The sequence below is a fragment of the Flavobacterium longum genome, assembly GCF_965137575.1.
GTDB classification, from domain to species: Bacteria; Bacteroidota; Bacteroidia; order Flavobacteriales; family Flavobacteriaceae; genus Flavobacterium; species Flavobacterium longum.
This window is the reverse complement of the sequence record NZ_CBCRZJ010000006.1, coordinates 1-57671: the sequence shown is the minus strand read 5'-3', so window position 1 is coordinate 57671 and position 57671 is coordinate 1. Positions and strand designations below refer to the sequence as shown.

Here is a 57671-nt window from a genome sequence, read left to right as displayed (position 1 = left end):
CCTGGTCCGATGAACGCGCCGATGAGGTCGCTTGGGATTTCAGACATGATGATTTTCGGAGCGAAGACTTTCACGTCAGGACGGACCGCAGGTTGTACTTCAACCAGCTTGCCCAAAATGTGCAAACGGCCGTCGCGTGCTTGCTTAAGCGCCTGAACCATGATGTCATAATTCAAACCATCGATCTTGATGTCCATCTGGCAAGCGGTAATACCATCGGCCGTACCGGTTACTTTGAAGTCCATGTCGCCGAGGTGATCTTCGTCGCCCAAAATGTCCGACAATACCGCCCAACGGCCGGTCTTCTCGTCAGAAATCAATCCCATCGCAATACCGGAAACCGGCTTGAGCATTTTCACGCCCGCATCCATGAGTGCGAGTGTTCCGGCGCAAACGGTCGCCATCGAAGACGAACCATTTGATTCCAAGACTTCAGACACGATACGGACTGTATATGGGTTTTCTGGGGAAATCATGTTTTTGAGTGCGCGTTGCGCCAAGTTTCCGTGGCCAACCTCACGACGTGACGTGCCGCGTAACGGACGCGCTTCACCAGTTGAGAATGGCGGGAAATTGTAGTGCAGGTAGAAACGCTCTTCGCCTTGTTCAGACGGTGCGTCGATGATGTTCGCCTCGCGGGAAGTTCCGAGTGTTACGGTAGCCAACGCCTGGGTTTCGCCACGCGTAAACAATGCAGAACCGTGAACCGATGGCAAATAATCCACTTCGCACCAGATTGGGCGGATGTCAGTCGTTTTACGGCCGTCGAGACGAATGCCCAAATCGAGGATGACATTGCGTACGGCTTCTTTTTGCGACTTGTACAAATACCTGGAGATCAAATCGCCGTTTTCAAGCAATTCTTCTTCGGTAAACGACGCCATGACTTCTTCCTTGATGGCAGCGAATTTTTCAGACCTTTCGTGTTTCGCCGATGCTTCTTTCGCTACGTCATAATAACGACTATAAGTCAGTTCGAAAACTTTTGCTTTGATGTCATCGTCGTTGCGGTCTTGGTCATATTCGCGGATTTCCTTCTTACCGAAAGCCGCTTGCAATCTCTTCTGTGCAGCGATCTGAACCTTGATGGCTTCGTGCGCAAATTTGATGGCTTCAACCATTTCCTCTTCCGAAATCTCTTTCATTTCACCTTCCACCATCGCGATGGAATCTTCAGAAGCGCCAATCATCATGTCGATGTCTGACTCTTCCAATTGCGCCATGCTTGGGTTGATGATGAATTCACCGTTGATGCGGCCCACGCGGACTTCCGAAATCAATGTTTCAAACGGAATGTCAGACAGCGCCAATGCAGTCGATGCAGCCAAGCCGGCCAAAGCATCGGGCATGATGTTGTCATCGTGCGACATCAGCTGGATCATGACCTGCGTTTCGGCGTGGTAATCATCCGGGAACAATGGGCGCAATACGCGGTCCACCAAACGCATCGTCAGGACTTCTTTGTCTGACGGGCGCGCTTCCCTTTTGAAGAATCCGCCCGGGAAACGTCCTGCGGCGGCAAATTTCTCGCGGTAATCTACCGTGAGCGGCAAAAAGTCAACACCCGGGCTGGCTTTGCGTGCCGATACTACTGTTCCGAGCAACATACAGTCGCCCATGCGAACCACTACCGAACCGTCGGCTTGTTTCGCTAATTTTCCGGTTTCGATTGAGATGCTTCGTCCATCTCCCAAATCGATAACCTCTTTGTAAACTTGTGGAATCATAAATCCTTTTCTTGATTAAACAATGGGTAGTTGTGTTGTTTTGTTGTAGTTGTTGTGACCCAATGAAAAACCAAACTTTTTCTCGACTAAACTTCCCCTAGGGAAATTATTTTTTTCAATATTTATAAAACAAAAAGAGGCGCGCGGGCACCTCTTTTCTCTGAATTATTTTCTGATATTCAGTTCCTTGATGATTTCACGATACCTGTTGATGTCTTTCTTTTTCAGGTAGTCGAGCAATGACCTTCTTTTACCTACCAACAGTACAAGCGAACGCTCGGTGTTGAAGTCATGACGGTTCTTTTTCAAGTGCTCTGTCAGGTGTGAGATCCTGTGTGTGAACAGCGCAATCTGGCCTTCTGCCGATCCTGTGTTCGTAGCCGATCCACCGTGCTTGGCAAAAATCTGCTCTTTTACTTCTTTAGTCAAATACATGCTAATATTATTAAAATGATTATTATGTAGATCCGATTTTCGGATACGGGTGCAAAAGTACATTTTTATTTTGAAAGCGCAAGGGATTTAAATTTAAAGTTCAAAGTTCAAAATTAGCGCAAATACTAACCTTGAACTTTGAACCTTAAACGTTGAACCAATTATTTTTCTGTAAAAAGCTTTGCAACCTGCTGGTTTACGTATTCCAGAAAACGCTCGTCGGCTTCGTTGAAAGCATCTAGCACTTCGGAGTCGATGTCGATCTGGCCGATGTTTTTCCCATCTACGAAAAGCGGAACGACGATTTCAGATTTGACCGTCATGCTGCAGGCGATGTAGTTGTCCTGCGCCGACACGTCCGGAACGACAAAGTTTTTATTGGAAACGGCCACTTGTCCGCAGATGCCTTTCCCGAACGGGATGACGGTATGCTCGGTATATTCGCCCACATACGGCCCGATGACCAATTCTTCTTTGTCGCCGTTGCGGAAATAAAACCCGACCCAGTCGTAATAGTCAACGTTGTCGTGTAGCAGGTGACAGATTTTCTGCAGCTTTTCCTCGCGGAGCGTACGCACATCGGTAATGATATCGGTTACTTTTGGCTTGAGTTCTTCAAAAGTCATGGCGAATTTTTTTACAAAGGTAGCCGATTGTGTCGCAGAAAGTGATATAGCTTTGTTAAATGTCGGTAATTCGATCGTTCTATGGTGTGATTGTTCGAAAGACTAAAAAGCGTGAAAATCCTCTCATAAGAATAATCTTGATTATATTCGAGCCGTGGAATTATTTCAATTGCCGCGCTTCATTCTTGGAAAACTACGTCAAAAAATACCGTCCGTTCCTATTGTTCTTAGGGAAGTTTTTCCTGACCTATCTGTTGGCGACGGTTGTTTACCAATGGTATTTGTCTGGCTTCGATGCCAATCAGCACGACGTGGACGACATTACACAATCGGTCGGGAAACAATCGCGATGGGTGCTGCAGCTTTTTGGCGACGCCGGGCTCAATCGGCATCCGTCGCAACCCAGTATGCGGCTTTATTTTGAAGGCAAGTACGTGGCGCGGATCATCGAAGGTTGCAACGCCGTGAGTGTGATGATTCTGTTCGCAGCCTTCGTCATCGCCTTTGCGGGCCGGCTCAAACATACCATATGGTTCATACTGGCCGGAAGCGCCGTCATCCACATCCTGAATGTTTTCCGGATTGCGTTGCTCTGCGTCCTGATTTATCATTTTCCCGAAAACGAACACTTCCTGCACGGCGTGTTGTTTCCGCTGATCATTTACAGTGTCGTATTCTTGCTTTGGGTTGTTTGGGTCAATAAATTTTCAAATCATGCTCAGAAATCTCCTTGACCATAAATGGCGTTTGCTGGGCGTTTTGGCGATGGTAGGATTGCTCGTGATGGTGCGCGCGCTGGAAGAAACATTGTTTTACGACCCGTTGCTGGACTACTACAAAGCGGATTTTACCGCATTGCCGTGGCCCGAGATGGACTTGGCCAAACTCGGCCTAGGGTTAACGTTCCGTTATACGGCCAATGCGCTGTTGTCGGTAGGCATCATCTTTTTGATCTTCAAAAGCCAAAGCCTCGTGCGTTTTACCGCGCTGTTATACGTGTTGTTCTTTGTGATTTTGTTGACCGCTTTTTTTGCGTCGATGGCGTTTTTACCGGACGACAAAATGCAATTGTTTTACATCCGCAGGTTCTTGATCCAACCTATTTTCCTGTTGCTTTTCGTGCCGGCTTTTTACTTTCAGCAACGCACATCGGCGAAAAAATAACATTCCTTAAAGACCATTCAAATAAAAATTCGATATTTTTGTGCCGATGAAAATGAGCAAAATAACCGCTGTCGTTGTTGCCCTGCTTGTGTTGGTTTCCAACGCGGGAGTTGCCATGACCGTACATTATTGCGGCGGGAAGATAGCATCGGTTTCATCGGGGTTCAGCGATAAAGAAACTTGTTCGGCACCTGAAGCCGTTGCCGAAAAAGGTTGCTGTGCGAAAAAGGCCGAAACCAACCACAAGAAGTGTTGCTCAGACAAAAAACTCAATCTTAAGGGAAAAGCGCTCGACGTCATCGTCAAAGCTTCCGAAAATGGGTTTACGCCATTTGTTTTGCCGGTTTTTGAGCTGGTTAAATTTACCTGCGTCTCGGCGGTCAAAACCCAACAACTTCCCAGCTATTACTGCGATGCCAACGCACCGCCACTGTTCAAGCTTTACCACCAGTACATTTTCTACGCCTGATTCGATGTTCCAATATTCGACCTGAATTATTGTTGAACATTAGAATCAATTATGCAAAAATACCTTTCAATAGTTTTTTTATTGTTGTGGTCGGTTGCCGGGTTTTCTCAGGATACCCTCAAAGGTGTGACCATCGAGAAGGCCAAACGCGGGCTGAAGAAATCGCTTCGAGTGACCACAAACACTACCACCATGACCAGCGCGGAATTGCTCAAGGCGGCGTGTTGTAATTTGGCCGAAGCCTTCGAGACCAATCCGTCGATCGACGTGAATTTCCCGGATGCGCTCACCGGAACCAAGCAAATCAAGATGCTCGGTTTGACCAGCCCGTACCTGATGATTACTGAGGAAAACATTCCGGCCGTCCGTGGCGCGTCGCAGGCGTATGGCATGTCGTTTACGCCCGGAACCTGGGTGGAAAGCATCCAAGTGACCAAAGGCGCCGGCCCGGTCGTGAATGGCTTCGAGAGTATTTCCGGGCAAATCAATACCGAACTCATCAAACCGCTCTCCGACATTCCGTTTTTCGTCAATCTTTACGGTTCTACCGACGCGCGTTTCGAGGCGAATGTACACGCGAACCGAAAGTTTTCGGAAAAATGGTCGAGTTCGCTTTTCGTCCATTCCAACGCGCGTGTGGCAAAGAACGACATGAACCATGACCACTTCCTGGACAACCCGATTGGGCAACAATTCAACGTGATGAATCGCTGGCAGTATAACAATCCCGGGAAAGGCTGGGTGAGTTTCATCACGGCGCGTTACATGAACGACGCGAAGCAGACCGGCGAGGAACATTTCAACCCGGACACAGACCGCTTGACCGCGAATCATTGGGGTTCTGAAATCAAGACACAGCGGTTTGACTTGGCCACCAAACTCGGGTATGTTTTCCCGGACATGCCTTACCAGAGTATCGGTTTCCAGAATGCCTTCAGCGTGCACGACCAGCAGTCTTATTTCGGGCTGAACCAATATGACATCCGGCAGGCGAGTTATTATTCAAACCTGATCTTCAATTCCATCATCAGCAACACGATGCACAAGTTCGCCGCAGGAATCAATTTCACCTATGACAAATACGACGAATTCGTGCGCGTGCCCAATATCGACCGTACGTTTGACCGGATTGACAATGCCATCGGCGCCTTTTTCGAATACACCTATGACAACACCGATGATTTCAGCCTCGTAGCTGGCGCACGCATGGACAACCACAACAGATTGGGCGCGTTCTTTACACCGCGTTTGCATGTGCGATACAACCCTTGGGATAAAGGTGTAATCCGGTTTTCTGCCGGACGCGGGAAACGATTGGCGAATATCTTCGCGGAAAACCAGCAGTTGTTTGCAACATCACGTGTGTTCAATATTTTGGATACCGAAGGCAAACTTTACGGACTCGATCCTGAAATCGCGTGGAATTACGGCGTGAGCTTGTCGCAGGGCTTTTTGCTTTTCGGGAAATCGGCCGATGTGACGCTGGATTTTTACCGCACCGATTTCCAGAACCAAGCCGTCGTGGATTGGTTCGCCGGGTCGCAACAGGTGGCGTTCTACAATCTCAACGGAAAGTCGTACGCCAACAGCCTGCAGCTCGATTTCAACATCGAAGTCGTTAAGCATTTCAACGTCCGGACGGCGTACAAATATTACGACATCCAAACCGATTACAGCAGCGGCACGTTCGAGCGCCCGCTGCAGGCCAAGCATCGGTTTTTCACGAATCTCGAGTATGCGACGCACATCGGTGAACACGGCAAACAGTGGCGTTTTGACCTGACATACAATTGGATGGGAAAACAGCGTTTACCTAGTACGGCCGGAAACCGCGCCGAAGACAGACTACCGGATTATTCGTCGCCGTTTTCGTTGATCAATGCCCAGGTCACGCGCACGTTTACGTCTTATCTGGAAGTATACATCGGCGGAGAGAATATCGGGAATTACAGGCAGGACAAGGCTATTCTGGGCGCAGAAAACCCATTCGGGACGACGTTCGACAGTTCGATCGTGTATGCGCCGGTGTTCGGTCAGATGTTTTATGCGGGATTGAGATTTAAGATTAGATAGAAAAGACCGCTTCGCTGAAAGAAGCAAGAACAAAGAAAATAAGAATATGAGAAATTTAATTATTGTCGTCATGTTGCTCGTATCGGTGACAACACTGGCGCAGGAGAAAAAAAACAAGAATGCGAAGTACGACATTGAAGTGAACGGCAACTGCGAGCAATGCAAGAAACGCATTGAAAAGGCGGCTTTTTCGGTATCGGGCGTGAAATCGGCGGTGTGGCATATGGACGATCACGTACTGCATTTGATCATCAACGAAGAAAAAACCTCGTTGCTGGATGTGAAGAAAGCCATTGCAAAGGTTGGGCATGATACCGATGAAGTGAAAGCCACCGACGACGATTACAACAACCTTCACCACTGTTGTAAATACGAGCGCAACTAAAAATATCGGTTTCGGTTAACAAACTTTTAAAGTCGTCCAAATAAATTGCGGTTGCGGTAAATTATGCTTACTTTCACGGGCTGTTACTCAAAAAATCCCTTATGGAGCAATTTCATTGGACCGATTTGCTAAACCCCGAATTCTACATTACGTTAGACGTTGGCGGTGTTCAAATAGGTCTTTTCGTGGTCCTTTTTATCGTGTTTGCCGAGACCGGTCTTTTTGCAGGTTTCTTTCTTCCCGGCGACAGCCTATTGTTCCTGGCTGGAATTTACAGCCGCACACTGGTTGAGAATGTGGTGTCCATCCCGAGCGATTTCGTGAACGTGACATTGCTTTCGTCGTTGGTGGCCGTTTCAGGGATTTTGGGCAATACGGCAGGTTACTGGTTCGGTGCGAAAAGCGGCTACTATCTCTACAACCGCGAAGACAGTTTCTGGTTCAAGAAAAAATACTTGGTGCAATCACACGACTTCTTTGAAAGACACGGTGGCCGCGCAATCATTTTCTCGCGTTTCCTGCCCATTTTCAGGACGTTTGCCCCGATTGTGGCCGGCATCGCCCAAATGGACAAAAAGAAATTCATGTTCTACAATGTCGTCAGTTCCATCGCATGGTCGTTCAGCCTGATTTTCGCGGGGCATTACATGTATGGCTTTTTGCTCTCGAAATACAACATAGACATGAAGCATTATATAGAATATATCATCATTGGTCTAATCGCCATTACGATGATTCCGGTCGTGTTGAAGTTCGCCAAGCGACAGAAACCCAAGACTGAAGAATAAGTTTAGGAAAATCCGGACATTGTTCCGGATTTTTTTATGGCAATACAATGGTCCGCAGTTCTGAAATCAATTTGCTTAGGTGTCTAACGATTAATCCTATTTTCTTCCGCCTTGGCTGCTGACCACATTTCCCATTACTTCATCCGCCTTGTAAGAAACGGAGATTACTGACAATGTAAAAAAAAACGGAACACCGAAGCGTTCCGTTTTATATAAATTACGGACGGGAATTTACATCATTCCCGGCATTCCGCCGCCCATTGGCATTCCGCCGCCGGCGTTTTCTTCCTTGATGTCCACAAGCGCGCACTCCGTGGTCAGGATCATGCCTGCAACCGATGCCGCATTTTCCAACGCCACGCGGGTTACTTTTTTAGGATCGATGATGCCTGCCTTAAGCATGTCAACATATTCATCGGTTTTGGCGTTGTAACCGAATGCATTTTTACCTTCGGCTACTTTTGCTACGACCACAGATCCTTCCAATCCGGCATTTTCCACAATGGTACGCAACGGCGCTTCTACCGCGCGCGATACGATTTGGATTCCGGTTGCTTCGTCGGCATTGTCGGCCTTGATGTCTTTCAAGACGCCTTTCGCCCGGAGCAACGCTACGCCGCCACCGGCTACGATGCCTTCTTCAACAGCAGCACGTGTGGCATGCAAGGCGTCGTCCACGCGGTCTTTCTTCTCTTTCATTTCCACTTCGGAAGCAGCGCCAACATACAACACCGCTACGCCACCGGCCAATTTCGCCAAACGTTCCTGCAATTTTTCGCGGTCATAGTCAGAGGTTGTGGTTTCCATCTGCGCCTTGATCTGGCCCACGCGGTTCTTGATCATTTCGGTATCGCCCGCACCGCTAACCACGGTCGTGTTGTCTTTGTCGATGGTAACACGTTTGGCCGTGCCCAGCATGTCAAGCGTAGCATTTTCGAGTGTGTAACCGCGTTCTTCTGAAATCACGGTGCCGCCGGTCAAAATGGCGATATCTTCCAATAGTGCTTTTCTACGGTCACCGAACCCTGGCGCTTTCACGGCCGCGATTTTCAACGCGCCGCGGAGTTTGTTCACCACGAGGGTTGACAACGCTTCGCCGTCAACATCTTCTGCGATGATCAACAGTGGTTTGCCCGACTGTGCCACGGGTTCCAATACCGGAAGCAATTCCTTGAGCGACGACACTTTTTTGTCATACAACAAAATGTACGGGTTGTCCAATTCGGCTTCCATTTTTTCCGGATTTGTCACGAAATACGGCGACAAATAACCGCGGTCGAACTGCATGCCTTCCACAACGTCCACGAAAGTATCGGTACCTTTGGCTTCTTCCACTGTAATGACGCCTTCCTTGCCGACTTTACCGAAAGCCGTCGCAATCAAATCGCCAATCACTTCGTCGTTGTTGGCCGAAATCGACGCGACTTGCTTTATTTTTTCGGAAGAACTACCGACTTCCTTGGACTGGTTTTTCAAATCGATAACGATGGCTTCCACAGCTTTGTCGATGCCGCGTTTCAAGTCCATCGGGTTGGCGCCGGCCGCTACGTTTTTCAAGCCTTCTTTAACGATGGCTTGCGCGAGGACCGTAGCCGTGGTGGTTCCGTCGCCGGCCAAATCGTTGGTTTTGGAAGCTACTTCCTTGACCATTTGCGCGCCCATGTTTTCGAGCGCGTCTTTCAATTCGATTTCCTTCGCCACGGTAACGCCATCTTTGGTCACGTTCGGGCCGCCGAAAGATTTCCCGATGATGACATTCCTGCCTTTCGGGCCAAGGGTTACTTTTACCGCATTTGCCAATGCATCAACGCCGCGTTTGAGACCGTCGCGCGCTTCAATGTCGAATATGATTTCTTTTGCCATGTTTTGAATTATTTAGATGATTGCAAAAATATCGTCCTCTCTCATGATCAGGTAGTCCTTGCCGTCGAACTTCAGCTCGGTGCCCGCGTACTTACCGTACAAGACCGTGTCGCCGACTTTAACGGTCATGTTGTGGTCTTTCTTGCCGTTGCCTACGGCGATAACGGTTCCTTTCTGCGGTTTTTCCTTTGCCGTGTCGGGGATGAAAATGCCTGATGCCGTTTGTGTCTCGGCGGCTGCGGGCTCAATCAGAACCCGGTCTGAAAGTGGTTTGATGTTTACTGCCATAATGAATGATATTTTTAAGGTTATTTTTTGCGGTGCGCGCCAGACGAAAATTGTGCCGCCCGGCGAATGCTGAAAAATTGTCAGCTAAAAAAAATGCCAGCACTTTCGGGCTGGCATTCTGACGGATTTATACCGTATTATTGTTGTGCTGGCGCCGGTGTGTTTGCCGGGGCAGTTTCAGTTGCCGGTGCAGGTGTTGCAGTGGCCGGAGCCGGAGTCGTTGCTGTTGGAGCCGGAGTGGCCGGAGCAGCTTCGATTTCCTGCATTACTTTGTTTTGGTCAGACAATGAACCGGTAAAGCTAAGGCTTGACAACATGATCAGCGCAATCAGGATGGTAGCCAAAGTCCAAGTGCTTTTGTCGAGGAAGTCGGTGGTCTTTTGTACGCCGCCCATCATTTGTGTTCCGCCCAGGCTTGACGACAAACCGCCGCCTTTTGGATTTTGTACCATGATCACAACGATCAACAAGAAACATACGATGGTAATCAAGACCAGGAAAACTGAAAATGTATTCATTACAATATATTATTTTGTTGTAAAAGCTTTATCTCCGAAATTCGGTCTGCAAAGAAACTACTTTTTTCCGGATATTTCAAAATTAAAATTTCATACGCCTGAATGGCTTTCTGATACTTGCGTTGTTCCAAATATACCCGGGCTAAAGTCTCAGTCATCAAGGCCGTATGGTCGTCTTTTTGTTCAATCGCGACCGGTGCGGCTTCAGGGTTGATCTTCGGCATTTTCGGGTTGGCCTCGATGAAACGGTCAATCAATGCGTCCTTGGAGATTTTCTCTTCCGTCTTTTCCTCGGTCTTTTCTTCAATGGCGACGGTGTTTTCTGCCGGAGATTCGTCGCGCACGATAGGCTGGAACTTGGAGAGTTGCAGCCATTCGGCGAAGGAATGTGTTTCGTCTTTGGAAAATTCCAACGGTTTCCCGATCTCAAGTTTTGTTTCGCTTGACGTTATTTCGGCTGCGACTTCTTCGGCTTCGTGCGCAATCGTGTCGGGCTGAATTTCTGCTTCGATATCCTGACTTTCAACCATCGGTTCGTCGGTTTCGGCCATAGCGATTTCCGGAACGGCAACTGGCGCGAATTCCACCGGTGCGATGGCTTCCGGCAGGAATTGCGGTTCTTCCCCGATTGGGCCGAATTCTTCCGGATTGATTTCCTCGGTAGCGTCGGTTTTTTCAACGACTTCGTCAACTGCCGGTTTTTCAACTTGCTCGGCCTCGCGGATGGAGGTCAGAATAGACTGTTTGGCCAAATCGACTTCTGCCAGGTTTTCGGTTTCAACGGTTTCAGTTGGCGCAGCAACGAATTCTGAGGAAGGCAAGGCTTCTACGCCGGACTGTTTCGCTTCGTAGTCGGTTTTTGCAATCGCCGTAAAAGTGTCCGAAGTGATGAAATCGAAAAGTACGCTGCGGTCTGTGGTATAGGCCGCCGTGACCTTGAGCGCGTAATTGTACTGGAAGCTGTTCTGGTTGTACAGGCCTTTTAGCCGAAGCGCGCGTGCACTCTGGAAATAAGGGAATTCAGTAATGATTTTTTCCAATGCATCGGTGGCGCGTTCATCGACGGCATCCGGATGGCTGAGCAGGAAAGTATATTCGGCTGAATTCAAGTCTTGAAAATTAAGAGCGGCAAATTAATCAAAATTCACCAAAAGAAACGCCGCGCGCAGATTAAATTACCATTTGGCCAACGACTCGTTGAAGACGTCTTGTGTAATCCTTTCGAAAATTACGTCGAGCGCATCGGTAAGCCGTCCGCCGATGAGTTGTTCTGCGGCCGGATAATCGTAAAAAAAGGAGAACGACTTCTCGAAATTGTCGGCTTCTTTGTTCTTGTTCGTAAACCGTACGTTTACGCGAACGGTGAGGCGGTTTTGCGCCGCGCGCTGGTCTGCTGTTGCGGTCATTGGGCTGATGCGGAAGTCGGTGATTTCGCCTTCGTACACCAAATCGCCGCCGGTATCGGTCAGGCTCAGCGTGGTTTGGTCCTGGATGAGGTTTTGCAACCTTTGGGTGAACGTGCGCTCAATGCCCGGTTCAATCAATTCGGCGTTGTTCTGGAAGTAATTGACCTGAAACGTTTTGGCGTCGATAGGTTTCGCGCCGGTGAAGTTATACACACCACAACCCGAAGCCAACACGAGTGCAAATAAGGCCAAGAGCAACTTGATTTTTTTCATGTCCAAATATAGCCTTTTGTTACAAATCGAATTGCTTGATTTTCCGGTATAAAGTACGCTCGGAAATGCCCAACTCGTCGGCCGCGGCTTTGCGTTTGCCTTTGTTCTTGTCGAGCGCTTTCTTGATCATTTCCAGTTCTTTTTGTTCGAGTTTCAGGATTTCTTCTTCCTCGACGGTTTCCGCAAAAGTATAGTCGTCATGGCGCGGCTCGAAATGTTGCGGTGCGCCGGCCATGATCGTGGTTTGTGGCTGGTGTTCCTCGAAATCGACGATGTCCTGATCGCGGCCGTAAATTTTCTGGATGAGCGGCTGGTTGTCTTGTTGCACCTTGACGCTGCCGTTCTGCATCAGCTCCAGGGTGAGTTTCTTGAGGTCGTTCAAATCACTTTTCATGTCGAACAATACCTTATATAAGATGTCGCGTTCGGTCGAGAAATCACTGTCGCTCTTTTTGTTGGTGACGACCGACGGTAAATTTGTGCCTTCCACCGGCAGGTATGATTGCAAAACCGGAAGCGTAATGTCTCGGTTGGTTTCCAGGACGGAAATCTGTTCGGCGACGTTGCGCAACTGTCGGATGTTGCCGCTCCAACGGTAACGCTGTAGGAAATCGACGGCTGGATCGTTGAGTTTGATGGGCGGCATTTTGTATTTGTGGGCGAAGTCTGATGCAAACTTGCGGAACAGCAAATGGATGTCGTCCTTGCGTTCGCGAAGCGCCGGCAAATGGATGTCGACCGTACTCAAACGATAGTACAAATCTTCGCGGAATTTTCCTTTTTCGATGGCGTCGAACATGTTTACGTTGGTGGCCGCCACGATGCGCACATTGGTTTTTTGCACCTGCGACGACCCAACTTTGATGAACTCGCCGTTTTCGAGCACGCGCAGCAAGCGAACCTGCGTAGTGAGCGGCAATTCACCGACTTCATCGAGGAAAATCGTGCCGCCATCGGCCACTTCAAAATAGCCTTCGCGCGTATTGGTCGCGCCGGTGAACGCGCCTTTTTCGTGCCCGAACAACTCACTGTCTATCGTGCCTTCAGGGATTGCGCCGCAGTTTACGGCAATGTATTTCCCGTGTTTGCGGTGCGAGAGCGAATGGATGATTTTAGGGATGGCTTCTTTACCGACGCCACTTTCGCCTTGCACCAAAACCGAAATGTCCGTCGGGGCAACCTGGATGGCTTTTTCTATGGCGCGGTTGAGTTTCGGGTCGTTGCCGATGATCTCGAAGCGCTGTTTGATGGCTTGTACACTTTCCATGAGTCAAAAATCGAAAGTCAAAGGTCAAAAGATTTAGACCATTGACGGTTTTTAGTTGGTTGTTTGCGTTAGGGATTGCAGCGGAAATCCTTTTTGGCGCGCTCGAGTGCGAAGCGTATCGAGAGCCGCGAAAAGATTGCAGCGGAAAGCCCGGCGGCGATATGTTGTCGGGTTTTTACGACGGGTATCAATTCGCCGCAACGCCCAATTATTAATTATTAGCTATTCATTTCAGACAGCCCGATCGCTTTCCCGATGAGCGTGCCGCTGGTGCAGTCTGTAATCAGGACGTTGACGAACTGGCCCATCTGGTAATTTTCGCGCGGGAAAACCACAGTCACGTTTTGCGTGTTGCGGCCCGACCAATCGTTTTCAGACTTCTTGGACGTTTTGTCGATGAGCACTTCCACGACTTGACCGACGTATTCTTTACTTCGGAACAGGCTGTGTTCGCGCTGCCTTTCGACAATCTCCATCAACCGGCGGATTTTGGTTTCTTCCGGAACATCGTCGGCCATCTTGCGCGCGGCGAGTGTGCCCGGTCTTTCGGAATAGGCGTACATGTAACCGAAGTCATATTTTACGTAATCCATCAGGCTCAGTGAATCCTGGTGGTCTTCTTCGGTTTCGGTCGGGAAGCCGGCGATCATGTCTTGCGTAATGGCACAACCCGGCACGATTTCGTATATCCTGTCAATCAATTTCATGTATTCCTCGCGGGTGTGCTGGCGGTTCATTTCAACGAGCATGCGGTTTGAGCCCGACTGCACAGGTAAATGGATGTGTTTGCAGACGTTCGGGTATTTGGCGATGACGTGCAAAACTTCTTCGTGCATATCTTGTGGGTTCGAAGTCGAAAAACGAATGCGCATCTTTGGGAACGCCATGGCGACCATTTCGAGCAATTGCGCAAAATCGACGGCTGTGGCTTTTTGCATGTCAGACGCTTTGATGAAGTCTTTCTTCAATCCGCCGCCGTACCATAAATAGCTGTCCACGTTTTGGCCAAGCAGCGTAACTTCTTTGTAACCGTTGTTGTGCAACTCGGCAATTTCGGCCATGATGCTTTGCGGTTCCCGGCTGCGTTCGCGCCCGCGGGTAAATGGCACCACGCAGAACGTACACATGTTGTCGCAACCACGCGTGATGGAAACGAAAGCCGACACACCGTTGCTTTGCAGGCGAACCGGGGCAATATCGCCGTAGGTTTCTTCCTTGGACAAGATTACGTTGATGGCGTCGTGCCCGGCTTCGACTTCTTTTAAGAGATTGGGCAAGTCTTTATAGGCATCCGGGCCCACCACCAAATCCACGATTTTTTCTTCTTCCAAGAATTTGTCTTTGAGACGTTCAGCCATGCAACCCAATACGCCAACCTTCATGGTCGGGTTGTGTTTGCGCTTGACCGATTGGTATTTTTCGAGGCGTTTTCGGACGGTTTGTTCGGCTTTGTCGCGGATGGAACAGGTGTTTACCAAAACCAAATCGGCTTCCTCCAAGACTTGCGTCGTATTGTAGCCGTTGCCCGATAGGATAGACGCGACCACTTCACTATCGGAAAAGTTCATTGAACAGCCATAGCTTTCGATGAATAGCTTCTTTTTGTTTTCGGGATTTTGTTCCAAGACGAGCGCTTCGCCTTGTTTGCCTTCTTCAATCGTTTTTTCCATGCCTTATTTTTCGGACCTCAAAGATACAAACTTAAGACAAAGTGACAAGATGTCAGGTTTGGTTTAACATTCCTTTTGATTTTATGTGGGTAAACCGTAAAATGGGGTGCGTGGAAACGGGTAGGTTTGGGTTGTGGAAACCCCAAAGGTTTTCAAAACCTTTGGGGTTTACGCCAGCAGTTGCCCAGACGTTTTACCTTAATATATAGTGCAGAAAAATCTGGCCGCACAATAAAAAAAGTTGCATTTTAAATTTTTCGTCTACTTTTGCGCCACGTGACCAAGGGTAAACTAACCCGTTTTCGCGATAACAAGACCTCAATAACTCGACTGACTATGGCAAAGAATTTAGTGATTGTGGAGTCGCCGGCCAAGGCCAAGACCATCGAAAAATTTCTCGGCAACGACTTCCAGGTAGAATCCAGCTACGGGCATATTGCCGATTTGCCTTCCAAGGAAATCGGGGTGGATGTAGACAACGGTTTCAAGCCGACCTACGAAGTGTCGCCGGATAAGAAAGCGCTGGTCAAAAAGCTCAAGGATTTGTCGAAAAAAGCTGAAATGGTTTGGCTGGCTTCCGATGAAGACCGCGAAGGAGAAGCCATTTCTTGGCATTTGGCGGAAGAGTTGAAACTCGATAAGGACAAAACCAAGCGCATCGTTTTCCACGAGATTACGAAGACTGCCATTCAGAAAGCCATTGAAAACCCACGCGGGATCAATTACGACTTGGTAAACGCCCAACAAGCACGACGCGTATTGGATCGTTTGGTGGGTTACGAATTGTCGCCGGTGCTGTGGCGAAAAGTAAAAGGCGGATTATCGGCCGGTCGTGTCCAGTCAGTAGCCGTGCGTTTGATTGTGGAGCGCGAACGCGACATCCAACAGTTCAAGCCGGTGGCCAGTTATTCGGTGAACGCCGAATTTACCAACGAAGCCGGAAAGACCGTCAAGGCAAAATTGCCCAAAAACTTCGTGACACGTCAGGAAGCCGAGCAGTTCCTGCAACAAAATATCGGTGCTTCCTATAAAGTAGCTGACCTCGAAACCAAGCCCGCGAAGAAATCGCCTGCGCCGCCGTTTACGACCTCGACCTTGCAGCAGGAAGCCGCGCGTAAATTGTATTTGCCGGTAGGCATTACGATGCAGGTCGCGCAAAAACTATATGAAGCCGGTTTGATTACCTATATGCGTACCGACAGCGTCAACCTTTCCCAGGAAGCGATGACCGCCGCGGCCGCCGAAATCATTGCGTCGTACGGAAAGGAATTTTCCAGGCCGCGCAACTTCACAACCAAAAGTAAAGGCGCACAGGAAGCGCACGAAGCCATCCGACCGACTGATATGTCGCGCCACACTATTACGGGCGAGCGCGATCAGGCGAGATTGTATGATCTGATCTGGAAGCGTACGTTGGCCTCGCAAATGAGCGATGCAGAATTGGAGCGTACCAATGTAAACATAGAAGCCAGCAACCATAAAGAACATTTTGTGGCCAGCGGTGAAGTGTTGCTTTTCGAAGGTTTCCTGAAAGTCTATCTCGAAGGCAGCGACGATGAGGACGAAGAACAAGAGGGCATGTTGCCGGCTTTGAAAGTAGGCGAATCTTTGCAGAACATGAGCATTGTCGCAACCGAAAGGTATTCGCGTCCGGCATCGCGGTATACGGAAGCCTCGCTGGTAAAGAAACTGGAGGAGTTGGGTATCGGACGGCCATCGACGTACGCGCCAACGATTTCAACCATCATCGGGCGCAATTATGTCGAGAAAGGAAACCTCGACGGACAGGAAAGAAAATACACGCAGTTGACGTTGCAATCGGGCAAAATCGCCGAGAAAACCTTGACTGAAAATACGGGTTCGGATAAGGGCAAGCTCGTTCCGACCGACATCGGCACCATTGTGACCGATTTTTTAGTGAAGAATTTCAAAAGCATTCTCGATTATAATTTCACGGCGAAAGTGGAGCAGGATTTCGACGAAATCGCGGAAGGCAACCGCAACTGGGCGAAAATGATGCAGGAATTCTACGATAAATTCCACCCGAATGTGAAAGAAGTGGAGCAGACCGCTGAACGCGAAAGCGGCGAACGTATTTTGGGTCAGGATCCGAAATCAGGAAAACCAGTGAGCGTTCGTTTGGGCAAATTCGGCCCTATGGCGCAGATTGGCGATGCGGACGATGACAACAAACAATTTGCGAGCCTTCGTCCGGACCAAAACATCGGAAACATCAGCCTAGAAGAAGCCTTGAATCTGTTCCTGCTTCCGAAAAACCTCGGCACCTATAAAGGTGAAGAAGTTGAAGTGAACAATGGTCGGTTTGGCCCTTATGTCCGCTTCGGCAAAACGTTCATTTCGCTTCCGAAAGGCGAAGAGCCGTTGGATGTAACGATGGTTCGCGCTCAGGAGTTGATTGATGAGAAAGTACAAGCCGATGCGCCGATTGCGACGTATCAAGGCATGCCGGTACAGAAAGGAACCGGACGTTTCGGGCCGTTCATCAAATGGAACAACATTTTCATCAACGTCAGCAAGAAGTATAATTTCAATAGTTTGTCTGAAGCCGATGTGGCGGAATTGATCGAAGACAAACTCCAAAAGAACATCGACAAAGTCATCCACGATTGGAAAGAAGAAGGCATTGTCGTGGAAAAAGGCCGCTGGGGGAAATCTCAGATCATCAAAGGCAAAATCAAGATTGAATTGTCTAAAGATGTAGACGCCACGCAACTCACGCTCGAACAAGTGAAAGAACTCATCGAGAAAAAAGCGCCGGCCAAACCGGCCAAGAAAGGCACAAAAACAACCGCAAAAAAGAAGTAAGCCATGGTATTTGATTTCCTACAACCCGTGGATGCCGACCTGATGCGTTACATTCACGGCTTGACCTCGCAACACCTGGGCAGTAAAGTCGTTTTTCACACCGATCAGGATTTTCCGGATTTGGACAAGGTGAAGATCGCCATCGTTGGCGTATTGGAAAACCGGGGGATGGGCAACTACCTTGAAGCGGTTGATTTGACCCCTATCCGTCGCGAATTGTACGGTTTGTATCCCGGAAACTGGAATGCGTCTATTGCCGATTTGGGCGATATCGATGCCGGAAATTCCGTTGACGATACGGCATTTGCACTGCGTGAAGTCGTGGCCGCGTTGTTGCGCAAGAGCATCATCCCGATTGTCATCGGCGGTTCGCAGGACTTAACCTATGCCTTGTATCGCGCCTATGACAAGATGGATCAAATGGTCAATTTGGTGTCCATTGACAGCCGTTTTGATTTCGGTAAAGAACAGGACGCATTGACCGCCAGTTCCTACATGACCAAAATCATCGTTGATGAGCCGAATAATCTTTTCAATTTCACGAACATCGGCTACCAAACCTACTTCAATTCACAAGAGGAAATAGACTTGATCGAAAAGTTGTTTTTCGACGCGTATCGTTTGGGAGAGATTTCCAACAACATCGCTTTGGCGGAACCAGTTTTACGCGACGCCGATGTGGTAAGCGTAGATTTAACATCGGTAAAATCTGCAGACTCAGGAAATTTTGCTACATTTATGCCTAACGGGTTTGATGGCAAAGAGATTTGCGCGCTTGCCAGGTATGCGGGTATTAGCGATAAAGTAACACTTTTGGGCGTTTTCAACCACAATAGCAACGCGCAGGAAGCGGTGTTGGCGGCGCAGGTCGTTTGGTATTTTATCGAAGGCTATCATTACCGTTCAGAAGAGTATCCGTTTGGCAGCCGCGAACATTATTTAAAGTATATCGTTCCTTCCGAAGATGAGGAATTGGTGTTCTATAAAAGCAACAAATCGGATCGTTGGTGGATTGAAATTCCACATATTGCAACGGGCCATAATAAACTGAAAAAAAATACGTTGTTACCATGTTCTTATGAGGAGTATTTGGCCGCCTGCAATCAGGAAATCCCTGAAAGATGGTGGAAAGCACAACGCAAGAATTGTTTATAAATATTTTATCGACAAAAGGTAAGGTAAAAAACTTACAAAAATTGCAAAAAAGTGTATTTCGTCGATGATTTTTGCTTTTTGTCGGTAAAAAATTTTCAAGTGATGAAATTAAATTCTACTTTTGGGCAGTAGATTAAATTTTATTACAAATAATTGGTTTTTTGAAAAATATTAGATAGGTTTACGCCCTTAAAATTTAGAGTACACAAATAACCCAAATTTATATGAAGAAATTCATTGCATTCTCAGCTGTTATCGCTTTATTAGTGGGCTGCGGCCGTTCAAGCGATAAAGGTGAATTGGTCGGAGTGAAAGGACGAAAGTGGCATCCTGAAAAGCCTTATGGGATGACTTTGGTTCCTGGAGGTGCCTTCATTATGGGTAAATCTGATGAAGATTTGGCCAACGTGCAAGACGCGCCTACTAAGACTGTTACCGTGAGGTCTTTCTACATGGATGAGACTGAAATCACCAATAGTGAGTATCGCCAATTCGTAGAGTGGGTAAAGGATTCGACCATACGTGTGAGGTTGGCTATCCTCGCGGACGAAGTCGGCCAGTCATCAGGTGGTGGCAAAGGCGGTAAAAAAGCGGGAAGCGTTGGCGACTTTGCTTTTAACGACGCCGATCCAGCCAAAATGACGCCTTACGACAAATATATGTATGAGAATTACTATAGTGTTGGTACCGCTGACGATCCGTATGCGGGAAGGAAACTGAACAAGAAGGTAAAACTCATCAAAGAGACATCTAAATATCCAGACGAATACTACACTGAAGTAATGGACTCGATGTATCTGCCGGCCGCTGAATCTTACAATGGGTTGCGTACGATTGATGTGGCTAAGTTGAAATTCCGTTATTCTTGGATGGATATCCAAGCGGCAGCGAAAGCGAAAAAAGGCAAACGCAGTCAATTCATCAGAACAGAGCAAGAGCCAGTTTATCCAGATACTACAGTTTGGATTAAGGACTTCGCATATTCTTACAACGAACCAATGCACAATGACTATTTCTGGCACCAAGCTTACGGAGAATATCCTGTTGTGGGCGTGAACTGGAAACAAGCAAAGGCATTTTGCGCCTGGAGGACATTGTACAAAAATGCTTACATCAAATCGAAGAAGAAAGGCCGTGACCTGATCAACTCATTCAGGTTGCCAACTGAAGCAGAATGGGAGTATTCTGCGCGCGGCGGCCTCGAATCAGGAACTTACCCGTGGGGCGGTCCGTATGCTAAGAATGACCGTGGTTGCTTCTTGGCCAACTTCAAGCCGAACCGTGGTGACTACGCTGCTGACCAGGCATTATATACTGTTGAAGCCAAGTCTTACGAGCCAAACGGATACAACCTGTACAACATGGCCGGTAACGTAGCAGAGTGGACAGATTCATCTTACGATGCCAGCGCTTACGAATATGTCTCAACAATGAACCCTAATGTGGGCGACTTGAAAAATGCACGTAAGGTAACCCGTGGCGGATCTTGGAAAGACGTGTCGTACTTCTTGCAGGTGAGCACGCGTGATTTTGAATATGCAGATTCTGCAAGGAGCTATATCGGATTCCGTACGGTGCAAGATTACATGGGCACGCAAGTGACCGGCAAGGCACCAAGAAAATAAGAAATTAACTAACTTAATATTTAACTTAACTACCTAAAAATTATTTATTATGGCACTTTTGAGCAAAAAAACTATGAATTTCGCTTACGGTATGGGAGCGGCGGTTGTAATCGTTGGAGCGCTTTTTAAGCTGATGCACTGGCCGGGCGCGAGCGTGATGCTTATCGTCGGACTCGGTACTGAGGCCTTGATCTTCGGACTTTCTGCTTTTGATCCAGTTGACGCAGAGTTGGATTGGACATTGGTTTATCCAGAATTGGCAGGCGGCGAAGCAAAGAAAAAAGAAGCCAAAGAATCTCCAAAAGATGCCGAAGGTTTGCTTTCTCAAAAATTAGACAACCTCTTGAAAGAAGCTAAAATCGATGCAGATCTGATGGCCAGTTTGGGCACCAGCATCCGCAACTTTGAAGGTGCTGCCAAAGGCATTTCACCTACAGTTGACGCTATTGCTTCTACTAAAAAATACAGCGAAGAAATGAATATGGCTGCTGCGCAGTTGGAGTCATTGAATAGCTTGTACAAAATCCAGTTGGAGAGTGCTTCTAGGAATGCACAAATCAACAATGAGGTTGCTGAAAACAACTTGAAACTTAAAGATCAAATGCAATCGCTGACGTCTAACTTGTCTTCATTGAACAATGTTTACGGCGGTATGTTGTCAGCTATGGGCAATAGAGGTTAATTTTCACGACATTTTTACTAACGAAACAAACTAAGAAAAAATGGCAGGAGGAAAATTAACCCCTAGGCAGAAGATGATTAACCTGATGTACCTGGTTTTCATCGCCATGTTGGCCTTGAACATGTCAAAAGAGGTATTGTCCGCTTTTGGTATCTTGAACAATAAAATTATCGAGTCGAACAAAATCACCGATCAACGTAACCAGTCTTCTTTTGAGCAATTGGCCCAGAAAGCACAGGATCAGCCTTTGCAGTATGGTGACAAGAAAGCCAAAGTTGACAAAATCAGGAAGATCGCGAAAGATTTTAACGACTACATCGAAAACCTGAAAACTGAATTCACGAAAGACCTCGAAAGAGACGAGAATGGCAACCTGCCATTTGAAGCGATGGACAAAGGCGATAAAGTCGATGAAAAGTGGTTTGAAGGAGACAAGCCATCTAAAGGCGCTGGCGGTGGTCAGGAATTCTTAGATAGGATTGCAAAATTCGTTACCGACATCAAACAAGCAGGTGGTAGTGCTATCGCTGCTCCTGAAATGAAGAAAATCGAAGACAGGTTTGCAACTGCGCCTATCAAATCAAAAAGCGCTGGAACCACATTGCCTTGGTTGGATTACAACTACAAAGGTTTCCCGTTGATCGCTACCGTAACCAAGCTTTCTCAATTGCAAGCTGACGTTAAAACCACCGAGAGCGACATCATCAGCGGAATGTTCCAAGCTGACCTTGTGGCTGCGGCTTCCTTGACAGCTTACCAGCCAATCGTTGTTCCCGAGAAAACTGCCTTTTTCCAAGGCGAAGCCGTAAAAGGTAAAATTATCTTGGGTAAGTTTGACCCTAACTTGGTTGCAAAATCAGTTATCGTTAACGGTCAGAGCGTTAAAGCTTCAGCCGGACAGGCAGACTTCTCGTTCGGTGCTGGCGCTGTTGGTGAGCACGAAATTACAGGTTCATTTAATTTTGACGAAGGTGGCAAGGTTGTAAGCTTGCCAATCAAAGGGAACTATGTTGTGGTTCCTAAGCCAAACTCGGCGAATATCTCTGCCGATAAGATGAACGTGGTGTACCGCGGTCTTCCAAACCCAATGACCATTTCATTTGCCGGTATTTCCGACAATAAAGTCAACGCTTCGGCGCCTGGTCTTTCTAAAGGCGGTAAGCCGGGTCAATACATGATGCGTCCAGGTTCAGGTACAGAAGTTACAGTTAGTGTGACAGGTGAATTGCCAGATAAGAGTAAGGTTTCTGACAAAAAAGTATTCCGTATTAAAAACGTGCCTGGTCCGCAAGGTGCTATTGGCGGCGTAATCGGTGATACAAAAGGTGCAAAGTCTCGTTTGGAAGTATCTCAAATTTCAGCAAAATTGCCAGACTTCTTGTATGACCTGAATTTCCGTGTAACTCAGTTCACATTTAAGGTGCCGGGGCAGCCTGCCATCGTTGTAAATGGGGATCGCGTAAACGCTCAGTGTAAAGCGGCATTGGCTAGGGCTGGCCGTGGAGATCAGATTATTATTTCTGATATCAAAACCAAGATTGACGGCGCTGCTGAGATTATTACAGGAAAATGTTCTCCTGTGGTGTACGAAATACAATAACCGGTTTTAGTTAGCCGTTAACCTACTACAACTAAGAATAAAAAAGATGAATTTTAGAAATTATTTATCGATATTCCTTTTCGCTGCCGGAACATTGGTGACACAAGCACAGTCAAACTTGCTTAATGCCAAAACTCCGGATGAAATCGGCAAGAAAACTCCGGCTCAACTCATTTCTGACAACGATAAGCCGCTGGTATATGGCTATGTCCATGACCGCGATGTCTTGATGGGTAAAACCATTTGGGAGTTGATCGATTTGGATGAAAGGATTAATTTTCCGTTGTATTATCCAATAGATACGGCTAACATTGGTAAAGACCGTCGTTCATTGTTTAACGTTTTGCTGAACGGCATCAAAACCGGAAAGATTACGGAGGTTTATGGCGATGACTACTTCAATACGAAGAAGACCTTAAAGGACATGTCTACTTCTTTCACCTACATTGACACCACCGATGCAGGAAGGGACGAAATCAACAACTATTATCAAGACTATATGTCTGGTAGGAAAGTTCTTGATCCTCAGTTTATCAATAAGACTGATTTGACAGCTCAGGATATTTCTGGTTACAAGATTAAAGGTTACTGGTATTTTGACAAGCGTCAAGGCGAAATGAAATATCGCTTGCTAGGCATTTGTCCAGTATCTCCTGAGGCGCGTGACATCGGAAAAGACAACCCAGACGTTATCGAATTGTTCTGGATTTATTTCCCATCTATACGTGATGTGTTACACGAGGCGCACGCCTTTAATGACAAGAACTCGGCTGCTCCGATTACGTTCGACCACTTGCTGAATTCGCGACGATTTAACGGCGTGATCTACAAGGAAGAGAACGTGTACGGTGACAGGCAAATCGCCGACTACGAAAAAGACAATGCGCAAATGCAGTTGCTCGAGTCGGAACGCGTCAAGGAGAAAATCCGAAATTTCGAACAAGACATGTGGAATTACTAAGCGTATTTCACGATCATATAAAACTCCCGCTTTACGGCGGGAGTTTTTTTATTTTTGCAGCATGTTAGACTATGTAATTGTTGGTTCAGGCTTGGCGGGCATCGCATTCGCCGAAGTCGTATTGCAACGCCACAAGTCAATTTTGGTGTTTGACGATCATTCCCTGAAGTCGTCCAAAGTGGCGGGCGGCGTTTACAATCCGGTAATCCTGAAAAGATTCAGCGGACTGTCCGGTGCGCAGCAACAACTCGACGAGATGGTATTGTTCTATGACGCCGTCGAAGGCCGTTTGGGGAAACAGTTTCTCCATGCCATGCCGTTGTTGCGAAAGTTCGCGTCGGTGGAAGAACAGAACAACTGGTTCACGGCGTCCGACAAACCCGCACTCGCGCCCTTTCTTTCCACCGAACTTATTGAAAGAACATTCCCGCATCTGGCGTCGCCCTTTGGTTTTGGCGAAGTGCTGCAAACCGGTTATGTGGATACCAACGGCTTTGTCTCATCTTACCAGCAGTATCTGAAGTCGAATGGCATGTTGGCAGATGTCACATTCAAGTATGAGTCGCTGAAAACCGAGAATCACATTTCCTACCAAGGAATTGAGGCCAAACACATTGTTTTCGCTGATGGCTTCGGCATCCGTCAAAATCCATTTTTCAACGATTTGCCCTTGGCCGGAACAAAAGGCGAGTTGCTTCTAATCAAAGCGCCGGACCTGGCGGAAGATGCCTTGATCAAATCCGATGTGTTCCTGTTGCCACTCGGTGATGGCGTGTTTAAGGTTGGCGCCACTTACGAATGGACAGACAAGACCGAAACCCCAACGGTTGCGGCGCGCGAAGAACTCGTCGGTAAATTAGAGAAGTTGATTTCATGCCCGTATGAGATCGTATCACAGGAAGCTGGGATTCGGCCTACGGTGCAAGATCGCAAAGCGCTCATCGGGACGCATCAGGATTACGGCAACGTCCATTTATTGAACGGCCTCGGCACGCGTGGCGTCATGCTGGCACCGCTCATGGCCAAATTACTTTTCGACCACATCGAGTCCGGCGCACCGATTCCGGATGACGTCAACCTCAATCGTTTCCGCCGCCATCCGCATTCGGGTCATACCCGATAAACATATTGATGTAGATATTTCGCGACAAACGGGTTACCCAAGGCATGAGCACCATCAGGATTACGACAATCGCAATGAACGTTGTCTTGACCGGCAATTGAAGTGCGAAATGACCGACAAGGAAAATCAGGATCCCGATCAACACCGCCAAGCCGTAGCTTACGTACATCGCCCCGAAAAAGAAGTTCGGTTCCATCTTATACTTCGTACCGCAATGGCCGCAATGGTCGTGCATTTTCATGCTCTCCGAGATATGGTACGGATTCGGGTTCACGTACATACTTTCACGTTGACACTTGGGGCAAGTTCCTGTTAAAATGCTATACAGTTTGGTTCCTTTTTTTAACATTTGCAAAAGTTTTTTCGGGCCGTCTCGTTGTCGTGCAAAAGTACGAACACCGGATGGAATAAAATCCATACTATGCTTAATATCCACAACCTTTCGGTGTCTTTTGGCGGCACGTATTTGTTTGAAGAAGTGACTTTCCGTTTGGGCGCCGGCGACCGCGTGGGCCTGATCGGGAAAAACGGTGCCGGGAAATCCACGATGCTCAAGTTGCTCGCCCGCGACATCCAGCCTGATTCCGGTACCATCGCCACCGAGAAAGAAGTCAAGATCGGCTTTCTGCGGCAAGACATCGATTTTGAGCATGGCCGCACCGTACTCGATGAAGCGTATCAGGCATTCACCGACATCAAGGAAGCGGAACGGAAACTCGAACAAATTAACCAGCAATTGGCGTCGCGCACAGATTACGAAAGTGAAGGTTACGCGAAACTGATTGAAGATTTGTCTGATTACACACACCGATACGAACTGCTCGGCGGCTACAACTACGTAGGCGACACCGAAAAAGTCCTGCTCGGCCTCGGGTTCAAACGCGAAGAGTTCGAGAACAAAACCGAGACATTTTCGGGCGGCTGGCGCATGCGTATCGAACTGGCGAAATTGCTCCTACAGAACAATGACATTTTGCTCCTTGACGAACCCACGAACCACTTGGATATCGAATCCATCATCTGGCTGGAGAATTTCCTGAAGACGTATCCGGGCGTGGTCATCATCGTGTCGCACGACAAAATGTTCCTGGACAATGTCACCAACCGCACCATCGAACTGTCGTTGGGCAAGGCGTATGACTTCGCCAAGCCGTATTCGCAATACTTGGAGCAAAGACAGGAAATCCGTGAGAAACAACTCGCCACGCAGAAAAATCAGCAAAAGAAAATCGAGGAAACCGAGAAACTCATCGAACGCTTCCGTTACAAAGCCAGCAAGGCCGCCATGGCGCAGTCACTCATCAAAAAGCTGGACAAAGTAGAACGGATCGAAGTCGATGAAGAAGATACGGCCGTGATGAACATTTCGTTTCCGGTATCGCAAACGCCCGGGAAAGTGGTTGTCGAAGCCGAGCATGTCACCAAGCGCTTCGGGGATAAAATCGTCTTGCACGACATTTCGCTTATGGTGGAACGCGGCAGCAAGATCGCATTTGTCGGTCAGAACGGACAGGGCAAATCCACGATGGTCAAGGCCATTGTCAATGAATTTCCGTACGAAGGCCACATCAAGCTCGGCCACAACGTACAAGTAGGCTACTTCGCACAAAACCAGGCCGATCATCTCGATGGCGAAATGACGCTCCTGGAAACCATGGAATATGCCGCTACCGATTCAAACAGAACCAAAGTCCGCGACATGCTGGGCGCGTTCCTGTTCCGTGGCGATGATGTCGATAAAAAAGTAAAAGTCCTTTCGGGCGGCGAACGCAACCGCCTGGCGCTTTGTAAACTCCTGTTGCAGCCCATCAACGTCTTGGTCATGGACGAACCCACGAACCACCTTGACATCAAATCGAAAAACGTCCTCAAGGCGGCGCTCGAAAAATACGAAGGCACGCTTTTGCTCGTGTCGCACGACCGCGACTTTTTGCAGGGCATGGCCAACATCGTCTACGAATTCCGCGACCGCAAAATCAAGGAATATCTCGGCGACATCAATTTCTTCCTCGAACAGCGCAACGTCCAGAACATGCGCGAGGTCGAAAAGAAAGACATCGTCAAGAAAGAGCAGCCCAAGGAACAGCCCAAATTGTCTTACGAAGACCAGAAAAAACAAAAGGCGTTGCAGAACCGGTTGAGCAAAGTCGAAAGCCAGATCAAGCAACTCGAGGAAGACATCCGCCGCGACGACCGTGAACTCGAAAGCAATTACGACAAACACATCGAGAACGCCAATTTCTTCACGGCCTACAACCGCAAGAAAGCCGATCTGGAAAAGTTGATGGAAGAATGGGAAGAAATTTCCATGTCCATGGAAGGCTGATTTTCCGGGCAGACATTTCCGGCTATCCGTTCCAATCTTTTTGCGGACAGCCTGCTATCTACAGCTTGCACCCCGGCGCAAAAAGGATTTCCACTGCTATCCGGGCTGCGGCTGGGTCATACAATCAGGCCAATCCGCTTAGAATGCGCAATGGCCTCGCTGCTGTCCCGGAAATAACACGTCTGCACCTGGAGCGCTTCCATATTCTGCAGCGCGTTTACCGCTTTCGGTTTTTTGGCATGCCCGGTCTGCCGGATATAAACCGCTTTCACCGTCACCGGGAAAATTTTGCAGATGTCTTCGTACAGATACGGGTCGTCCTGTGAATCATCGCCCAACAGCGTGTATTGCAAATGCGGGTAAAACTCCAAAATATGCTTGATCTTGTCAAACTTGTGGTTGTGGTCGCCGCGCCCGGTCACAAAGAAATCCCATAGGCTGGTCTTGATGTCTTTCAGCAACAGTACGGCGCGGGGCAATTGATGCAGTTCCGTGAAATCCACAATAAAACGGTACAGATTCCACTCCGAACTCGACACGTAGAAAAAGGCGTTCTGTTCGTTTTTGTTGTTGCGTCCGGCCGTACTCAAGGCTTGGTAATGCGGCACGACGCCTTCAAATACGCGCCGGCTGTTGACGTTCCGGAACAACAAGATGTACAATTTCCGGAAGATGTTTTTGGTGTGCGATACCAGAAACGTGTCGTCGATATCCGAGATAAATCCCAAGTTGCCTTCGTGCGGCCTGATAAAGCTTCCCTTGGCTACGATTTCCTCTTTGCCGTACATGATGATGCTCACATGGTAATCCATCCAGCCGTAAAAAGGCTTTTTCTTGAGCGGAATACAAAATTTGAAGTAACCGTCGCGAAGCGTTTTGGTATGGATGCGCGCGCCGTCAAAAGAAAGAAAGACGTCGGCGTTCGGCTGGGTTTTGATCCGGAACATCCTGATGATGGACTTCGCGTTGTGAAAGCGTTTCTTTTGGAAGTCGTATTCGGCCTTGGTTGTCGGGGCGAAAACATGGCCCATCACGATCAATTCCTCTTCATTGGCGTAACCACGGTATAGTCTCAGGACAGGCTTCATTTTAGGTTTTTGCTAAGAATTTTCTCTATTGTAATTTACTACATTTAATTCAGAAACAAAAGCCAAATGAACCAGAAAACCCTGTTTGTAGTCAACCCGATCGCAGGCGGAAACGACAAGACCGACATCATCGACGCCGTCAACGCGCACGCTACGGCCAGCGGCATCGAACTCATCACCTACGAAACCACCGGCGAGGACGACGAAAAAGCCATCCTGGCGTTGTATCATGAACACAAGCCCGGTCGCGTTATCGTTTCCGGCGGCGACGGCACCATCAAGTCTATCGGTGAAACCCTCGAGACCGAAGAGGTCATCATCGGCATCATTCCGTCGGGTTCGGCCAACGGGCTGGCGGTAGATCTGGATTTTCCGACAACTATTGAAGAACAAATCGCCATCGCTTTTGATGACCATACCATGGAAGTCGATATGATTTCCATCAACGGCATCAAGAGCCTGCACTTGTCAGACATCGGGCTCAATGCGGAAATGATCAAGCGCTATGAAAATGGCACCATCCGCGGGAAACTGGGTTATGCCATACAGGCCGTGTCTACATTAACATCGTCCGAAGGCCCGTTCATGGCGACTATTTCGGCCAACGGGCAGACCCTGGAAACCGAGGCCAAAATGATCGTGATGGCCAATTCGCAGAAGTACGGCACCGGCGTCACCATCAATCCGTCAGGGAAAATGGACGACGGTTTGTTCGAGATCGTCGTGCTGAAAAACCTCGACTTTTCGGTATTCAGCAAAATCGTCATGGGCAATATCCCGGTAGATACGGGCGAAGTGGAAATTATCACAACCGACGCCGCGACGATTGTAACTCAAGTGCCGGTACATTTTCAGGTGGACGGCGAATACTGTGGCGAAGAAACCAAACTCGACATCAAGATTTTACACCGTCAGATGAGACTTGCGGTGCCGCGTCCTTGAACGGATGACGTTCGTGCCATTGCAGTTGTGGCTCGAAAAAGGCAAAGAGTTTTGGCATGAAGAAATTGAGCAAGCGGTTGCAATGTTTGATGTAGCCGAAAAGATACACGGGTTTCGCCCCAACGGAACTTTTGATCTCGAGTGCGGTTCGGGCAAAAATCACTTTCCGGAACTTTTTGTTGATGGAGTAGGCGATCATGTTGTACAACATATTGAGGTATAACATCTTGTCGCGCTGGATGTTTTCGTTGTAACCCAGGAAATACGTGTCCATGCTCTCACCGTTTTTGATCAGCGTATCGAACCCTATTAATTCTTCGTCCAGGAAATACCCGTAAAAAAGAAACTTGTCGCCCAGAAATTCCTTTAACGCTACAAAATGGTTTCGCGATAGCCAGAAGGTATTGAACGGCGCGTTGCGTGCCACCGTAAAATACAGCTCGTAAATCTTGTCTGCATTGGATGTGATTTCTTGCAACGACAGTTTCCGCATCGTGATGCCGTCGTTTTTCTTACGGGCGCGTTTGTACTGGTCGCGGTATTTTTTATTCAGCGCAGATACATAGTCGTTCTCGGCGTGCCAGCTTTCGCAGATGTCGAACACCATATTGGGCTGCGTGCTGAATTTGTAATAATCGTCGAATAACCCAAAAGCAAAAGCCGCCGTTTCCGGCTCAGTAAAATCCTTCCAAATCGTCAGATGCGTTTTCATGCCTTTTGCATGTAAGTCACGCTTAATCTGCGTAGCGGCGTTGTCAATAGCAATGAGTCCTTCTTTGATGTCGATGCGATCGGCGAACCTGAAGGTATTCTGGCCGGTGAGCATGTTGTTCCCGATGATCAGGATGTGCGACGTAAAACGCCGGAACGCAAAATCGCGCACTTTACGCCGGAAGCAACTGTCGCGCTCGCCAAAGGAAGTCACGTCGCCCAAATCCAGAAACTGCGCAATTGCAATGCCCGCCAAGCCTTTTGCATCGTGGATACCGATGAAAAAACACGTCATGTTCTCAGGTTTGGAATGTTCCAATACTTTGAGATAGTCTGTGGAAAGGAAAATGTTGCCGGAAGCCAACCCGTCCCAGGAATCCGGGAGCGCGGCAACAGTTTTTGAAATCGTAAATTGTAGAGCTTGACCCAAAATAACGTAGTAAGGCAGTCAAATGTACGAATATGCCATAGAAAAAGCCCCGCATTAACAGGGCTTTGTGTTCTTTAAATTTTGGAATTACTGCCAGGCGCAGACGATGCCGCCCATGACCATGCATGTAACAACCCAGTAGCCGCCGGCTACCAAAGTATATTTCCAGCTGCGGCGTTCGTAAAGTGCGCCGGTGCCCACAACCGGAAGCGCGAAAAACAGCCCAGACATGAAGCCATGCAACGCGCCATGTTTGAATGTCCTGAATTCGGTCCCATAATCTGCCATGAAAGCATCGTAAGACGGTTTAGCAAGTTCGGGTTTCCCACCAATCATGCCCATGGCGCCAAACTGATGGATTACCACCATGTGCAGGATAAATGCAATTAAGAAAGAGTAGAATAAGGTCATCAATAGCATGACGGCCATATTTGCTTCGCGGGCTTTTTCCTCGGTCATGCCGGTTTCGCGCATCCAAATGCTGCCGAATACTTTCGGGTTATACCAAACGAAGCCGATGGCGAGTGAGGCCAATGCCGCTACCAAGCTGTGTAATAGTAGTTGTCCCATTTCCATAATTGTTTGTTTAAAGGTTATATTCAAATGTAGCCGAAAACAGGTATAAATCAAACGGTTGTTAAAATGGTTTTCCACATTTCTATTAACCGACGAAATGCAATATTGTAAGAATAATACCCATTAAATTGTATAAAATATGCATTTCGTCGATTTTTTTTGCTTGTTGTCGATAAAACCATTTACATTTGACCTGTGATTAACACCCAAACACAATCGCCATGAAACAAATCACTACCCTAATCCTTACGCTCGGCATGACCTTGTCAGCCATGGCCAGCGTATCGCCTACTGAAAAGAATGCCTTGGTTAAACTGTACAACAGTACCGATGGCGCGCACTGGATCAACAAATGGGACATGAAAGCCCCGGTTGAAAAATGGTACGGCGTAAAAGTATTAAACGATAAAGTCGTATCTATCGACTTGTCGAACAACAACCTTACAGGAAACTTGCCTAAAGAAATCGGCAACCTGACCAGCTTGCAATCCTTGAACCTGTTCCGCAACAACATTTCCGGAAACATCCCGGCCGCCATCGGCAACCTGAAATTCCTGAAATCGCTGAACTTGGCTTTCAACAAAATCAGCGGCCCGATTCCGACATCGGTAGGGAATATGGTTGGTTTACAATCGATCGAACTTTACATGAACCGCATCAACGGGACATTGCCGGCCGAACTCGGAAACCTGGCTTCATTGCAAACCTTGTCTTTGTTCAACAATGAAATCGAAGGTGAAATCCCGACGACGTTCTACAACCTGAAGAACCTGAAAGTACTCTTGTTGAGCAGCAATAAGTTGTCAGGTAAGTTGAGCATCGATGTAGATAAAATGGCATCACTTGAAAACCTGAGCCTGTTTGAAAACAACATGGTCGGCCAAGTGCCATTCAGCCTTGAAAAGCTGAAAAACCTTAAGGAAATGAATATTTCCTACAACAAATTCAACGGTCTTGTATCGCGCAACCTGGCCCAACTCGATATGATGGGCATGACGATGATCAATGACAAAGGCGTGGCCACGACACTTCAGGTGGACACACGCAGCAACTCAGCCTTGGCTGCAGACGACGAGTAGTTTTTTTCATAAATAATTCAAATTGGAGAAATGAGCCTTACCATTAGCGGTAAGGCTTTTTTTATTGGTGCTTTGAATCATGTAAATGTGCCGCAGGATTAAATAACACGTAAGCGGTAGGATGGAGGTAATTTTAGGAAACTGAAATCCAATCGATATGATCCAACAGATTCACGACCTGCCGCCAACCATGGTGGGCTTTCGCGCCTCGGGCGAAGTGACTAAAGATGATTTTGAGCCCGTTTTCGCTGCTGTAGAAACTTTGGTAGCGCAGACAGGCAAACTCAATTACCTTTTATTTCTCGACAATTCACCAGCCGATTTTACGATGGGCGCCTGGTTGCAGGACGCGCTCCTCGGACTGAAGAACATCACCAAGTGGAACCGCGCCGCCATTGTCACCGATTCGGAGGCCGTCATCAAATTTACCGACGTGTTCTCGGTGGTTATGCCGGGTGAATTCAGGGGTTATCATAAGGCCGACATGACCAAGGCGGTCGACTGGGTTTCGGAAATCACCGACTAAAAACAACAAACATGGAAAATCAAAAAGACAACCACCGCGAGGAATCCATCCAAAAACTGAAGGAACTCGCCAGCGACATCGACATTTGTATGTTCTGTACGCAACTCGACCAACTGCCGCTTTCGGCGCGCCCGATGAGCTGCAACCAAGTGGATGACCAAGGCAATTTATGGTTCATCAGCAACGCCAGGAGCAACAAGAATTTCGAAATCAAACAGGACGACAAGGTCCAACTTTTCTTCTCGAAAATTTCAAGCAGCCAGTACCTTTCCGTTTACGGACATGCCAGCATTTACACAGATCGAAGCCACATCGAAGAACATTGGGTAGAAATGGCCAAAGTCTGGTTCGAGGATGGCAAGGACGATCCGGATGTCAGCATCATTCGGGTGCAACCGGAATACGCCTATTATTGGGATGTGAAAGACGGAAAAGCCATCGCGTTCCTGAAATGGGCAGCGAATTATATTGGCATCGAAACCGACGACGGCGGCGTTCAGGGCCGTATCAAATTGTAACCTTAAAACCGAAAATCATGGAAAACCAAGGAAAACCTGTACGCAAGGAAGAAAAACGCGAACAACAGAACGAATGGCACGACCACACCGACACCACAAAATATCTCGGCATGGAACAACATGGCGTAACCTTTACCAACGAAGGCCATCCCACAATGAACTCAGACCATTTGGAAATAGACAACCAGGAACATGAAAAATTTCGTGTTTCGGGAAAGAACAGCCGTAACGCCGATGCTTTCAGCCAGGACGACTACATCCTAAACGACAATATCGATTTGGATGAAGACCAGAACATTTCGCTGTCGTCGGACGACCGAATCTAATTAACCCAACCAATCAATGAAAGCAGGAAGATTAGTTCTGGTCTTCCTGCTTTTTTATTAGGAGTTTCATCGCGAGGATGGTGCCGGCAACGAGCGCGGAAATGCCGTTGCAGACAATGAGCGGCCAGTCGCCTTTCTCGATGCCGTAGTATGTCCATAACAAAAGTCCCGCGAGAAGCAGCGTGTAAGTCAGCGACGAAATGTCCTTGACCGATCGGGTGCGGATGATTTTCACCGCTTGCGGCAAATTCGCGGCTGTAGTCAAAATGGCCGCGGCGAACCCTATGATGGAAACGACATCCATTATAAGTTGGCCAACACTTTCTTCAGGTCGATGGCATCTTTAAAGAAATCTTTCCACAAATCGCCTTTCTCCTGCAACCGCGCGGGAACGGTTTTGATGTTGAACACTTTCGGGTCGAGATGTTCGTTGATTTCATCCCAGTCCAGCGGTGTGCTCACGCCGGCGCCTTCACGTGGCCGGATGGAATAGATGCTCGCCATGGTCTTTCCTTTGCCGTTTTGCAGATAGTCGAGATACACTTTTCCGATGCGTTTGTCGGGCATGCGTTCCAGACTCGTGATGTCGGGCAATTCACGGTGCACCATTTGGCTGATCAGCAACGAGAAATCGCGCGTTTGTTCGTATGTATATTTGGGTTTGACCGGGATGAAGACATGGATGCCTTTTCCCCCCGATGTCTTTACGTAGCCTTTGATTTTCAATTTGTCCAAAATTTCCTTGACCTTGAGCGCGGTGGCGACCAATTTCTTCATGTCGGCCTGGTTCGGGTCGAGGTCAAAGATGACATAGTCGGGATGGTCAAGCGTTTTCACGCGGCTGCTCCACGGATTAATCTCGATGCAACCCAGGTTGGCGAGATACAGTAGCGTGTCTTTGTCCTGGCAGAGCAACCATTCGATATCTTCATCGGTGGAATCAGAATGGATCGTGAAGGTTTTCACCCAGTCGGGAGCCAATCCGGCCACGTTCTTCTGGAAAAAACCTGGTGATTTGATGCCGTCAGGTGTCCGCCTCAGCGACTGTGGGCGATCTTTCAGATAGGGAAGGATATAGTCTGCGATTTCGTCATAATAGGCAATGACATCGCCTTTGGTGATTTTTTCTTTCGGCCAAAACACTTTTTCCAGGTTGGAAAATTCCACTTTGGATTTTTTTGGTGCGCGGCCTTTAGGCTTGTCATTCCAATTCTCTGTAACGACGGTTGGCTTTTCCATAGTGATATTTTTAGCCGGTTTGTCTTCGCGCAATCCCAAAAACACCGGATGCCGCATACTGTTGGTTTCGGTCCATTCGGAGAATTTGACTTGCGCCAACAATTTGGGTTCTACCCAATGTATTTTTCCGGGCAATTTCGGTTTTTCGGTAAACGGGCAGGTGTCCGTCTGTAGTTTCGAAAGTTTCTTTTCGATGTCGACCAATATTTTTTCGGTATAACCGCTGCCCACTTTTCCCGAGTAGTGCAATTTTCCATCTTTATAAAACCCGCAGAGTAATGCGCCGATGCCTTTGCGGCTGCCGCCGGGTTCGGTATAACCGCCGATGACCATTTCTTGTTGCAGTTCCGTCTTGATCTTGAGCCAATCCTTGGTGCGTTTGCCCTGGCGGTACGTCGAAGCGATTTTCTTGGCGATGATGCCTTCGCCGTGTTTTTTTTCTGCCGCTTCGAATGCTTTTTTCCCGTCGCCCAAAATGTGTTCAGAATATACGACATTTTTGAGTTTGGGCAGCAAGGCCTTCAGGATTTTCTTCCTGGTCAACAGCGCCAACGGCGTTAAGTCGAACCCATTGAAATACAACACGTCGAAAACGTAGAATTTGAGCGTGCCGCGGTCGGGTTTTTCGTCGATGTGCTGCAGCCACTGGAACCGGCTTTTGCCTTTACTGTCTTCCACGACCACTTCCCCGTCGAGGATCAGGTCGTGCGGGACTTTTTCAAGCGATTGCACTATGGCCGGGTATTTCCCATTGAATGACAATCCGTTTCGGGACATCAACTCGACGCCGCTGTCTTGGATCATCGCGAGCGCCCGGTAGCCGTCATATTTGGTCTCAAAAAGCCACTCGTCGTTGTCGAATGGTTCATCGGCCAGCGTAGCGAGTTGTGGCCGCCATTGGGTTGGAAAATTTCTGAGGCGTGTGGCGTCGGCCAAGTCTTCGGCGGAAAATTGTCCAGCGAAACCATCATCTGCCACGCTGGTTTTGGTGGTCGCTTTCCCCTTTTTTTCGGTTGATGACAGTGCCTTTAGGTTTTCCTTGACGGACCGGTTGGAATGCCACACGTGATCGCCCTTGGCAATTTCATCCAGGTCGCGACCGGTCAATACGGACAATTGGTTGAAAGCTTTCTTTCCCGCGAATTCGTCTTTGGTCTTCATCAGCAACCACTGCCGTTTGTCTTCATCCTTTTTCATTTCGACCAAATGCCAGCTGCCCTTGAGTTTTTGCCCATCCAACACGATTTTGATGTTGCCCTGGCGCACCATCTTCTTCATCAGCGCGTTGTCCTTTTGCGCATCGTCGTTGCCTTCTACGCGGTACGTCCCGATGTCCCAGACCATAACCGTTCCGCCGCCGTATTCGCCCTTGGGAATTGTGCCTTCGAAATCCATGTAGCCAATCGGGTGGTCTTCCACCTGCATCGCCAATCGTCTGTCGGCCGGGTTGCCCGACGGACCTTTCGGCACTGCCCAACTCACCATAACGCCGTCCACTTCCAGCCGGAAATCAAAATGCAGGTGAGACGCGGCGTGTTTCTGAACCACGAACCGCAACTGGCCAGCGGCTTTCCCGACTACGCCTTTGGGTTCGTCGGTTTTTTTGAAATCCCTTTTTTGGTTGTATTTGGCTAATCCCATATCAGTTCTGCATGGCCGCGAGGCTGGCTTTCAATTGTTCGAGCAAATCGTCTTCCTTGGGCGCTTTCTTCGTTTTGGGTTTGGCTTCTTCTTCGGCCTTCGCGCCTTTCTTTTTCGGCTTCTCGGCAGACTTTTTCTTGATCAAAGCCAGCAAATCTTCCTTATAAGTGTCTTTGTATTTTTCGGGGTCGAACGTATCGGTCATCTGGTCGATCATGTTGAGCGCAAGGTCCAGTTCCTTTTTAGTAACCGCCACTTTCGGGATATTGGCTTCCGATGGATCGCGCAAATCCTGATCGAACCGGATCTGTATCAAAAGGATCGCATCGTCTTCGGCCTTTAAAATCCCCAGGTGTTCAGCGCTCCGCAACACGAATTTCGCCAACCCGACTTTCCCCGATTTCTTTAAGGCTTCCCGAAGCAATGCATACACTTTGGCCGCCTGTTTTTCGGGTTCCACGATATAAGGTTTTTCCAGGTATTGCGATGGGATTTCCTCTTCCAGCACAAACTCAAAGATGTCGATGCGTTGCGTTTTTTCCGGCATCAGGCGCGCCATGTCGGCTTTGTCCAATACAACATAATCGCCGTTCTCTTTCTTGTAGCCCTTTGCGATGTCGTCCCACGACACTTCCTTGCCGTCTTTTTTACAGATGCGGACGTACTCGATCCGGCAATGGTCTTTCTTCCGGACCATGTCCAGATCCACGCGGTGCGTTTGCGACCCGGAGTATAATTTCACCGGAATATTCACCAGCCCGAAGCTGATGCCACCTTTCCACAATGCTTTCATATATGCACGTTTTGTACCTGAATTTACGGCGCCATCCGTAGCGCATGGTTACACGATTAAGACGAAAACTTATACAATTTGGAAATGGGAATCGTGCAACTTATTTGCACATTGTTGTAAGCACATCCTGCGGTAAAAAATGCAATTTTACAATGTTCAAAAACCATAATAATCGGAGAATCCTGACAAAGGAATTGGGTAACAATTGCCGGAATCAATTGCGAAACATTTCACTAAGCTTGTCGCATTCCCAAACGTAAAAAAGGAGCCGTGTCAAAACAGCTCCTTTTTTTCATTTAGTTGGTCGTTTGTGCAGGGAAGTATGAAAGCAAAAAAGTGATAAGGAATCCCTACATACCTTACCACTTTTTCTATGTGCCCGATGTCTAAAAGACATCAAGCGGAAATTTCTTCTCTAGCGATTTTTGCATCTAATGTCTGATACAAAAATAGACGCTTCATGTATGCCATTTTTACATTTAAACCATGTGATTTTATATAATTCCCATGTGGTTTACATTTAAACCATTTTAAAACGGGTAGCCGATGGCCAAATTGAATACGAGGTTTTCCTTACGCCACGAACCGCTCCCTAAGTTGATGTCGTCCAAAACCCATTGTTCTCCGTCAGGAAGATAGGGTTTGCGTAGCGGAAAGGCCAAGTCTGTCCTGAGGACGAGGAACGACAGGTCAAAACGCAATCCGACACCAGTCCCGACAGCCAATTGGTTGAGGAATTTCCCCGAGAATTCGGCGCCCGGTTTATTCGGGTTTTTATTCATCAGCCAGATGTTTCCCGCATCGACGAAAACCGCACCATGAACTATACTAAATAACCTTCCGCGCAATTCGGTATTGAATTCGAGTTTGAGGTCGGCCGATTCGTCCGGAAGGAAAGTAGAAGTCGTGTCTTTCCAAGTGCCCGGTCCGATGGAGCGTGCGCGGAATGCCCGGATGCTGTTCGTGCCGCCAATGAAGAATTGCTTGATGAATGGCAGTTCGGACGAGTTTCCGTAAGGATAACCCACGCCCACGATGATGCGGCTGGCCAGTTGTGCATTGTCGCCCAAACGTACGTAATGCCGAAAATCGTGTTCCATTTTCGCGAATTGGCTGAACGCCACATCAAAGACTTTGGTCGTGTCGCCTTGCTTCACATTGGCGCCCGATAGCAATCCGGCCAACGTTCCGGCCACGTCAAGACTGCCTTTGTAGTAGAAGGTGTTGCGCTTTCGTTTGCGCATCGTATTGGTGAATGTGTAGGAATAGTTTGGGCCGAAGATGAGTTGCTTCTCGATTACTTTGGCCAGCGTTCCGGTTTGATCCTGCGCGATTTGCTCGCGGTATAAATCCGTGACGCCGTTCGGGCTGACGAAATTGATTTGCGTCACATTGAATTCGTGTTCCTTGCGGATGTCTTCCTTCCACAAATAACCGAACGACGCCTTGAAAGAATTGAGCGCATACAACTTGATGCGTTTCTGGAATTCATACCCTAAGGTTAGTTTGGTACGCGGCACGAATTCGCTCGCCGAATGCACCCGGAACGGCGTAATGAACCTCGGCCAGATGAGGTTGGCTTCAGACCCGACGCGGTACACGTTGTAGCCTTTATTCTGCCCTGAAACCTGAAATTCCATCCCGCCGAATGCAGCAATCGAAAGCAATTCCGCACTCCGAAATGCATTTCTGTGGCTCCAGTTGATGTTGAGTTCCGAACCGGTATAATTGGCCGAATTCGTCTTTCCGAGCAATTCCACCCGGATCGATTTCTTCGGCAGTGGCGTCAGGTAATAATACGCGTCGAGCGCATTGCGCACACTGTCGGACACCTTGAATTCATTCTTTACGAACTTGAACGTGCCCATATTGATCAAACGGTTCAGCGACAAATTGTGGTCTTTCCGGTTGTACGTGTCGCCGCGTTGGAACAACAACGTACGGTCAAAAACACGCGGGTTGTAGGTCTGTGCAGAATCGATGATGGTGAAGTCGTTGTGCTGGATGACATGGTCTTTGCGATAAGTTACCGTATCGGTCTTGATGGAATAGTTCGGGAAAACCGTAATCTTATTGATGGAGTAGATTTCCTTGGCGCGCGCCGGGGTTTCGGGTTTTACCGTCAGACGCAAATCCACTTCGTATTTCCCAACGGTGCTGTCTACCTTGATGAGCAAGTAATCCGGATTGAAAAAATAAAATCCTTTCTCCTTGAGTCGCGCGTCGATGCGTTCACGCTCGGTCTTGATCAACGCCAAATCATAACCGTCGCCGGGTTTTAATACAGAGCGGCGCTGGGTGCGTGCGATGGCTCTTGAGAGTTGCGACGAATCGTCCGGAAAAATCACATTCCTGATTTTATACTGTTTTCCGGGCCGTACGACATATTCCGCGGAAGCACGTTTCCCGCGCCGGGTAGAATCAGACGCCGTCCTGGCTTTGAAATAGCCGCGGTTCTCGGCATAACTCTGCAGGACATCGGCGTTGTATTGCAAATCCACTTGACTGAAAAGTACCGGTGGTTCGCCCACTTTCGTTCGGAGCCAATGCCTGAAGCCTTTGTCTTTCTTGGGTTCGCCGGCGAGGTTGTAGAAATACAGTTTTGGGCGCAATCCCAAGATTTTCTTGTTCGGACGCGGCCGTAACAAAGCCTTGAACTCTTTTTCGAGTGCCTTCCGTTGCTTACGTTCCATGAGCGAATCTTCGACTTTTACCGTGCCGCCGGTGTAAAGCAAGTCGCCTTTGGTCAGATACTTCGTGTTGCTGCAACTGCAGGCCAGCGCCAGAAGAACAATATACAATAACTTACTTTTCATCCTGAACCGGTTTTGATTCGTCATCTTTTTGTTTCTCGGCTTCCGCTGCCTTGCGCGCTTTGGCTTCCTGCTTTTTTTCGCGTTCACGTCGCTTGAGTTCCTTTTCTTCCTCGGTGCGGTGGAACAATTCCTGGAAGCGGTTATAATCCATCGTTACGACGAATGCCACGCCGGTTTCGATGACTTGGCCTTGCAATGCCATTTCATATTGGTTTTTCCGGTAGGCGCGCACTAAGTAACGTCCGTCTTGCGTGAGTTGGTATTCGGCCGACAAATCGCCGGCAATGTTGTTCGTTTCCTCGCTGGTCTGGCGTTGTCCTTCCACACCGAAACTGCTCCCAACGGTGACTTTCAATCGGTCGTTCAACAACTTCTTGGACACCGCAACATTCAAATCCGTGCGGTCTTCTCTGCTACCGCTCGTGTAGTCTTCGGTCGATTCAAGATCGAAATTCACTTCGACGCCTTTAATGAGTTCGCCCGCCAGGTTGTTGAGTTGCTGCGACAGGATTTTACTCACGCTTTGCCGCGCCAAGGTGTTGGCCGTTGCGCCCGATTCGCTCGAAAACGGATTTTCGCCGATGAAACGGTTCAAGAGCAACAGCGCGAAAACCTGTTTGTTCAGCTCCGACGGTTCTTGCCGCAGTTGCGCGAGTTTGGTCTGCGACGCTTCGATGATGTCGCCCGACACGCCGTAACTGCCATCCGGCAGCACAATGTCGAACGTGATCTCGGGTTTGAGTAATTCACCGTTCATCTTCAAATGCGTCTGGAACGGAAGCCTTTGTTTGTAGGTGTTGCGCACCGCCGGAGCCAATCCGCCCAATTGGTCGTCCAGCAAATCGATCGGGGCTGCGTTCACTTTATAGATGGCTGTAATAGACAGGTTGGCGCTGGTGGGTTCGCCGGTCCAGATGATGTAACTGCCTTTCTCGATTTCGAACTTGCGCTTGATGAGGTTGAAGGTCATTTCGTACGCGCCTTCAGTGAACTCGTACTTGCCGGTGAGCGTGGTTTTACCCGACGGGTCGATGCCGCCGGTTAAATCGGCTTCGCCTTTCAGGTTCAAATAATCGCCGTTGCCTTTGTCGATCACCAAGGACAGCAACGCTTCTTTGTCGGTTTGGATATTCACCGAAACGTCAACGCCCGTTAGGTTAGACTGGTTGAGTTCGTTTTTCATCGTGGCGGTTTGCTGCAGCAAGACTTGGTCCTCGTCCACGAATTCCACGATGCCTTCGCGCTCGGCGATGCCCGGATCGGATTGCGGCAGGACTACTGTGAATTTCGTGTCTTCGTTCACTTTGATGTTGCCCGAAACGACTGGGTTTTCAAGCGTGCCGCGCACTTTCAGATCGGCGTCGAGGAACAAGTCGCCGTAATACAGATCATTGTCTGACGCTTTTGAATTCACGGCGCGGAAGTTTTCGGCGTCGATCCCGAGATTGAAGGTGTATTCCCTGAAATTGGTAGTCAACATCGCGCCGTTCAAAGCAAGCTTGTTGTTCTTTTCGTCGTACACCGTGAATTTATCGAAGAAAATGCCCTGGCCGTTGACCACTATTTTTTCGTTGATGTCCTTGAAATAGGAATTGAGTTGCGTGACCCGAAATGCCACGTCGTCAAAGTTCAAATCGCCGTTTACCCTAGGGCTGTCGGCGGTTCCGGTGATCTTGAAATTGCCCCGTAGCGCGCCTTTTCCGTCCTTGATGTTGCCCATCGTAAACCCTTGAACGCTCGAGACATTGAGTTGGTTCAGATCCAGATTCAAGTCAAAAGACTGCGACGCGGCCTTGTAAAAACCATTTATTTTCACATCGTTCCCGTTGCCCGAAAGCACGACGTCGGCGGCATAGGTATCGGCAACCTGATTGTTTACCTTGATGGCGATGTCGCCCACGGGTTCGCCCCGGAAACTGAAGCCGGTAATGTTCAAATCTGAGGTGAATTCCATGCGGCCGGCGAGGTTTTTCAAAAGTACGTTTCCGTTGAGCGTGCCATCGGCCAACAGCTCGTCTTTCTTGATGAGATTCGTGAGCGTTTTGAGGCTGAAGTCCGTGAACTCCAACCGCAATGGTGCGTTCGCCTGCATGGACTCAGACTGTAGTTTGAAGACGTTGCCTTCGCGTGACAACTCGAAATCATCGGCGAAAATTCCGTCTTTCCCGAAGCGCAGCACATTGTCCGGTGCAATCGTCCAATCGTCGTAATTGAGCTTCAGGCCTTCCGGGTTCAACCTGATTTCGGTATTTCCGTCCACAGATTGCATCCGTCCGTTGATGACATATTGGTCTTTCTTCCCGCTGTCGCGGATCTGTAGATTGTACGTCAGGACATTGTCTTTCGCTTCGCCCGAAATGCTGGTGAACGGCAGTCTGAATTGCGAACCTTGTATGGCATCGATGTCGGCGGAATAGGCGAGTGCGCCGTCGCGGGTTTCCAGATTGACATTCGCGCCCGCAATGGTGTTGGCACCGTAAACCAATCTGGGAATCGACGCGTCCACACGAAGGCTGTCGCCCTGTGAGTTGTAATTCCCTATGATGGCAATCGGCTCCAAACCTGTAATTTGCGGGACGAGCTGGAAAATCACCGGGTCATTGTCAATCTGGATGTCGAACGCAATTTGTTGCGGCGGGGTTGTTTTCCGTTGGCGTCTCGGCGTAGCATCGTAATATTTTGCGATGGTATTCTGGATGGCGTCGGCCAATTTCGAGAGTTGGTATTTGCCTTCGAAATTCGCCTTCAGGATTTGCGATTGTATACGCAACGAATTGCGGTCGGCTGTCGACACTGCGCTGATCTTGATCGAGTCCAGCAGTATCGGGTCTTTGTCTGCCAGGATTTGTAAATGTGCAACGGAAATGTCGCCGTTGAGATAGTCCGGATCGGCGGTCGGGATATCGGCCACGACATTGCCGCGGAGCTTCATCGGGCCGGCATGCAGGTTCAGCTTTTGCAGATCGGCCACGTCCACATTGAGCTTCATTTGCACCGATGGATATTTGTCGTTGAAACCGCCACCGGCATCGAGCGCGAAGGTGAGGTTCGGGTCATTCATGTTGGCTTTCGCGGCAAATAGGCCATTTTGGATGTTGCCGCTGAGGGCAAGATTTTGGTATCGATAACCATTGTATGTGGCGTTTTTCAACAGTGCATCCACTACGGCATTTGCGGTTTTCGGGTTCAGTCCGGTGCCTTTCACTTTTGCTGTCAAACTCACTTTCCCGAGTAATTTATTTTGAATGAGTTGCCCGATGTTGAATTCGTTGAGCGTCACATCGGCGTCATATTTTTCGCGGTCTTTTACGCGCCGGTCAAATAACGCGATGGCTTTTGCGCCGCCATAACTGCTGGAAATGTTGAGGTTCGTGCTGAAATTCTCGGCGTTTCCTTTGGCCGAACCCACGACGCGGATGTTTTGCGGCAGGGCAATATTGGCCGGAATTGCGCCTTTCGGAACGAGATTGTTGATGTCTTTTGCCGTCGTCTGCAAGTCGTTGATGACGATATCGAAGCCGAGTTTTTTCGGGTCGGGCAAACCGGTGACGCGTCCGCTGGCCGAGATGCGCGTGTTGCCGATGCCGCTGAGGGCAAACTTCGGAAAACGGATGTCGTCGAGCCTTCCCGAGAGTTTGGTGTCGAGATACAGGATTGCATCAGGATTGGCTTTGAACGGATTGGTATTTTCAAGCGTTGGCACGAAAGTCAAAATGTCCCGAAACCCGATCCGGCTTTGGTCGATGTTGGCGTCGAACGTGACCGCCGACGGATTTTTCTTTATGGCGTCGAGCGACGGATAGCGTACCACGATATGATCTTTCACCAGCGTCTGCGGCGTTTTTAGGTATAGATTCTTGAGCGATGCGCCGCGGTCTGAATACGCAAATTCGGCCCGGAACGCCTGCACGTCCACGCCGCTTTTTTCCTTGACGGCAAATGATTGGATGTTTCCCGAAATATTGTCGTCGGCGAAGGAAATGCCTTTGGCTTTGGCATTGAAACCCTGGATGTCGAGGTGTTTGTAATCGATGCCTTTCGATATTGCTTTCGCGTTGGCGTCATCGAATTTGAAATTTACATTGGCGATATCAACCTTGTCAAGTTTCAGTTTCCAGCCTTGTTTTTTGATGGCCGTCGTATCTGTGTCCGGCGTTTTGATGTTCTTGTCCAGTTGGCCGAGCGCGAGATTGCCCGATACGTTTTTCAGTTCAAGGTTGTTTAGCGCGATGTTTTGTCGGGCGATGTCAAGCGTTTCAAAGTCGAGCACTAATTTTCCAAGCCTGAGTCCGGTGTTGAGCCTACTTCCGGCGTTATCGTATCCGACATCTATGTTGGAAAGTGCCACCGTGCCGAGTTTGAGCTTGAAATCCGGCCGTTTGGAAACCGTATCGGCAACCTTGACGGAAGTTTCCGCGATTCGTTCCACCAAGCCTTGGTCGAGGGTGAGTTTCAGGCCGTCGAGATTGATTTCCGGAATATTGAAATCCATCGCGTCGAGGTCAAAATTCCGGAACCGCGTATCGAAATGCGTCAACTTGATGGCGACTTTATTTTTCGAAATGGCATCATCCAGCGTGAATCGGATGTCGTCCAACGTGATTTTCCGTACCGAAATCTTCATCGGTTCGCTATCCGTTTTCGGCGCGTCCGACGCGAAGGCATCGATGATGTACTGGAAATTGAACACCGAATCCTGGCCACGTTTGAGGTTTGCCGTGGCGCCGGAGAGTTTGATGGAATTTATTTCGACTTCGTTGCTGAACAATTTGAACAGGCTCATGTCAACGGCCAATTTTTCGCCGGCCAGTAACGTGTCTTTCTGTTGGCTTTCGAAGTAAAATCCGGTGAGGATGACTTTTTTCGGCAGCCCGATTTCGATGGATTCGATTTTTACCGGCGTCTTGATCTTGCCTTCAATATAAGCGACGGCTTTGTCCTTGACGAAATTCTGGAAAAACGAAAATTGGAGCAGCAACACCAGCAAGAGGAACAACCCGATCACCGTGCCGACGATCCAGGCTAAAATTTTCAGCGTTCTCTTGACGTATGGGTGTATTTTTTTCTTGCTCATCGGGAAATGCGGCCTTGGGCGGAAACTCCGCCTAAAAGGTAACCAAAATTGAGGTTTTTCCCGTTAAAAGGTTTACAGAATTACCTGTTTATGTTGCAGGATTTTTCAGGATTTATAGACGTAATCTATCGGTAACGCCCAATCGATGGCCAATAATCGTTGAATGGCTTTCTTTAGTTCGGCGAAGGAATTGGGCTTGGTAATGTAAAGGTTTGCACCCATTTGCTGCGTGTCTTCGATGTCTTTCTTGGCCGAAGATGTTGAGTAAATCACTACGGGAATGGTTTTTAGCCGGTCGTGTTCCCGGATTTCGCGCAAACATTCCTTGCCGTCTTTCTCAGGCATGTTCAAATCAAGCATCACGACATCGGGCAAGGCTTCGGCTTCAAGCAAATTCGCCATGAGTTGCATGCCGTTCGGAACCCCGATTACGTGTGCATCGTGTATTGAGGCTGCTTCGGCAAAGAGTTCGCGATCGTCCGGATCGTCGTCGGCGAGTAAGATTTTGTAGCGTTCCATGACTAGGGTTTCGTCATGGTAAAACTACAAAATTCAAAAATACGTTTAACAGTTGTTGAACTATTGTTTGAGGATTTTTGCCAGTGTTTGCTCCAATTCCTTCATGTTGTGCGCTTTGACGACAATGTCAACTGCACCATTTTCGCGGCCAGCCTTGAGGATTTTAGGGTCAGCGTACGTAGAATAGAGGTAAACCGGGACGTTCTTCACGCGTGAAATTTTCTTAATTTCCACCACGCATTCCACACCTTTCATTTTGGGCGTGTCTACATCCACGAAGATAAAGTAAGGATTCAGTTTAGGATCGGCCTTCAATTTTTCAATCGCATGCTCACCATCGTTCGCGGTAACATAGTCAACCGAAACGTCCAGGTGTTTGAGCGCATGACCGAACATTTCCTGATCGTCAAAGTCGTCGTCAATGAGCATGCATATGATTCTTTTCCGTGCCATAATCTAAATTGGAAGAGCCAAGGTAAGCCTTCATTTCCCTAACGCGTTTTTTTTTAGATAATTGGCAGTTAAATCTGTTGAGTAACACTTTTAAGAAAACTTTGTGCTGTTCGTCGATGAAATTTTTTACTGATTTGTGTTGGTGTTCTAAAAAGCCGTCGTATATTTGCACCGAACATCGCGGGATAGAGCAGTAGGCAGCTCGTCGGGCTCATAACCCGAAGGTCACAGGTTCGAGTCCTGTTCCCGCTACTAAAAAGACGGATTGGAAACAGTCCGTCTTTTTTATTCTACGAGTAACTCATCTGTTTTGATGTAATTGAACTTCAACGCCATCAGCACCACTTTCATAAAGTTTTTGGCGTCGGTTTTTTCCATGATCCGCTTGCGATGTGTCTCTACCGTCCTTTTGTTGATAAACAATTTCTCTGCGATTTTCATACTGTCGAAGCCTTTGGCCGCCATCCGGACAATCTCCAACTCCCGATCGGTCAAGCTGCTCAACAAATCTTTCGGCCGTGTTGGATGGTGGTCTGTGAACATCGTCAGTACAAAACTTTGCGCCAATTCAGGGTCCAAGTAAAATCCGCTACTGTAAACCTTCTGGATGCCGGTTTCCAATGATGCCGGATTCGAACTTTTGGTGAAATAGCCGTGTGCACCCAATTCGAGCGATTTCCTTACGGCGTCGGCCGAGGCGTGTTGCGATAGCATCAGCACTTTGAGTTCGGGAAATTCTTTATGAAGCCTTTTACAAGTTTCATGGCCGTCCATTAACGGCATCTGAACGTCCAGCAGCACCACGTCAACGGCATTACCTTCTAAGGCACTAAATAATTCCAGGCCGTTTGCTGCTTCAACGACCACTTCCATTTTTGGGAATGTCGAGATCAATAAGGCGAGACTTTTTCTAATCAGGAGATGGTCGTCGACCACTGCTATCCGCAACATTTTACGTAGGTTTTTTCGGTCATAAAAAATAGACAAAATATAGATGCAAAAGTGGTCCTTAGAGAAAAATAAAGAACGATACGCAAATAGCCTAACGTATTTTTACGTAGGAAATTTTTTTAAAATGCAGTATTTATACTTACATCGGTTCTACATCAGGCGTTTAGCTTTGGGAAACCTTCCGGAAAGGCAGTTTAATAACCTCAAAAATTATCTCAAAGATGAAGACAAAAAGCCTTTTAACCGCATCGCTGTTTTTTACGGCATTTATGCAAGCGCAACAGTTTCCACATGTCGCCGCCTCCAATGGTGACGCAGAGCGTGTGGCTAATTTCCGTGTAAACGACGAAGCCAATGACTTCCTGGAGATTACCAACTCCACGCAGGATCCGAACAAGTTCATCCCGTCGATTTATGCGCACCAACAGTCAGATACCCGATATGTCCTGCGGCATTTTGCGACAACCACCAGCGCATTCGATAGCGGAACCATCCCGTTGATGATTTTCCGGTCGGAAATCAGGAACAACATCAACCTGGGTGCCCCGAATGGCGTCAGCACCTTTCCATGGGGCGCGAGTGGCAACAATGTAGTAAATCGGCCTTTGTTCGGCTGGGAGAACGGCGACACACAGCTGATGCGGATTATGGCCAACGGATTTATAGGTATCGGCACAACTACGCCAACAGCGCTATTCCATACAAGAGGCACGGTGCGTTTTGAGAACATACCGACTTCCACAGCGAATCAGTATGTGTTAACCGCAGACGCCAACGGTAATGTCAGCCGTCAGTTGACGACGTCCATCGGTGGTTCCGGCGGGATCAACAGCACCTGCACCACGCTGAATCGTCTGCCAAAGTCGACCTCTTCCGGAGACTTGACGTGCAGCCAGTTGTTTGACAACGGAACCAGTGTCGGAATCGGGACATTCAGCAATTTCACATACAATACCAGCGGTTTGGCTACAACTACCACAGGTTACACCACCGGAACCCTGAAACTTAGTATTGCCGGAGTGGTACGCGGTAATGTCTTTATCTCAACGTCGGACGAAGGTTACAAAGAGAACATCAAGCCGATTGAAGGTGCGCTTGAAAAAATCACAAAGCTGGACGGCAAGACGTACACGTGGAATAAAAACGACAATCCGCAGATGAATTTTGACGAAGGCGACCACAGCGGATTCATCGCCCAGCAGGTAAAATCGGTGCTGCCTCACCTGGTGTACACCGAGGTAAATGACGAAAAAGGCGATGAGGGCAAAATGTCGGTAAATTATATCGAATTGATCCCATACTTGGTAGAAGCCATCAAGGAACAACAAGCTAAAATTGATGCCCTGCAAATCCAAGTGAATGGCGGTGTCGCCAAGCAAAACCAAGCATTGGTAAAATATGAGAACACCAAAATCGTCAGCGTATCACCAAATCCTTCAAGCGATGTCGTTCAGGTGTCATTCAGTATCGAGCCATCAGTACAGTCAGCCGAACTTCAGGTTTTTGATTTGAATGGCAAGATGATGGGCAGCCTGAACATAAAAGAGCGCGGCAGCAACCTGACCAAATCATTCCAAAAGGACAATTTCGGCGCCGGCATTTATGTTGTTAGTTTGGCCATCGATGGCGCGCACATCGACTCCAAGAAGATTGTTTTCAAATAATATTATTTCGCGCCAAAAGAAGCCCTGCGATGAGCAGGGCTTTTTATTTTAGATACTTTCGGAAATTTTCGGTGTCGACCCGCGCCTTTAAATCGTGCAGCAGGTTGTATAACCCAAAAAACGTACGGTTGATGTATAGGAAATGTTTCGAGCCGCGGTTGCCGTTCATCTTGCGCAGTTGTGTGTCTTTGGAGAAACGCTCGCCCATATCGGCCATTCTGCTGAAGAAAACGTCATCCGAAAAATCGAAATTCGGCTCGTAGAATGGCCTGGTGAACAACTGGAGCATTTCGTGGAACAACGCCGTAAAATAAACCACTTCTTCCTTGGTATCGTCTGGCCGGATGATTTCCAACTCGTGCAATTTTTTGGAGAACAATTCAGGGTTGTCCACAGTTTCAGGGCGTGCGAGTTCAAAATACGGCACGTAGAAATCTTCCGGTACGTGTTTGATGCAGCCGAAATCAATGGCTACCAGGTTGTGGTCTTTATCGATCAGGAAATTACCCGGATGCGGATCGGCGTGCACTTGCCGCAGCCCATGGATCTGAAACATGTAAAAATCCCATAACGTCTGGCCCAAACGGTCGCCGAGTGCGCGGTCTTGGTTTACGGCCGCGAATTCAGACAAATGCTGTCCGGAAATCCAATCCATAGTAATGATGCGCTGTGACGACCACTCCGGATAATAATCCGGGAAACGCAGGTTCGGGATGTGGTGGCAGGCGTTGGCCGTGAATTGGCCCTGACGGAGTTCGAGTTCGTAGTCGGTTTCCTCGAGGAGTTTGTCCTCGACTTCCTTGAAGTACTTTTCAGAATCCTTGCCTTGCAAATTGAACATTCTCGTAGCAAAAGGCTTTACGATGGCGAGGTCCGAACTGATGCTATCGGCCACGCCCGGATATTGTATTTTCACCGCAAGCGTTTTGCCGTTCTTCGTGGCTTTGTGCACCTGCCCGATGCTGGCCGCATTGACCGAATCGGGCGTAAACGTATCAAAAACGGATTCAGGATAAACGCCTTGGTAAGTCTTGAACGTCTTTCGTACCAACGGCGCGGACAATGGCGGCACCGAGAATTGTGCCAGCGAGAATTTCTCGACATACGCACGCGGCATGATGTTCTTTTCCATAGACAGCATTTGCGCCACTTTAAGCGCGCTGCCTTTCATCTGTTTCAAGCCGTCGTAAATATCGGCGGCGTTGTTTTCGTTGAGTTTGTCTTTGGTCACCGACGGATTGATCAGTTTCTCACCGTAATACGAGATGTAATTTCCGCCAACCTTGATGCCGGTCTTGACCAATTTTCCGGCGCGTTCGAGTTTCCCCGTCGGGATGCTGTCTAGTGTTTTCATGTTATCGGCCTTCTTTCCAAAGAAATTTACCCAGATCGAATAGGCTTTCCACGGGTTTGGTGTCGATCAAATCAAACGCGGTATTCACTGATTTTTCGATCAGGATGTCCGTCTTTTCAAACCCTTTCGAATGGTCGTTGAGCCAGAATTTGAGCACGAACAGGAATTGCACCCATGCGCCTTCGGCAAAGACCGGATCGCTGTATTTTTTTATTTTCTGTTTCCACTCAGCGTCGGCCGCGCCCGGGATTGTCTTGACATAATCGATGAAACGTCTGCGGAACTGTGCCAATTGCGGAACATTCTTCAAACCTTCGCCATTTTCCTTGAGCGCATACAAAATGTAGCCGCGGTTGAGCGTGAAGATTTCGAATAACGTAAAATACAATGCGAGCAGTTTGTTGCGCGACGAATACGAGTCAAAACCCGGTTCTTTCGCAATGGCCGCCAGCGCGTTGTCCAGGAATTTCACCCAGATGATTTCGCGGATGCTGCCCACCGAGCCGAAATGTTCGAAGAAAACAGCTTCCGGGATGCCGGCCTTCTTGCAGAAAGTTGACGTCGAGGAAATTTCATCCTGCCGTCCGTTCATTAAATCCATGTATTTGGCGATGATCTGGTCTTCGTCCCAAACCGGTTGTTTCTTGGTCTTGGCCTTTGTTTCCATGACATTTTTTTGTTTAAGTGTCCCAAAGTTAGCGGCTTACCGGCGGAACATATTTTAAACATCTGTTAATGTTCTTTCAAAAGTTTTGTCAACAAGCGGCGCGTCATCGCTCCAAGAAAGCGTACTTTTGCAAAAAATAATTCCATGCACAAGGCAGGCTTCGTCAACATTATCGGAAACCCGAACGTCGGTAAATCGACACTTATGAATGCGCTGGTAGGCGAGCGGTTGTCCATCATTACCTCAAAGGCGCAAACCACGCGACACCGCATTTTGGGGATTGTTAACGGCGATGATTTCCAGGTGATTTTTTCCGATACGCCGGGCATTATCAAACCCGCTTACGAAATGCAGGAATCGATGATGCAGTTCGTCAAGTCGGCTTTTGAAGATGCCGATGTGCTCATTTATATGGTCGAGATCGGGGAGAAAGACCTCAAGGACGAAGCGTTTTTCAACAAAATCGTCCACGCCAAAATCCCGGTGCTGTTGCTCATCAACAAAATCGACAATTCCAACCAGGAACAATTGGAGGAAGCCGTCCAGATGTGGAAGGAAAAAGTCCCGAACGCGGAAATCCATCCTATTTCGGCGCTCAACAATTTTCAGGTGCCGGAAGTATTTGACCGTATCTTGGAACTGCTGCCCGCATCGCCGCCGTATTACCCGAAAGACACGCTTACAGACAAACCCGAACGCTTTTTTGTCAACGAAACCATACGCGAGAAAATCCTGCTGAATTACGCCAAGGAAATCCCGTATGCCGTTGAAGTGGAGACCGAGGAATTCGTCGAAGACGATCACATCATCCGGATCCGCGCGGTCATCATGGTGGAACGCGAAACCCAGAAAGGCATCATCATCGGGCACAAAGGCGCCGCGCTGAAGAAAGTCGGGATGCAGTCTCGTGAGGATTTAGAGAAATTCTTCGACAAGCACATCCATATCGAATTGTACGTCAAAGTCAACAAGGATTGGCGGAGCAATGCACGGCAATTGAAGCGTTTCGGCTACAACAACTGATTCAGCGCAGCAAACCGCTCGTTCCGGGATAAATGTCCACATAATCCACGACATTTCCGCCACCGCAGTTCTCCATATTCTGAAGTCTATAATATTTTCGGTTTCCGGACCGTATGAATTTTTGTTTCCCGGTCTTGATGCAAGGTTTCCCGCCGTTGTTGAAATTGACTTTGGTTTCCACCGTGCCATCAAACTCAAGTTCACGGTCGGACACACGCCTGATGACGCCCATGATGTTCAGGTATTGGCGGTCTTCGGTGGCCTGGCTGCCACTGATCTGGTAGGAACCGTCAGGCAAATAATCGAGCGTGGCTTCGCCCGGCGCCGACCATGAAATCCATTGTAAGGTGACAGGATTTTTTCCCGACGGATTTGCGGCATTTTTGGCCAATGTATCGTCGGTGAAAGCTTCTGGCCGGCGCAGGCTGTCAATCACTTTCCTGAGACTGTCGTTTTCCCGACGTAAAGACGCGTCATCTGATGTGGCAATGATGGTCTTCGATGTTTTTTCAGTACAGGCGCCCACGAACAAGAGCAACATGATGGCAACATATTTTTTCATAATCACAAATTGAATCATAAAAGTAGCGACGTTGCCACGCTACTGGGTTATAAAATCATATTGACGACTTTACGCAATTCCAATGGCGTCTTTACCCGTTTTTATCTTTCGGTTTATTAGCCTACCTTTGCGCGATAATTACACGCTATGAGCAACATCGTCGCCATTGTAGGCCGTCCGAACGTCGGAAAATCAACCTTATTCAACCGCATGATCCAGCGGCGCGAAGCCATTGTAGATTCTGTGGCTGGCGTGACCCGAGACCGCAATTACGGCAAAAGCGAATGGAATGGCCGCGAGTTTTCGGTCATTGATACCGGCGGTTACGTGCGCGGTTCAGACGACGTTTTCGAGGCCGAAATCCGCAAACAAGTGGAACTGGCCATCGATGAAGCCGACGTGATTTTGTTCGTGGTCGATGTCGAGGAAGGCATTACGCCGATGGACGAAGAAGTCGCGAAATTGCTTCGGAAAGTCACCAAACCCGTATTGCTCGGCGTCAACAAAGTCGATAACGCGATGCGCGAAAAAGACGCCGTGGAATTCTACAACCTCGGCTTGGGCGAATACGTGACCTTTGCCAGTACATCGGGCAGCGGTACGGGCGAATTGCTTGACGCGCTCATCGATATTTTCCCCGAAACCCCAGAACCGACGCAGGAAGAAACACCTTTGCCGCGCTTTGCGGTCGTTGGCCGTCCGAATGCGGGCAAATCCAGTTTCATCAACGCGCTCATCGGGCAAGACCGTTTTGTGGTGACCGATATTGCCGGCACCACGCGCGATGCCATCGATACCAAATTCAACCGTTTCGGTTTTGAATTCAACTTGGTTGATACGGCCGGCATCCGCCGAAAAGCGAAAGTCAAGGAAGATTTGGAATTTTATTCGGTCATGCGTTCGGTACGCGCCATTGAACATGCAGACGTTTGCATCTTGATGGTCGATGCTACGCGCGGATTTGAAGGCCAGGACCAAAACATCTTCTGGCTTGCCGAGAAAAACCGCAAAGGCGTTGTCGTACTGGTCAACAAATGGGATTTGGTCGAAAAAGATACGATGTCGGCGCGCGATTATGAAAAGAAAATCCGCAAGGAACTGGAACCATTTACCGACGTTCCGATTGTTTTCGTATCGGCGCTCACCAAGCAGCGTTTGCTCAAGGCGTTAGAAGCCGCGGTGAAAGTGCATGAAAACCGCAAGCAGCGCATTTCGACTTCCAAATTCAACGAGCACATGCTCAAGGTGATCGAAAGTTATCCGCCGCCGGCGCTCAAAGGAAAATACGTGAAAATCAAGTATTGTATGCAATTGCCGACAGAAACTCCGCAGTTTGTGTTCTTCGCCAACCTGCCGCAGTACGTGAAAGATCCGTACAAGCGTTTCCTGGAAAACAAAATCCGAGAGAATTGGGATTTTGAAGGCGTCCCGATTGATATTTACATCCGTGAGAAATAGAAAAAACCCGGTCTTTGGCCGGGTTTTTTTATTGAAAAGTGCTCAGATTATTTCTTCGTGCAAGGCGATGCAACTTCAAATTGATACGTCTTGTCGGATACTTTTTTGATGCTCGGGTCATGCCTGTGGTCTGGCTTGTAGGACGCGCCCGTGGCCAAGTCAACGATGATGCCCAAAAGCCCCCAGGAAATCACACTCAGGATGAAGTTTCCGGTGCGGAATGATTTGTCGTAAGTCTTCGCAGTCGTTTCGCAGCCGTCTTCTTTCAATTCAACTTTGAGCGGCTGGTTCCGGTGGTAAATGCCAGTAGCCGTTCCGCGGCCGATTTTTTCGCCATTTACGTAAATGTCTGCGTTAGGGCGGTCTTTTGCTACGATTTTCGCTTCGTAACGGCTTCCGCCGAACATGACGCCGCAGCTGCTGAAGGTAACGGCCATTGCCAGAAACAAGGCCACAATAGAAAGTCTTTTTGTCATAAAATACAGTTTTCGTTTTGCTTAGTGAGCGGCGAAAATAGGTAAATAAATTTGCCCGCAAAACAAAGTTGTGTGCCGCGCAAGCAGAAAACTGTCGCTTAAAATCTAGCGCCCGCCAGCGTTTCTTGTATCGTGCTGTGAACCAGTTTGTTGTAGAAGCAATCCGTAAAAACGAGAGATGTTAAATTATTTTTGTTTCGGACGGTCTCGATACCAATCCTTGAACGTCATCGTTGTTTCATAAGGCTCGCTTAATACGCGGTAAACGGTATATGGCAGTAATATGACGCCGCATAACTGGCCGATCAAAATCGCGGTCATGGAGGCATTGAATACAATCAGCAGCAGGGTTAACAGTAGAATGCCGGTCGTAGTTCCGAGCAAGAGTAGGGCAATCCTTTTCATGACTTAATAGATTTAGTTTCGTTGTAAAGGTAAGTTGCGAAAACGCCGAGGTTCGTTAACTAATCCCCAAAGTAGGTTATATGATTTCGCCGATTTTTTTCCTTTTACATGGGCATTCCTGTAACGACTTGTAAGAAAATATTTGCGTAGGCCATACTAAAATGGTTTTTTTGCAGTTTTTTACGACACAAACCAAAACCATTTATGCCAAAATCATTTCGCTTTCTGCTGCTGTTCTTAGTATCGCTGCCCGTTTTCTCACAGACGGTAACCATCCGGGGGAAAGTCCTCGAAGAAAAAACACAACTGCCACTTGAATCGGCGACGGTTTACCTGACGCGCGTGGCCGATACCTCGGTCGTAGATTACACCATTACCGAGAAAGACGGTTCCTTTTCGCTCAAGACGCCCAAGTCTAAAAAGGCGATGTTGCTCAAAGTGTCGTTCGTGGGTTACAAGACGTTTCTCAAGGAATTGCCTTCATTGGAAAATGACCAAGATTTCGGGACTTTGCAGCTCGCCGAAAACGACAACACGCTCCAGGAAGTCGTGCTGAAGAACGAAGTGCCGCCGGTGCGCGTTAAGAACGATACGCTCGAATTCAACGCGTCGTCATTCAAGCTTCGGCCCGATGCCAATGTAGAAACGTTGCTCAAGCAGTTGCCCGGCGTAGAAATCGATGCCGACGGAAAAATCACCGTCAACGGCAAGGAAGTCAACCAAATCCTGGTGAACGGCAAACCGTTTTTTGACAAAGACGGAAAAGTGGCTTTGCAGAATCTGCCGTCGGACATCATCAACAAAGTCCAGGTGACCGATTCAAAAACCAAGGCCGAAGAGATTTCCGGAAAAGCCGCCAGTTCAGACGCCGCGAGCATCAACCTGACCATCGACGAAGACAAGAACAAAGGTTTGTTCGGGAAAGCAACGGCCGGTTACGGCTCAGACAGCCGGTATGAAAGCAGCTTGCTTTTGAATTATTTCAAGGATACGCGCAAGATATCGGTATTGGGTTCGGCAAACAACATCAACTCGACCGGATTTACCATGAATGAGATTTTCGATTCCATGGGCGGCGGCCGGAATTATTCCATCTGGACCAACGACGACGGCAGTTTCGGGATCAACGGCATGATGTTCGGCGGCGGACGCGGCATTACACGCTCGAATATGTTCGGAGCCAATTACGCCGACCAGTGGTTCAAGGATTTCGACGTGAACGGTAGCTATTTCTACATCGACGCCAATACCAAGAACAACAACCGCACGAAGCAAGTCAACCTCTTGCCGGATGGCGATTTTACGACGACATCGCGTTCTACGACAGAAAACGCCAAATTCGCGCACAACTACAATTTTGCGGTGGAGTATAAGATTGATTCCACCGCGACCATTTCTTTCAACCCGAAAGTGGTGCGTTCGCATTCGTCCAACAAAAACCGTTTTTCGCAGGAATCGACCGACGAAAACGGGCAATTGCTCAACGAAAGTTCAGGCAACACACTCAGCGACGCCGACAAGAATTCCATCGAGAACAACTTTTATTTCTTTAAATCCCTGAAACGGAAAGGCCGTTCCATCGGGATTACTTTCGACAACGAAAATACGCGCGAAGACAGTTTTGATTTGAACCGCTCGCTTACGATTCTCTACGACGACACAGACAACGACGGCGTCCCGGACACGCAGGCCGAAGACAATCGCGACCAATTAAGGCGGCAACGTGCGGTGCTCGACAACTATTATTTCCAGGCCGAATACGTTGAGCCCATCACCGATTCGCTCAGCCTCGCGCTCGCGGTGCAATACACCAACCGCCGCCAGACCGATTACCGCAATACGTTTGCCTTCGACGGCAATGACTACACGGTGTACAAGGATTCACTGAGCAGTTTCACGACGTCACAGCAAGAATCTTGGGTGCCGGGCGTGGGCTTGACCGTACAACGCTCGAAATTCAGCGGCAACCTGTATCTGTACACGAAATTGGCTGATTTCCGCAACCGGTCTTTGTATTTGGGCGATGCGGTCACGCTCAATAAAAATTACATGCTGCCCGAGATCAACGGCTATCTGAGTTACCGTTTTACGAAGTCGAAATCACTGTGGTTCAGCTATAATTATAACGTAGATTTTCCGCAAGCCGACCAGATTTTGCCGGTAGAGAATTTCTTCAATCCATTGATTACGTTCAAGGGAAATCCCGATCTTGACCCGGAACAAAGGCATTATACTTATTTGAATTTCCGCGATTACGACTTCGCGACCAAATCGGGCTACACGTTGTACGCAGGGGGGAATTATTATACCAATCAGGTCGTGAGTGCGACCTCGTTCGATGCCAGCCGCAAGCGGTTCATCACGTACCGGAATATAGCCGACACTTATAATTCATGGTTCGGCGGCAACTGGAGCAAGTCTTTCAAGAAGGAAGCCCACTCGTTTAAATACAGTTTCGGATTAAATGCAGGTTTGTCGCGCAACAAGGGTTTCATTGACGGCGAAGGTTACGCAGCACGTGCCATCCGGATGACGCCGCGGGTAAATTTTACTTATGATTACGGCGAATTGCTGTCCATCAATCCGAGCTACAATTACACCTACAACGTCACGTATTACGAGAATTACAATGTGGAAAAACAAAGCAACGTCGTGCACGAGTTCAAGTTGCAAACCACATCGTATTGGCCGAAACATGTCGTTTTCGGGAACGACGTCAGCTACCGCTACAATTCCAACATCGCCGACGGTTTCAAAAAGGATTTCTACCTCTGGAACATCAGTTTGGGTTACAATTTCCTCAGCGACAAACTGCTTGCGAAGGTCAAAGTTTACGACGTCCTGAACCAGAACCAGAACGCCACGCGTACCATTACGGCCACATCCGTCCGCGATGAGATGAACGATGTATTGCAACGTTACGTGATGTTTTCACTGACGTATAAACTCGAGAAATTTGGCGGGAAGAAGAAAGAAGGAAGCCATTTTTGGTGGCAAGACTAAACTAATTAATGATTGACAATTAATAATTAATAATGAGAAAGCCCGGATTAATCCCGGGCTTTTTGTTTTTGAACACAGTCAGTAATTATTCATTATTAACTATTNATTANTCATTAAGAAAATCACC

Annotated in this window: 50 protein-coding genes and 1 tRNA gene (1 of these 51 running past the window's edge); 24 read left to right on the top strand and 27 right to left on the bottom strand. The window is 48.3% G+C overall.

Features of this window, described 5'->3' with window-relative positions:
- The 3 genes from ACM9J1_RS11340 to ACM9J1_RS11330 all read right to left on the bottom strand — a co-directional run.
- A protein-coding gene (locus ACM9J1_RS11340; protein ID WP_415582166.1) for a polyribonucleotide nucleotidyltransferase crosses the window boundary here: on the bottom strand, window positions 1–1727 show its 5' portion. 583 nt of this gene lie to the left of the window's left edge; the window shows 1727 of its 2310 coding nt (coding positions 1–1727); its start codon is at window positions 1725–1727; its stop codon lies beyond the left edge, outside the window.
- 165 nt (window positions 1728–1892) lie between these two features.
- Window positions 1893–2162 (bottom strand): 30S ribosomal protein S15, encoded by a 270-nt coding sequence (rpsO, locus tag ACM9J1_RS11335; RefSeq protein WP_415582165.1) that lies wholly within the window; start codon window positions 2160–2162, stop codon window positions 1893–1895.
- 161 nt (window positions 2163–2323) lie between these two features.
- On the bottom strand, window positions 2324–2788 hold the full coding sequence (locus ACM9J1_RS11330; protein ID WP_415582164.1) for a GAF domain-containing protein: 465 nt from the start codon (window positions 2786–2788) through the stop codon (window positions 2324–2326).
- A gap of 137 nt (window positions 2789–2925) precedes the next feature.
- Here ACM9J1_RS11330 and xrtF point away from each other — a divergent pair, with 137 nt between their 5' ends.
- The 6 genes from xrtF to ACM9J1_RS11300 all read left to right on the top strand — a co-directional run bounded on the left by xrtF (window position 2926) and on the right by ACM9J1_RS11300 (window position 7667).
- Entirely contained in the window at window positions 2926–3522 is a 597-nt protein-coding gene (xrtF, locus tag ACM9J1_RS11325; RefSeq protein WP_415582163.1) for an exosortase family protein XrtF, read from the top strand.
- On the top strand, window positions 3503–3952 hold the full coding sequence (locus ACM9J1_RS11320) for an exosortase F system-associated membrane protein (RefSeq protein ID WP_415582162.1): 450 nt from the start codon (window positions 3503–3505) through the stop codon (window positions 3950–3952). Before xrtF ends, ACM9J1_RS11320 begins: the two co-directional genes overlap by 20 nt.
- A gap of 52 nt (window positions 3953–4004) precedes the next feature.
- Complete coding sequence (locus ACM9J1_RS11315) at window positions 4005–4421, top strand: HYC_CC_PP family protein (RefSeq protein WP_415582161.1); 417 nt, start codon at window positions 4005–4007, stop codon at window positions 4419–4421.
- Window positions 4422–4472: 51 nt separating this feature from the next.
- Window positions 4473–6494: a TonB-dependent receptor plug domain-containing protein gene (locus ACM9J1_RS11310; protein ID WP_415582160.1), complete on the top strand. Its 2022-nt coding sequence runs from the start codon at window positions 4473–4475 to the stop codon at window positions 6492–6494.
- Window positions 6495–6540: 46 nt separating this feature from the next.
- Complete coding sequence (locus ACM9J1_RS11305) at window positions 6541–6879, top strand: heavy-metal-associated domain-containing protein (protein WP_415582159.1); 339 nt, start codon at window positions 6541–6543, stop codon at window positions 6877–6879.
- A 101-nt stretch (window positions 6880–6980) separates the two neighbouring features.
- Complete coding sequence (locus ACM9J1_RS11300; protein WP_415582158.1) at window positions 6981–7667, top strand: DedA family protein; 687 nt, start codon at window positions 6981–6983, stop codon at window positions 7665–7667.
- Between the two features lie 231 nt (window positions 7668–7898).
- On the opposite strand, the gene groL is transcribed toward ACM9J1_RS11300, so the two are convergent.
- From groL to miaB, 7 genes are all read right to left on the bottom strand, one after another.
- On the bottom strand, window positions 7899–9530 hold the full coding sequence (groL, locus tag ACM9J1_RS11295; RefSeq protein ID WP_415582157.1) for a chaperonin GroEL: 1632 nt from the start codon (window positions 9528–9530) through the stop codon (window positions 7899–7901).
- Between the two features lie 12 nt (window positions 9531–9542).
- Window positions 9543–9818, bottom strand: a complete 276-nt coding sequence (locus ACM9J1_RS11290) for a co-chaperone GroES (protein ID WP_415582156.1) — start codon at window positions 9816–9818, stop codon at window positions 9543–9545.
- Window positions 9819–9955: 137 nt separating this feature from the next.
- A complete protein-coding gene (secG, locus tag ACM9J1_RS11285; RefSeq protein WP_415582155.1) occupies window positions 9956–10336 on the bottom strand; it encodes a preprotein translocase subunit SecG in 381 nt (126 codons plus the stop codon).
- The gene (locus ACM9J1_RS11280) at window positions 10336–11445 is read right to left on the bottom strand and encodes a tetratricopeptide repeat protein (protein ID WP_415582154.1); all 1110 of its coding nucleotides are present in this window, start codon (window positions 11443–11445) and stop codon (window positions 10336–10338) included. The genes secG and ACM9J1_RS11280 overlap by 1 nt, the downstream gene beginning before the upstream one ends.
- Window positions 11446–11511: 66 nt before the next feature.
- Window positions 11512–12015, bottom strand: a complete 504-nt coding sequence (locus ACM9J1_RS11275) for an LptE family protein (RefSeq protein WP_415582153.1) — start codon at window positions 12013–12015, stop codon at window positions 11512–11514.
- Window positions 12016–12034: 19 nt separating this feature from the next.
- A complete protein-coding gene (locus tag ACM9J1_RS11270) occupies window positions 12035–13282 on the bottom strand; it encodes a sigma-54 interaction domain-containing protein (protein ID WP_415582152.1) in 1248 nt (415 codons plus the stop codon).
- 218 nt (window positions 13283–13500) lie between these two features.
- Window positions 13501–14952, bottom strand: coding sequence for a tRNA (N6-isopentenyl adenosine(37)-C2)-methylthiotransferase MiaB (gene miaB, locus ACM9J1_RS11265; RefSeq protein WP_415582151.1), 1452 nt, complete (start codon window positions 14950–14952; stop codon window positions 13501–13503).
- Between the two features lie 336 nt (window positions 14953–15288).
- Between miaB and topA the strand changes: the two genes are divergently transcribed.
- The 7 genes from topA (at window position 15289) to ACM9J1_RS11230 (ending at window position 24924) form a co-directional block, all read left to right on the top strand.
- A complete protein-coding gene (gene topA / locus ACM9J1_RS11260) occupies window positions 15289–17778 on the top strand; it encodes a type I DNA topoisomerase (protein WP_415582150.1) in 2490 nt (829 codons plus the stop codon).
- A 3-nt stretch (window positions 17779–17781) separates the two neighbouring features.
- Window positions 17782–18933, top strand: coding sequence for a formimidoylglutamase (locus tag ACM9J1_RS11255; protein ID WP_415582149.1), 1152 nt, complete (start codon window positions 17782–17784; stop codon window positions 18931–18933).
- 224 nt (window positions 18934–19157) lie between these two features.
- Window positions 19158–20558 (top strand): T9SS ring complex lipoprotein PorK/GldK, encoded by a 1401-nt coding sequence (porK, locus tag ACM9J1_RS11250; protein ID WP_415582148.1) that lies wholly within the window; start codon window positions 19158–19160, stop codon window positions 20556–20558.
- Window positions 20559–20607: 49 nt separating this feature from the next.
- Window positions 20608–21240, top strand: a complete 633-nt coding sequence (porL, locus tag ACM9J1_RS11245; protein WP_415582147.1) for a type IX secretion system motor protein PorL/GldL — start codon at window positions 20608–20610, stop codon at window positions 21238–21240.
- 40 nt (window positions 21241–21280) lie between these two features.
- Window positions 21281–22840 carry a type IX secretion system motor protein PorM/GldM gene (porM, locus tag ACM9J1_RS11240; protein WP_415582146.1) on the top strand — a complete coding sequence of 520 codons (1560 nt, stop codon included), beginning with the start codon at window positions 21281–21283 and terminating at the stop codon, window positions 22838–22840.
- A gap of 46 nt (window positions 22841–22886) precedes the next feature.
- Window positions 22887–23801, top strand: a complete 915-nt coding sequence (gene porN, locus ACM9J1_RS11235) for a type IX secretion system ring subunit PorN/GldN (protein ID WP_415582145.1) — start codon at window positions 22887–22889, stop codon at window positions 23799–23801.
- 61 nt (window positions 23802–23862) lie between these two features.
- Window positions 23863–24924, top strand: coding sequence for an NAD(P)/FAD-dependent oxidoreductase (locus ACM9J1_RS11230; protein ID WP_415582144.1), 1062 nt, complete (start codon window positions 23863–23865; stop codon window positions 24922–24924).
- Here ACM9J1_RS11230 and ACM9J1_RS11225 read toward each other — a convergent pair.
- Window positions 24881–25273 (bottom strand): DUF983 domain-containing protein, encoded by a 393-nt coding sequence (locus tag ACM9J1_RS11225; RefSeq protein ID WP_415582143.1) that lies wholly within the window; start codon window positions 25271–25273, stop codon window positions 24881–24883. The two genes, ACM9J1_RS11230 and ACM9J1_RS11225, sit on opposite strands and share 44 nt — an antisense overlap.
- Window positions 25274–25345: 72 nt before the next feature.
- On the opposite strand from ACM9J1_RS11225, the gene abc-f reads away from it, so the two are divergent.
- Window positions 25346–27250 (top strand): ribosomal protection-like ABC-F family protein, encoded by a 1905-nt coding sequence (abc-f, locus tag ACM9J1_RS11220; RefSeq protein WP_415582142.1) that lies wholly within the window; start codon window positions 25346–25348, stop codon window positions 27248–27250.
- Window positions 27251–27366: 116 nt separating this feature from the next.
- Here abc-f and ACM9J1_RS11215 read toward each other — a convergent pair whose 3' ends face one another.
- Window positions 27367–28338: an App1 family protein gene (locus ACM9J1_RS11215; RefSeq protein WP_415582141.1), complete on the bottom strand. Its 972-nt coding sequence runs from the start codon at window positions 28336–28338 to the stop codon at window positions 27367–27369.
- A 66-nt stretch (window positions 28339–28404) separates the two neighbouring features.
- Between ACM9J1_RS11215 and ACM9J1_RS11210 the strand changes: the two genes are divergently transcribed.
- Entirely contained in the window at window positions 28405–29280 is an 876-nt protein-coding gene (locus tag ACM9J1_RS11210; RefSeq protein WP_415582140.1) for a diacylglycerol/lipid kinase family protein, read from the top strand.
- Here ACM9J1_RS11210 and ACM9J1_RS11205 read toward each other — a convergent pair.
- A complete protein-coding gene (locus ACM9J1_RS11205) occupies window positions 29234–30421 on the bottom strand; it encodes an 8-amino-7-oxononanoate synthase (protein ID WP_415582139.1) in 1188 nt (395 codons plus the stop codon). The genes ACM9J1_RS11210 and ACM9J1_RS11205 overlap by 47 nt on opposite strands.
- Window positions 30422–30508: 87 nt before the next feature.
- A complete protein-coding gene (locus ACM9J1_RS11200; protein WP_415582138.1) occupies window positions 30509–30991 on the bottom strand; it encodes a DUF1761 domain-containing protein in 483 nt (160 codons plus the stop codon).
- A 227-nt stretch (window positions 30992–31218) separates the two neighbouring features.
- Between ACM9J1_RS11200 and ACM9J1_RS11195 the strand changes: the two genes are divergently transcribed.
- From ACM9J1_RS11195 to ACM9J1_RS11180, 4 genes are all read left to right on the top strand, one after another.
- Complete coding sequence (locus ACM9J1_RS11195; protein WP_415582137.1) at window positions 31219–32076, top strand: leucine-rich repeat domain-containing protein; 858 nt, start codon at window positions 31219–31221, stop codon at window positions 32074–32076.
- Between the two features lie 157 nt (window positions 32077–32233).
- Entirely contained in the window at window positions 32234–32602 is a 369-nt protein-coding gene (locus ACM9J1_RS11190) for a SpoIIAA family protein (RefSeq protein WP_415582136.1), read from the top strand.
- Between the two features lie 11 nt (window positions 32603–32613).
- Window positions 32614–33120, top strand: a complete 507-nt coding sequence (locus ACM9J1_RS11185; protein ID WP_415582135.1) for a pyridoxamine 5'-phosphate oxidase family protein — start codon at window positions 32614–32616, stop codon at window positions 33118–33120.
- A 17-nt stretch (window positions 33121–33137) separates the two neighbouring features.
- Window positions 33138–33446 (top strand): hypothetical protein, encoded by a 309-nt coding sequence (locus tag ACM9J1_RS11180; RefSeq protein WP_415582134.1) that lies wholly within the window; start codon window positions 33138–33140, stop codon window positions 33444–33446.
- Between the two features lie 31 nt (window positions 33447–33477).
- On the opposite strand, the gene ACM9J1_RS11175 is transcribed toward ACM9J1_RS11180, so the two are convergent.
- From ACM9J1_RS11175 to ACM9J1_RS11145, 7 genes are all read right to left on the bottom strand, one after another.
- Window positions 33478–33750, bottom strand: coding sequence for a SemiSWEET family sugar transporter (locus ACM9J1_RS11175; protein WP_415582133.1), 273 nt, complete (start codon window positions 33748–33750; stop codon window positions 33478–33480).
- Window positions 33750–36326, bottom strand: coding sequence for a DNA ligase D (ligD, locus tag ACM9J1_RS11170; protein ID WP_415582132.1), 2577 nt, complete (start codon window positions 36324–36326; stop codon window positions 33750–33752). Before ligD ends, ACM9J1_RS11175 begins: the two co-directional genes overlap by 1 nt.
- A gap of 1 nt (window position 36327) precedes the next feature.
- Complete coding sequence (gene ku, locus ACM9J1_RS11165) at window positions 36328–37119, bottom strand: non-homologous end joining protein Ku (protein ID WP_415582130.1); 792 nt, start codon at window positions 37117–37119, stop codon at window positions 36328–36330.
- A 530-nt stretch (window positions 37120–37649) separates the two neighbouring features.
- Entirely contained in the window at window positions 37650–39935 is a 2286-nt protein-coding gene (gene tamL / locus ACM9J1_RS11160) for a translocation and assembly module lipoprotein TamL (protein ID WP_415582129.1), read from the bottom strand.
- Window positions 39925–45009, bottom strand: a complete 5085-nt coding sequence (locus tag ACM9J1_RS11155) for a translocation/assembly module TamB domain-containing protein (protein ID WP_415582128.1) — start codon at window positions 45007–45009, stop codon at window positions 39925–39927. The genes tamL and ACM9J1_RS11155 overlap by 11 nt, the downstream gene beginning before the upstream one ends.
- Window positions 45010–45114: 105 nt before the next feature.
- Window positions 45115–45528: a response regulator gene (locus ACM9J1_RS11150; RefSeq protein ID WP_415582127.1), complete on the bottom strand. Its 414-nt coding sequence runs from the start codon at window positions 45526–45528 to the stop codon at window positions 45115–45117.
- A gap of 60 nt (window positions 45529–45588) precedes the next feature.
- On the bottom strand, window positions 45589–45981 hold the full coding sequence (locus tag ACM9J1_RS11145; protein WP_415582126.1) for a response regulator: 393 nt from the start codon (window positions 45979–45981) through the stop codon (window positions 45589–45591).
- Between the two features lie 179 nt (window positions 45982–46160).
- Between ACM9J1_RS11145 and ACM9J1_RS11140 the strand changes: the two genes are divergently transcribed.
- Window positions 46161–46233 (top strand) — tRNA-Met (locus ACM9J1_RS11140).
- A 33-nt stretch (window positions 46234–46266) separates the two neighbouring features.
- Here ACM9J1_RS11140 and ACM9J1_RS11135 read toward each other — a convergent pair.
- Window positions 46267–46932, bottom strand: a complete 666-nt coding sequence (locus tag ACM9J1_RS11135; protein ID WP_415582125.1) for a response regulator transcription factor — start codon at window positions 46930–46932, stop codon at window positions 46267–46269.
- Window positions 46933–47153: 221 nt separating this feature from the next.
- On the opposite strand from ACM9J1_RS11135, the gene ACM9J1_RS11130 reads away from it, so the two are divergent.
- Window positions 47154–48596, top strand: a complete 1443-nt coding sequence (locus ACM9J1_RS11130; RefSeq protein ID WP_415582124.1) for a tail fiber domain-containing protein — start codon at window positions 47154–47156, stop codon at window positions 48594–48596.
- Window positions 48597–48639: 43 nt separating this feature from the next.
- Here the strand turns inward: ACM9J1_RS11130 and ACM9J1_RS11125 are convergent, their stop codons facing one another.
- Entirely contained in the window at window positions 48640–49950 is a 1311-nt protein-coding gene (locus ACM9J1_RS11125; protein WP_415582123.1) for an ABC1 kinase family protein, read from the bottom strand.
- A gap of 1 nt (window position 49951) precedes the next feature.
- The gene (locus ACM9J1_RS11120; protein ID WP_415582122.1) at window positions 49952–50617 is read right to left on the bottom strand and encodes a TetR family transcriptional regulator C-terminal domain-containing protein; all 666 of its coding nucleotides are present in this window, start codon (window positions 50615–50617) and stop codon (window positions 49952–49954) included.
- Window positions 50618–50761: 144 nt separating this feature from the next.
- Here ACM9J1_RS11120 and era point away from each other — a divergent pair, with 144 nt between their 5' ends.
- On the top strand, window positions 50762–51640 hold the full coding sequence (gene era, locus ACM9J1_RS11115; RefSeq protein WP_415582121.1) for a GTPase Era: 879 nt from the start codon (window positions 50762–50764) through the stop codon (window positions 51638–51640).
- 1 nt (window position 51641) lies between these two features.
- Here the strand turns inward: era and ACM9J1_RS11110 are convergent, their stop codons facing one another.
- Complete coding sequence (locus ACM9J1_RS11110; protein WP_415582120.1) at window positions 51642–52202, bottom strand: hypothetical protein; 561 nt, start codon at window positions 52200–52202, stop codon at window positions 51642–51644.
- 147 nt (window positions 52203–52349) lie between these two features.
- Between ACM9J1_RS11110 and der the strand changes: the two genes are divergently transcribed.
- On the top strand, window positions 52350–53660 hold the full coding sequence (der, locus tag ACM9J1_RS11105; RefSeq protein WP_415582119.1) for a ribosome biogenesis GTPase Der: 1311 nt from the start codon (window positions 52350–52352) through the stop codon (window positions 53658–53660).
- Window positions 53661–53707: 47 nt separating this feature from the next.
- Here the strand turns inward: der and ACM9J1_RS11100 are convergent, their stop codons facing one another.
- Both ACM9J1_RS11100 and ACM9J1_RS11095 read right to left on the bottom strand, forming a co-directional pair.
- Window positions 53708–54136, bottom strand: coding sequence for a hypothetical protein (locus tag ACM9J1_RS11100; RefSeq protein WP_415582118.1), 429 nt, complete (start codon window positions 54134–54136; stop codon window positions 53708–53710).
- Window positions 54137–54322: 186 nt separating this feature from the next.
- Window positions 54323–54541: a hypothetical protein gene (locus ACM9J1_RS11095; protein ID WP_415582117.1), complete on the bottom strand. Its 219-nt coding sequence runs from the start codon at window positions 54539–54541 to the stop codon at window positions 54323–54325.
- A gap of 204 nt (window positions 54542–54745) precedes the next feature.
- On the opposite strand from ACM9J1_RS11095, the gene ACM9J1_RS11090 reads away from it, so the two are divergent.
- On the top strand, window positions 54746–57544 hold the full coding sequence (locus ACM9J1_RS11090; protein ID WP_415582116.1) for an outer membrane beta-barrel protein: 2799 nt from the start codon (window positions 54746–54748) through the stop codon (window positions 57542–57544).
- Window positions 57545–57671 lie beyond the last annotated feature (127 nt).

Coding starts and splice junctions, on each gene's coding strand:
- porK (WP_415582148.1), top strand. CDS start 19,158: ATGAAGAAATTCATTGCATTCTCAGCTGTTATCGCTTTATTAGTGGGC.
- ACM9J1_RS11215 (WP_415582141.1), bottom strand. CDS start 28,338: ATGAAGCCTGTCCTGAGACTATACCGTGGTTACGCCAATGAAGAGGAA.
- ACM9J1_RS11190 (WP_415582136.1), top strand. CDS start 32,234: ATGATCCAACAGATTCACGACCTGCCGCCAACCATGGTGGGCTTTCGC.
- ACM9J1_RS11100 (WP_415582118.1), bottom strand. CDS start 54,136: ATGACAAAAAGACTTTCTATTGTGGCCTTGTTTCTGGCAATGGCCGTT.
- ACM9J1_RS11315 (WP_415582161.1), top strand. CDS start 4,005: ATGAGCAAAATAACCGCTGTCGTTGTTGCCCTGCTTGTGTTGGTTTCC.
- ACM9J1_RS11200 (WP_415582138.1), bottom strand. CDS start 30,991: ATGGGACAACTACTATTACACAGCTTGGTAGCGGCATTGGCCTCACTC.
- ACM9J1_RS11155 (WP_415582128.1), bottom strand. CDS start 45,009: ATGAGCAAGAAAAAAATACACCCATACGTCAAGAGAACGCTGAAAATT.
- ACM9J1_RS11145 (WP_415582126.1), bottom strand. CDS start 45,981: ATGGCACGGAAAAGAATCATATGCATGCTCATTGACGACGACTTTGAC.
- era (WP_415582121.1), top strand. CDS start 50,762: ATGCACAAGGCAGGCTTCGTCAACATTATCGGAAACCCGAACGTCGGT.
- ACM9J1_RS11095 (WP_415582117.1), bottom strand. CDS start 54,541: ATGAAAAGGATTGCCCTACTCTTGCTCGGAACTACGACCGGCATTCTA.
- ACM9J1_RS11275 (WP_415582153.1), bottom strand. CDS start 12,015: ATGAAAAAAATCAAGTTGCTCTTGGCCTTATTTGCACTCGTGTTGGCT.
- ACM9J1_RS11090 (WP_415582116.1), top strand. CDS start 54,746: ATGCCAAAATCATTTCGCTTTCTGCTGCTGTTCTTAGTATCGCTGCCC.
- ACM9J1_RS11180 (WP_415582134.1), top strand. CDS start 33,138: ATGGAAAACCAAGGAAAACCTGTACGCAAGGAAGAAAAACGCGAACAA.
- groL (WP_415582157.1), bottom strand. CDS start 9,530: ATGGCAAAAGAAATCATATTCGACATTGAAGCGCGCGACGGTCTCAAA.
- ACM9J1_RS11110 (WP_415582120.1), bottom strand. CDS start 52,202: ATGAAAAAATATGTTGCCATCATGTTGCTCTTGTTCGTGGGCGCCTGT.
- ACM9J1_RS11120 (WP_415582122.1), bottom strand. CDS start 50,617: ATGGAAACAAAGGCCAAGACCAAGAAACAACCGGTTTGGGACGAAGAC.
- rpsO (WP_415582165.1), bottom strand. CDS start 2,162: ATGTATTTGACTAAAGAAGTAAAAGAGCAGATTTTTGCCAAGCACGGT.
- ACM9J1_RS11125 (WP_415582123.1), bottom strand. CDS start 49,950: ATGAAAACACTAGACAGCATCCCGACGGGGAAACTCGAACGCGCCGGA.
- porM (WP_415582146.1), top strand. CDS start 21,281: ATGGCAGGAGGAAAATTAACCCCTAGGCAGAAGATGATTAACCTGATG.
- tamL (WP_415582129.1), bottom strand. CDS start 39,935: ATGAAAAGTAAGTTATTGTATATTGTTCTTCTGGCGCTGGCCTGCAGT.
- ACM9J1_RS11185 (WP_415582135.1), top strand. CDS start 32,614: ATGGAAAATCAAAAAGACAACCACCGCGAGGAATCCATCCAAAAACTG.
- porN (WP_415582145.1), top strand. CDS start 22,887: ATGAATTTTAGAAATTATTTATCGATATTCCTTTTCGCTGCCGGAACA.
- ACM9J1_RS11310 (WP_415582160.1), top strand. CDS start 4,473: ATGCAAAAATACCTTTCAATAGTTTTTTTATTGTTGTGGTCGGTTGCC.
- topA (WP_415582150.1), top strand. CDS start 15,289: ATGGCAAAGAATTTAGTGATTGTGGAGTCGCCGGCCAAGGCCAAGACC.
- ACM9J1_RS11195 (WP_415582137.1), top strand. CDS start 31,219: ATGAAACAAATCACTACCCTAATCCTTACGCTCGGCATGACCTTGTCA.
- ACM9J1_RS11320 (WP_415582162.1), top strand. CDS start 3,503: ATGCTCAGAAATCTCCTTGACCATAAATGGCGTTTGCTGGGCGTTTTG.
- ligD (WP_415582132.1), bottom strand. CDS start 36,326: ATGGGATTAGCCAAATACAACCAAAAAAGGGATTTCAAAAAAACCGAC.
- der (WP_415582119.1), top strand. CDS start 52,350: ATGAGCAACATCGTCGCCATTGTAGGCCGTCCGAACGTCGGAAAATCA.
- secG (WP_415582155.1), bottom strand. CDS start 10,336: ATGAATACATTTTCAGTTTTCCTGGTCTTGATTACCATCGTATGTTTC.
- ACM9J1_RS11150 (WP_415582127.1), bottom strand. CDS start 45,528: ATGGAACGCTACAAAATCTTACTCGCCGACGACGATCCGGACGATCGC.
- ACM9J1_RS11270 (WP_415582152.1), bottom strand. CDS start 13,282: ATGGAAAGTGTACAAGCCATCAAACAGCGCTTCGAGATCATCGGCAAC.
- ACM9J1_RS11230 (WP_415582144.1), top strand. CDS start 23,863: ATGTTAGACTATGTAATTGTTGGTTCAGGCTTGGCGGGCATCGCATTC.
- ACM9J1_RS11330 (WP_415582164.1), bottom strand. CDS start 2,788: ATGACTTTTGAAGAACTCAAGCCAAAAGTAACCGATATCATTACCGAT.
- ACM9J1_RS11290 (WP_415582156.1), bottom strand. CDS start 9,818: ATGGCAGTAAACATCAAACCACTTTCAGACCGGGTTCTGATTGAGCCC.
- ACM9J1_RS11225 (WP_415582143.1), bottom strand. CDS start 25,273: ATGTTAAAAAAAGGAACCAAACTGTATAGCATTTTAACAGGAACTTGC.
- ACM9J1_RS11130 (WP_415582124.1), top strand. CDS start 47,154: ATGAAGACAAAAAGCCTTTTAACCGCATCGCTGTTTTTTACGGCATTT.
- porL (WP_415582147.1), top strand. CDS start 20,608: ATGGCACTTTTGAGCAAAAAAACTATGAATTTCGCTTACGGTATGGGA.
- ACM9J1_RS11300 (WP_415582158.1), top strand. CDS start 6,981: ATGGAGCAATTTCATTGGACCGATTTGCTAAACCCCGAATTCTACATT.
- ACM9J1_RS11135 (WP_415582125.1), bottom strand. CDS start 46,932: ATGTTGCGGATAGCAGTGGTCGACGACCATCTCCTGATTAGAAAAAGT.
- ACM9J1_RS11175 (WP_415582133.1), bottom strand. CDS start 33,750: ATGGATGTCGTTTCCATCATAGGGTTCGCCGCGGCCATTTTGACTACA.
- ACM9J1_RS11210 (WP_415582140.1), top strand. CDS start 28,405: ATGAACCAGAAAACCCTGTTTGTAGTCAACCCGATCGCAGGCGGAAAC.
- ACM9J1_RS11255 (WP_415582149.1), top strand. CDS start 17,782: ATGGTATTTGATTTCCTACAACCCGTGGATGCCGACCTGATGCGTTAC.
- miaB (WP_415582151.1), bottom strand. CDS start 14,952: ATGGAAAAAACGATTGAAGAAGGCAAACAAGGCGAAGCGCTCGTCTTG.
- ACM9J1_RS11305 (WP_415582159.1), top strand. CDS start 6,541: ATGAGAAATTTAATTATTGTCGTCATGTTGCTCGTATCGGTGACAACA.
- ku (WP_415582130.1), bottom strand. CDS start 37,119: ATGAAAGCATTGTGGAAAGGTGGCATCAGCTTCGGGCTGGTGAATATT.
- abc-f (WP_415582142.1), top strand. CDS start 25,346: ATGCTTAATATCCACAACCTTTCGGTGTCTTTTGGCGGCACGTATTTG.